Here is a 57,056-nt window from a genome sequence, read left to right as displayed (position 1 = left end):
CACCAAAACTGTTGGGAATTCCATCAAGACCTTAGATATCTTAGAACAAGGAGATATCTTCGGAGAGATGGCGATCTTAGAAGAACAACCCAGAAGTGCGACTGCAATCGCAATCTCTGAAGTGAAAGTTTTGAACTTCAATAGAGCAAACTTCGAACTATTGATGACCAAGAATCCTACACTTGCACTTAAAATTCTAACAATATTCTCCGTCAGAATTTACGACGCAAAACGAAGATTGCTCATCCTATTGCTGGACGATATCATCGGAAAAGTAGCCGACGTATTCTTGATGTTGTATGAAAAGATGCATACACATACCGAATTCAAAGAAGTCGTGCTCAACGTAACAGTAGAAGACGTGGCAGATTGGTGTGCCCAACCCGTGGGCGAAGTCCAGAAGGTAGTGAATCAATTCGCTAAAAGCGGTAAAATCGAGATATACTCCGACAAAATCGTAATTCACAATATTAACGACTTCCAGAGAATAGTCTCTCAGAAGCGCAAACCTTCTTAACAGAATACCCGCGTTTTAAAAAGGTCCCGTAGCTCAGGTGGACAGAGCAGAAGTTTCCTAAACTTTTGGTCGGAGGTTCGAATCCTCTCGGGGCCACCATCAAATCATGGCAGATTCCCAAGACAACGTTCTGAACCTACTCAAGAAATCGGAAGAATTTCTAAAAAAGAAAAACATACCTTCCGCAAGATTGGATGCAGAGATATTACTCGCAGATCTACTCAAGATCCAAAGAGTCAAACTCTATATAGATTTTGAAAGACCACTTTCCTTATCCGAAAAAGACGAGTATAGAGAAAGGATCGTCCAAAGATCCAAATTCAGACCTACAGCTTATATCATAGGAAAGAAGGCATTCTTCGATTCAGAATTCCATGTAAACGAATCGGTCCTTATCCCGAGGCCGGAAACAGAAGAATTAGTCGCCTGGGTATTAGAAGAATATCCGAGCAAAGAAAACAATTTAGAAGTATTAGACCTTTGCTCTGGCAGCGGTTGTATAGGGATCAGTCTCGCCAAGGCCAGAAAAGAATGGAAAGTTTCTTTTACGGACGCTTCTGAATCCGCTTTAGAGATTAACAAAAAGAATATTCAAGAAATATTAAATACGGAAAGAAGTTTCGACGTATATCAAGGAGATCTACTCTCCCCTATTCCAAACGAAACCAAATTCGATCTGATCGTTTCCAATCCACCTTATATCCCTGAAGCGGATAAATCTACGATCATGCCGGATGTTGTAGATTACGAACCTCATCTTGCATTATTCGTATCCGATTTCCAGGGATTCCATACTAAAATCCTAACAGAAGCAAAGTCCAGATTGAAACCGCAAGGTAGATTGTATTTGGAAACACATCCTAGATACTCTTCTTGGTTGAAAGAAACTGCGTTATCTCTCGGATATTCAGAAGCAGATCTAAAAAAGGATCTGTCCGGCAGAGATAGTTTTGTTCGGTTGATATTTTAGAAAATTGCGCGGAGAAGTATGGGAAGGCTAGGGATTTGAGACGTCTCCTTATCCTTACTCCGAAATCGCCTTAAACTGATTCCCCGGATCGAAGATCGTACATTCTATTCCCTTCGTTTTCATAACAGGCTGTAGAAACAATTCGTCCTCGCTTAAAGTCCAGGCTTTGCGGATTTTCAATTTATCCAATGCCATCTCATAATGGTTTCCGATGGTTACTCCTGTCTTGCGCATTTGTATTTTTAAGATCGCAAGTATGACCTCTTTTCCATCCAGTCCAGGAGTAAAACATTGGGCAGTGACTCTGTTTAATATCTCTTCGTCTTTTTGAGGAATATCCAAAGTGATCGCATGCAAGATCCTCCATTCGGTTATATTTTGGGAGATCTGGTCCTTACTTTCTAAAAATGCGAAAATATGTTTTGGATCTGCCTGATAAATATTTAAGTACAAGCCCTCATTTATAATATGAGTGCGAATTAATTTTATCGATCGGATAGGATGATGATAAACTAGTCCAGTATATGAATTAGAACCTGGGGGCAGAAGGTCCGGATGTTTAAAACTTAAGTACCCTCCAAAAACCCAACCGTCTCCTTCTTCACTCTTGATCTTGTACCAATAGTTTTCGAATCCGTCTATATGGGTCAATCTTTGGTCCTTCTCCAGGATTTTCACTTCTCCTTTATATGGAACCGTTCCCATCTTTTCAGAAGAAAGTTTAGGTGCAGATCGTATCTTAAGTCCCGCTCCATCATTTACATATGCGGATTGGTAATTAGAAAAACATCCCAACAAGAATGTCGTGCAAAATGCTACAGCTAAGTATATTAGAGATCTGAATATTAGGTGCACTGATTAGATATACACTTTTAGAATCTAATCGTCTAACAAAAAACATACGATATATAGCTCGTACATAAAAATGGGGCCGGTAATACCGACCCCGAAGCTAGTTTCGACTCGTATTGGGGAAGAATTAAATCGCTGAGCTTCCTCTTTCTCCGGTGCGAATACGGATCACGTCTTCGAGAGGAAGAATTAAAATTTTTCCGTCTCCGATCTTTCCGTCGCCGGTTTTGGCAGCTTTCAAGATCGCATCAACGGTAGGTTTTACGAACTCATCGTTTACCGCGATCTCCAATCTTACTTTTCTCAGAAGGTTTACTTGGTATTCATGTCCACGAAATACTTCAGTCTTACCTTTTTGCTGCCCGTAGCCTTGCACGTCGCTTACGGTAAGTCTATAAATTTCATTCTTAGTAAGCTCCGCTTTAACCTCTTCCAGTTTATGGGGCTGGATAATTGCTACGATTAATTTCATATGCTCTCCTTTACTTAATGTATAAATTCAAAAGGTTATATAATATAACCTTTTTCTCCGTGAATCTCGGAATCGAGTCCAGCAATCTCTTTCTCTTCGGAAATCCTGAATCCGATCGTTTTGTCGATAATAAACACTAAGATCAAGGATACTACGATAGAATAAGCGCCGGTTGCCACAACGCTGATAACCTGAACGATAATTTGGTCTCCGCGAGTAACTCCTTCAGGAATATATTGCGCAAGTGCAAATACACCTGTAAGGATCGCACCGATAGCTCCACCTACGCCGTGAATTCCGAATGCATCCAAAGAGTCATCATATCCAAGTTTACCTTTTAGTAGGATAGCACCGTAACAAACAGGAGATACAATTACTCCCATTATCAATGCGCCGGTAGCGTCCACAAAACCTGCAGCAGGAGTGATCACAACCAGACCTGCAACGATCCCGGAAGCTGCCCCGAGAGCTGTAGCTTTTTTAGTGTGAAGATATTCGATCAATAACCAAACGGCACCTGCTGTTGCAGGAGCGATTAAAGTCACAACGAAAGCTCTTGCAGCCTGACCATTAGTGGCAAGACCGGAACCTGCGTTAAATCCGAACCATCCGAACCATAGGAATCCCGCACCGATAAGGGTGTAGGTCAAATTGTTCGGAGCGATCAGTGCAGGACCTTCTCCCTTACGTTTTCCTAATACGATTGCTGCAGCCAAACCTGCGATACCGGAGATCAAGTGAACCACTGTTCCACCTGCGAAATCCAGAGCGGTCTTTTTGAATAGCCAACCGTTTGCAGACCATACCCAGTGTGCGACTGGATCATAAACCAAGGTAGACCATGCTAGAATGAATACGATATAACCGGAAAGTTTCACCCTTTCTGCGATCGCACCGGAAATCAGAGCCGGAGTGATTAACGCGAACATTCCTTGGAATAGGAAGTGAATGTATTTCGGGATCGTTCCTTCCAATGTTTCGTCGGTAATACCATTCAACAGGAAGAGTTGAAAATCGCCGAAAAACGGACTATCGCCGGAAAATGCTAAGCTGTATCCAAATAATGTCCACTGGATTGTGAGGACAAGAATCGCAACAAAGCTGTGCATCATTGTAGAAAGAACGTTCTTAGATCTTACGATACCGCCGTAGAACAGCGCGAGTCCTGGGATCATGAAGAACACGAAAGTGGAAGCCACGATCATCCATGCGGTATCCCCTTTATCCAAAGTGGGAGCAGCAGGTGCGGCCGGTGCTGGTGTAGCGTCTTGACCCCAGATCAGTACTGGAGCGATTAAGATCAAGAGCGCGATAAGTTTTTGGGCAATTTTCATTTTCTCAAATCTCATCTCGAAAATATGTTTAATCCAAATAATGCAAGAAGAGTACCTGAGTTTAAAATTAGTCCAAAAAAAGATTAAAAAAACGGAATAGGAATCCTAGAGGCCTGAAACGAGGTTTTCTCTAGGAAAAAGGGTCCAAGTTTTAGCCTGAGGCAGATTTTTCCCTAGTTTAGGGAGAAAATCCCCAGGTTCAGGCTAGCAGTTTGCGTACTTATTAGGCAGATTTTTGGGATCTGCCAGAAAAACAAAATTTTAGAAGTAAAATCTATACTTAGGTATCATTCTTTCGGAGGAAAAATCACATCCGGAAGATTGCATAAGAAGGCTCTATACCCTTAGGAGAAAGGTCGGAATACAATGCCAAACCTAAAGCTTCTCTTGTACGAGCAGGATCCAGGACGCCATCATCCCAAAGTCTTGCAGTAGAATAGATACAAGAAGAACGATTATCATAATCTTCTAATATAGGCCTCTTGAATTCAGCTTGTTCGGCGTCGGAGAGCGATTTTCCTTCCTTCTCCAATTGTTCCTGCTTCACTGTGAGTAGAACATTTGCTGCTTGCTCTCCCCCCATCACGGAAATTCTAGCGTTTGGCCACATCCAAAGGAATCTAGGTCCAAATGCACGGCCACACATTCCATAATTTCCCGCTCCGTAAGAACCGCCGATCACAACAGTGTATTTTGGAACTACAGAAGTGGAGACAGCATTTACCATTTTGGCACCGTCTTTTGCGATACCTGAATTCTCATACTTCTTCCCTACCATAAAACCTGTGATGTTTTGTAGGAAGAGTAAAGGGATCTCTCTTTGGTTGCAAAGCTGGATGAAATGAGCCGCTTTCAAGGAACTTTCGGAGAATAAAACTCCATTATTTGCAATGATACCTACTGTCTTGCCGTAAATATTTGCAAAGCCGGTGACTATGGTAGTTCCATAATATTTTTTGAATTCTTGGAATCTGGAACCATCTACAACTCTTGCGATCACTTCTCTCACATCGTAAGGTTTACGGATATCTTTTTGGATGATCCCGTAAATTTCTTCGGAAGGATAAAGAGGTTCTTCGTAAGAGATCTGCTCTTCTAATTTTTTAGCTCTTGCTCCCAGACTAGAAACAATATGTCTAGCGATCTCGAGTGCATGTGGATCATTCTCCGCATAATGATCAGTCACTCCTGAGATCCTACAATGGACATCAGCTCCGCCCAATTCTTCCGGAGTAACGATCTCTCCGGTTGCGGCTTTTACTAGAGGAGGTCCACCTAAAAAGATGGTACCGTTTCCTTTTACAATCACGGATTCGTCCGACATCGCAGGAATATATGCACCGCCGGCAGTACAACTTCCCATTACGACGGAGATCTGAGGAATCCCCAATCTGGAAAGATTTGCTTGGTTATAAAAGATCCTACCAAAATGCCATTTATCAGGGAATACATCATCCTGCATAGGCAGGAAGGCTCCACCCGAATCCACGAGATAAACACAAGGAAGACGATTCTCTAATGCAATCTCTTGTGCACGGATATGCTTTTTAACAGTGAGTGGATAATAAGTTCCACCCTTTACTGTGGCATCATTTGCAACGATTACACAAGGAGTTCCTGAAATTTTACCGATCCCAGTTACGATACCTGCAGAAGGAACATCGTCCGCATAAACCTTCTCCCCTGCTAAGGCTGAGAATTCTAAGAAAGGAGTGTTTGGATCTATCAGACCTTGTATCCTTTCTCTTGCAGTGAGCTTTCCTCTGCTCTTATGTTTCTGGATGGATTTTTCTCCTCCGCCTTGTCCGGCTTTTTGGAGAAGTTTACGTAAATCCGCGACCTTTTCTGAAAGGTCTTTGAAATTCTCTTTATATTCAGGGGAAGACGTACTAATACGCGATTCCAAAACTTCCATGGAGCCTCCGGTCCTTTTTTATTTCCGGACCTTGGTTTCGTATAAAATTCTAATAAGTTCCGATTCGGAATGAGAAAGTTCTCTGTTCCTTCTTGCCATGATCTTGCGAGAATCACGAAGAAATAGATCTAAGATATAAGGTTGTCCATCCGCCCATACGAATGGAGGAAGATATCCGCTCGCCTTGGAAGAAACAACATTACATCCAAAGTCTATCACTGTTCCAGTATTCAACATCACTCCGATGCCTATCTTGGAAAAATCTCCAATGATAGAACCGAATTTGATGGAACCAGTTGTGATCTCGGTATGTTCTTCTCTGATCTTGACTACGCCGTAATTATTCTTTAGATCGGAGGTAGTGGATAGTGCTCCTAGATTGACCCAACTTCCCACCACGGAATGTCCTAAGAATCCTTCGTGATGTTTATTCGTAAAATCTAATATAATGCTGTCCCCGACTTCTCCGCCTATTCTGCACACATTCCCTATGGAAGTGTTTCCGGTGATCCGAGCATTATCCACATGAGTGCCCTGGCCTATGTACAAGGGACCTTCTAAAAAGCTGAAAGAAGTTACCTTTGCATCTTTGTCTATGATCACAGGTCCTGAGGTTACGTCTATTACCACACCTGGATAAATTTTAGCGGAAGGATGTATATGAACGTGTTTGGATTTTCCAACTACTTGGAAATCACCCGACTTCACCTTGAGTTTGCGGGCCCATTTGCGCAGATCCTTATGATTTTCCAAGTCCTGGTCTATATTTTTGCCGACGGACTCTAAGGATTTCCAAGGTAGAAATTCCTCAGGGCGGATGATTAGATCTACATCCTTGCCATCATACTCGGAGATCTTTGGATTTCTTTCGAAGAATGTTTTCTCGAATGCAGAATTGGAATTTGAGTAGAATATCTTAGAATCAGGATACTGTTCTTTTAAACGTTGGAGAGGAGTCAAAACCCCGTCTCGAATCTCAGAGAAAGATCGAATTCTGGTTAAGGCTCCCAAACCGGGAGGCGTTTCCCTCTCATCGATCCAAATTCTCTGAATTCTGCCCACGCTCACTACTCCACTGTGACGGACTTTGCTAGGTTTCTAGGTTGGTCCGGAGGACAACCCCTAGCCACGGCAGAATAATAGGCCAGAAGTTGGAGAGGAAGAACATTCAGTATCGGACTTAAAATTTCCGGACAGTCCGGAACTTCAAAACAGTAGTCCGAAAGCTCTTTTGCCTCTTTATCTCCTTCGGTTACAATGGAGATCATGATCCCGTTTCTTGCTTTGATTTCCTGGATATTGGAAAGCATTTTGCTATAAATTTCGGATTTGGTCGCGATACATACCACCGGCACTTCATTCGTAATGAGTGCGATCGGTCCATGTTTGAATTCCCCACCCGCATAACCGGAAGCGTGGATATAAGAGACCTCTTTTAATTTCAAGGCACCTTCTAACGCGACTGGATGGTTGTAGGTCCTACCTAAAAATACAAAATCTTTGGTCTTAGTAAAATCTGCGGCCCAGTTTTCTAAGATATGTGCCTGAGCCAAAATTCTCTCCATCTTGCCTGGAAGAAGTCTGATCTCTTCTAAAAGTGTCTTTAGTTCTTCGTCGGAAACAATCCATTTCAAACGGGCTACATATAATGAAAAAAGAAGAAGGTTAATTACCTGTGCAGTGAATGCCTTTGTACTCGCGACCCCGATCTCAGGACCGGCATCCGTTCTGATGAATGAATCCGATTCTCTCGCGATTGTGGAATTCACATTATTCACCAAGGAAAGAACCTTGATAAACTTTGCTTTAGCTTCTAAAAGAGAAGCAAGAGTATCCGCAGTTTCCCCGGACTGTGAAATTCCCACGATCAAAGTATCACCTTCGACCACAGGGTTTCTATAACGAAACTCAGAAGAAGTTTCGGTATCAGTTTGGATCTTTGCAAAATTTTCCAGATAATGTTTTCCGAGCATTCCGGCATAATAGCTGGTTCCTGCCGCTTGGATGATGATACGGTTTACCTTGGACATCATCTCTCTGGAAATTGTACTTTCAGGGAATTCGATCTCACCGCTCTCAGAAATACGAGATTGTATGATCCTACGGAAGATCCCAGGTTGTTCGTGGATCTCCTTGATCATAAAATGAGGATAACCGCCTTTGTCTACATCCTCGAATTTGATATCCTGAGTTTTGAATTCGAATTCTTTCTCGGAACCGTCAAATCCGAAGATCTTACATTCGGTTTTTGTAAAGTATCCCCATTCTTTGGAGTTGATATAATAAACTTCTCTACAGTTCCTAGTCAGAGGAGAAATATCAGAAGCAAGATAGTATTCTTCTTTTCCTCTTCCTAAAAGTAAAGGTGCTCCGTCTTGAGCAAAATACACTCTGTCCGGTTCGTTGTCGAATACGACTGCAACGGCCCATTTTCCATGAACTCTATCAAATAATTCTAAAAAAGCTTCCTTATTGGATTTCCCTCTTTTTCTACTCTCCGCCAAAAGATTGGGAAGAACTTCGGTATCCGTCATACTATGGAATACGAAACCTTTTTGTTTGAGTTCTTGTCTGAGTTCGGAATAATTTTCTATAATTCCGTTATGTACTACTGCTACGGTAGATTTGGAATCAGTATGAGGGTGAGCGTTGATTTGGTTTGGTTCACCATGGGTTGCCCAACGAGTATGACCAATTCCGACATTACCTCGGATCGGATGTTCCTTTAGGTAATTCTCCAAATCCTTAATTTTCCCTTTCTGTTTACGGACTTGGATCTCCCCTCTGTCCAGGACCGCGATCCCGGCTGAATCGTATCCACGATACTCCAAACCGATGAGACCTACTATGAGTACAGATTCTACGTTCTTATCGCCAGCGTATCCTACGATTCCACACATATATTATGAATTCTCCATGATCTTTCCGGCTTTATTTAAAAGGGATTCCAGATCCTTTTTGGTTCTGGCCTCTCCAATCAACCGGAGGATCGGCTCGGTATTCGAAGGTCGAATATGTATCCAAGAGTCCTGGTTCGCTAAACGTAAACCGTCTCTCGAATCTTCTTTATATTCGGAGAAGGCGCTGCGAAACTTAGAATAAATCTGCTCCGTCTTCTGCCCCGCGATCTTGTAGGCGATCTTGCGCATATGAACCGCAGGAAGACTACCTATCACAGTTTCAGCATCTTCCCCCTTTAGGGCAAGCAGATTCAGTATATGAGCAACCCCCGAAAGAGAGTCTCTCCCGAAAGATGGGATTGCCGGATCGATGACTCCTCCGTTCCCTTCTCCGCCAAAAACAGACTTACGGTGTATCATTTCTGCCACAACGTTTGCTTCTCCCACCTTAGATCGATAAGTCGGAATTCCAACAGTATCCGCGACCCAATCATTCACAAAACTTGTGGAGAGGTTCACAGTGATGGATGCCTTCTTCGGGACCGAATTAGAAGTAAGGTAGGACATAAAGCTGAGAGGAAGAGTTAATTCTTCAGAGATTGCCCCTTTTTTAGGAGATAAAACTACAAGTCTGTCCGCATCAGGATCCAAAGCAAAACCTATATCCGCTTTGGATTTTTTGATCAGACGAGAAGATTGTTTGAGCGCATCAGGTGTAGGCTCAGGCGGACGAGGAAACGTTCCATCAGGAGTACAATGTTGTAAAATGACCTTACAACCCAAGCGACTTAACAATTCGGGTAAAACGAAGCTTCCCCCACCATTTACTGCATCCAGAAATACCGTAAATTTTTTACGTTTGATCGCAGATACATTCACTCGAGCCAAAACGGAATCGATATGAGCCTGGATCCTGTCGGTTCCGTCTTCCACATCCGTATTCGGTTTGAATTGGAAAGGTTTATAATCTTCTTTTCGGACCAGATCTAAGAGACCTTCTAAGTCTTGTGCGTTAGTAAAAAAACCACCGGGTCCTATAAACTTAAATGCATTCCAGATTACCGGATTATGAGAAGCTGAGATCATGATCCCACCGGCAGCTCCTGACTGAGCCACCACTGCCTTAACTGTAGGAGTAGGAACAATCCCCAGACGGATCACATTTTTGCCCATTCCGAGCATGATACCGATCGCAATATTTTCTATATAAGCACCGCTCGGACGAGAATCTCTTCCGATGACTACAGTATTACCTTTGAGTCTGGACCCAAAGGCCATGAGTGAATGGAAAATTACGTCGGGACTTAATCCGGTAGGAATGATTCCCCGGATTCCGGACACAGAAACCATCAAATCCGGGTGTTGGAAGACCGGTTTTTGATGATTTAGAGCCATGATTCCGGGGAATATTTTTTAAATTGGGATGAGAACATGGGCGATGACAGGATCGAACTGCCGACATCCTCCTTGTAAGGGAGGCGCTCTCCCAGCTGAGCTAATCGCCCGTTATGAAAACGGTTATTATGCGGTTGCAGCCTGATTGATACGCAATGCCATCCGACTCTTTTTGCGATCTGCATTTTTAGAGTGGATCAGGTTGGTTTTCGCAGCTTTGTCCAGAAGAGAAGAATACTGTCCGAACAAAGATTTTAAGGAGTCTTTTTCTCCATCTTGAAGCGCTTTTAGGATCTTTTTAGCTTGGGTCCTAAGGCGATTCCTGTTTTGAGAATTTGCCGCGTTTCTGCGTTTCGTTCTACGGATATCTTTTTCTGAAGATTTAATATTCGCCAAGGATCTCTACTTCCTATTCAGGGATTGAGCCCAGATTTTCGTACCCAGGCAGCCTGTCAACGCGGTTTTACTTCTTTTGTCCGCTTTACGAGCGATCGCGCTCTCCGCTTCAATCCGCTACGCGGGATTTCCGCTGCGATCGCTGTCGCATTTAAGATCCGCCCAAGTCTCGGCGGATAAGAAAGAAGGATCACTGACCCACTGGTGCCAACTTCGAATTTGACGGATGCGTTATTTGCACTTAAGTAACTAATCCTGTAATCATTCTGTTGGAGCTCCAATGTCTACATTAAACCCAACATCTACCTTAAACGAGGTATGTCGGAAATAAATTTACTAAACTAAGGTTCAAAAGAATTTTTTGCTTTGCTTGCACTTATTTTTATCTTATTTTTTTGATTTAGTAGATTGGAAATTAATTATTCGTCCTATTGGAAGTCCAGGGACGCTGCCTCGCATGATATCAAGACAAGCACAAGACTATATCATCGTGAATTCGATCGATGAGATCGATCCGAATAAACTTTCTTTGGCTCAATTGGGAACCAAATATTTGGACAGGAACGGGAACCGTTATGCTGTTCGTTTCAATAAAGAAAGTAGAAAGGCGGAGATCATTCGAATCACTCTTCAAAAAGCTTCCGAAGCAGAAGCGAATAAACCTAAACTAGGCAGAGTAAATCCAAAAGCGGCATCCAATCCTTTAGATCTACAGAAATTATCCAATCTTCTTAAAAGTACAAAACATCCTAGTGCTGACTGGATAGAGAACCTAGCCGAAAAAACAAAAAATACTAAGCCAAGTTCTGCGAATTCTGAAAAGCCTGCTTATACTCCCAACATTCAAAAAGAATTGGATATTACTCCGGCAGAAGGTCCGGATCTATCTGTTAGAATGAATTCTGTCCAAAACGATATATTCGATCTTTCCAAAGTAGATCTGAATATTGCAGATGCGGGAATTATTACTAATACCGGAAAAGAAGATGTTCCTGTTTTTATAGAGAATATAGAAGCAGGTTCCAACAGAGAAACGAAATATATCGAAGATAGTGTTCAACAATTCCAAAAGATCAAGGACAGGATCGAATCAGTATTAAACAATATTCGAAATTCTAAAATTTTCGAAGCAACCGGAGATCCTTCCGAGAACAAGAATATAGTAGGAAATCTGGGGAGAGAATTCGATATCGAGTTCTTCCAGAAGTTGGATAAGATATTAAATTATCATAAAGAGCTGACTTCTTATCCAAGATCAATCACCTATTATATAGCAAAGTACGAGTCTCATCGTAAACAGGCATTACAATCCAAAACCTCTGATATAGAAAAATTAAAACTAGTTATCCGCTGGGAAATGCAGGAACTTCTCTTGGATCTGGCCAGAAAACTCAAAAAAATGGTCCTGAACGCATTAAACGTACTGAATACTAAAAACGAAAACCATCTAAAACAAGTAGCCTATAACCAACAACAGATGTATAAGGATGCCAGAAGTGCCTTATTATATTGTTCGGAAGATATAGGCGGACTACTTATCTCCTTGCAAAAATGGGCCGATAGCGAAGGATAGAAACCTTTTGCATGGCACTTAGCGACCAAGAGATAAAAACAATCGTAGAAAAACTCCGAACCGAATACCGGGAAGGGGCCAAACAAAGTCCTAAAATTTTCGATGCCAAAGGTTTCGAGGATCGTTATATCCAAACCCTCAAACATAGGGGAAACCTGGACAATTTCCTGAAAGACGAAGTGGACTTTCTGGAAAAGATCAAAACTAAACATAAGGAACTCGCGGAAAGAAGGAACGCCTCCAAGGGAGAAACGATCAATCGTATCCTGGACGAACAAGAGGAAAAACTTTCCAAATACCAAAGGGTGGATTTCCATCCGTTGGCTAGACCGGAAATGAGATATTTTTACGGTGCTATGACATCCTTCGCGGAAACTGACCTTCCCGTTCTCATCCATATATTTAGAGGAACTCCTGAATATTCCGCCTTCCAAGATAGTATCTCTATGATTGAAAGGGTTGGAGTTACTAAAAGAGGGATGCCTTCTCTTCGTATTTCAGAACATATTAAGGCATTATTAGATGCAAATGGGAACCAATCCTCAATGGAAAGGGATTCTCAGAACATTCTGAAAGAAGTATGTATTGCACTCGCAGGACTCAGAAAAACCGCATTGGAATGTGTGGAGAAGAACAGGGTCAGCGATAGAATGACCGTACAAGTCAACGACAGAGACTATCCGAAAGCGTCGGAAGCATATAAGAATTTACTTTTCGGTATCGCATTAGAAAAAATAATCGTTAAAGCCGAAAATATCATCCGAGATTTCCGGATGAGCGACTTAGTCGGTCTGGACGTTAAATGAAACTTTCCATCGTAATTCCCTGTTATAACGAAAAACAGACCATTAAAAACATTTTAGAAACCGTAAAGAAAGTACCTGTTAAGGATAAGGAAATCATCCTTGTGGACGATTTTTCCACGGACGGAACAAGAGAACTCCTCAAAACTGCACCTTTTAAAAAGTTGGTGGACCAGCTCGTATTCCACGAGAAGAACCAGGGAAAAGGCGCGGCGCTCCGTACTGGATTCAAAGCTGCCAAAGGTGATATAGTCATCGTACAAGACGCAGATTTAGAATATGATCCGTTCGAAATTCCGGATGTAATTGATCCAATCTTCAAAGGAAAAGCGGACGTTGTTTTCGGAAGCAGATTCATGGGTGGAAGAGCACACAGAGTAGTTTATTACTGGCATAGACTGGGAAATCTATTCTTAACCACCCTTTCCAATATGTTCACAAACATTAATCTGACTGATATGGAAACCTGTTATAAGGCATTTCGAAGAGAAGTCATTCAAGGGATCGATATTAAAGAAAATCGTTTCGGATTCGAACCAGAGATCACTGCCAAGATTGCAAAAATCCCGGACATTCGTATTTACGAAGTAGGAATTTCCTATTACGGGCGTACTTACGCAGAAGGTAAGAAGATCGGTTGGAAAGACGGATTTAGAGCGATCTACTGCGTCCTAAGATACAATCTATTTTCCTAATATATAAAACGAATTCTCGCCGGTACAAACACCGGCACTTCCCTTTTTCCAAATAAATTTTCTATTTTTACTTGTAATTTCGATAATTACACCGGGAGATCAGTCTAAAGTCCAAACATTCTCAAAGGAGAAAACCTCTCGTGAAAACGAAACTTTATCTGATCCCTAGTCTTCTGGTGCTTTTAACTTTCGGCAGTCTTCAAGCTGGAAATTTCAAATTAGATAACGCTCATACTGGCGTTGGCTTCAAGATCAAACACCTTACCATTTCTAACGTATCCGGAAGTTTTAAAGACTTCAGCGGAAAATTCGCTTACGACGAAGCTACCGGCACTCTTACCGACCTAGACGTAACCATCAAAGCAGCTTCTATCAACACTAACGATGAGAAAAGAGACGGACACTTAAAAGGAAAAGATTTTTTCAATGTAGATGATCATCCTTCTCTTACCTTCAAAGCAAAAAAAGCTACCGTTAAAAAAGGCGGAGTTTCTAAGATCCAAGGAGAATTAACTATCAAAGGAGTAACTAAACCTGTTACTTTAGAAGTTAAATTTTCCGGTTCCGCAAAAGACCCGTGGGGAAACACTCACCTAGGTTTCGAAGCAGAAACTAAGATCAAAAGAGCTGATTTTGATATCGCTTGGAACAAACCTTTGGAAAAAGGCGGACTTTTACTCGGAGAAGAAGTTTCTATCCGCATCGAAGGCGAAGCTCTTCCAGAATAATTTATTTTATCCAATCGGGGCTTTTGAAAGAAGGTCCCGATGTTTCCAATCTTCTCCCACATTCTTTTCTTTCTTCTTTTTTATACGTAACCTTCTCCACTTCCCACCGAAATAGGAACAGATCAGGCCAAAGAAATCAGGCTTAGATACATCATTTGGAGAAATGAAATATGAACGATCTAACTAAAAGTATGATCATCGGAGCTGCTCTAACAGGCTTATTTACAACAGGAGCGATGGCAGAAAAGAAAGAGGCAAAATCAGAAGAGCCTAAAGGAGAATGCCACGGGATCAATTCTTGTAAAGGAACAGGTGACTGTGGTGGAAAGGGGCATAGTTGCGCCGGAAAAAATTCCTGCAAAGGAGAAGGTTGGATCTCTCTTACTAAAAAAGAATGTGAATCCAAGAAAGGAACATTTAAGAGCTAATATTTATTATCAAACGATTTATCTTCATCCCCGAAAGGAACTCGGAAATAGATCCCAAACCTTTCGGGGGATTTCCTATAATTTCCAGAGACTCCAAAATACTTTTTCCTTCGGCCAAATATTTACCAAAAGAAAATTCCCATTCTCCGATCTCAGAAACGAATAAGTCCGATCCTTTTTTCCCTAGGAGCAAATATTGTTTCCTTTCCGCCAAAAATTGAGGTAGATCTTCCGAGTTTTCCGTTTTCCAAAGATCATAGACTGGATAAAAATATTCTAAAAATCGAACCGACTCATGAAAGATAATATTCAGATCTTCCGTTTCTTTTTGTGGAAGTGAATTTTGCAGATGATCTACGCCATTCTGTGGCAAATGGAATATTCTAAAAACATGAAGTTCTAAGTCCGCTATTTCGGCTAGTATGGGATGTTCTGCAAAAGTTTCTCGCAAGAAATCCGGGAAATCCTCTCCATAATTAGATATATTATAAGAATGAGATGGATGATCTTCTATAAAAGTTTTTGCAGTTTCAAAAAAATCCTCATCGCCCAAAACTTTCCAGACAGCTTCGTATTTTTCTCCCAAGGCTTCCGTAAATCTGGCAAGATAGCCATTTTGATAGACCGCGATCGCCGAATTTGATCCCAATTTTCCGCCAGGCAGGATCTGATCCGACAAAAACGGACCTTCTTCTTTTTTTAAAACTGCGCTCGAAAAGATTTTTCTAAATTCTTCCGGTCTCATTTCGGTACTGATTCCAAAAGTGATTTTGCTTTAAGTGCTTCTTCTTCCATTTCCGGGAAACTAGGAATATCCTCGTCCCATTCCAATAAAATTGGGATCCCTCGGATCTTATCCGCAAAAATAGAGAATAGATCCCAAACTTCCTTTGCAACCGGCCTGGAATGTGTATCGAATAAAAATTCTCCGGTATCCGTATGACCCGCAAGATGGATTTGCCCCACATTCTCCCAAGGTATAGAACATAAATATTCCTCTGCGGAAAATCCATGGTTGAATGAATTCACGTATATATTATTAATATCTAATAGAATACCACACCCGCTTCTTTTGGAAAGTTCGGATATAAATTCCCATTCAGTCATTTCACTCTGAGGAAAACTCAAATACGTCGAAACATTTTCCAATAAGATCTTTCTTCCTAAAATTTCTTGGACTTGCTGAGCCCTCTCTATCGCAAATTGTAAAAATTCGTTCGTGAATGGGAAGGGTAAAAGGTCGTGCAGATAATTTCCGGATTGTTCAGTCCAACAAAGATGATCCGAAATTAAAAAAGGATCTATTCTCTGGATAAGTTCCTTCCATCTTTGTATATATTTTTTATCCGGAAAACTTCCGCCCAGAATGGATAAAGAAACTCCGTGTAATGCTACCGGAAAATTTTTGCGGACGGACTCCAACATCTCCAAAGGACGGCCTTGTGTATCCATATAATTCTCGGTGATTGCTTCGAACCAAGAAATTCTGACAGGCTCATTCATTCTTAGATAAGGATAATGTTCTTTTCTTAAGCCCACGCCGATGGAAGACATATTTTCTCCGATGTAACCTATTTCGATTCGATCCGAAGAAGGATACATGAACAAGTCGTATTTTTTACCGATCTTATTTTTACTCATTTTGGACTGCGCAGGCAGACAAATAGTGGATCCTATCTTTAAAGAGGATGGAAAAACAGCGATCCACGGCTACGATCCGGTCGCTTATTTTACTGAATCAAAACCTAGGGAAGGAAATACTAAATTCAGTTATCGCTGGAAAGGTGCAGAGTGGAAATTCTCATCCGAAAAAAATCTGGAAACTTTTAAAAAATCTCCGGAGAATTTCGCTCCTCAGTACGGAGGATATTGCGCTTATGCAATGAGAGACGGAGAAGCGTATGAAACAAATCCTAAAGCTTGGAAAATTGTCTCCGGAAAATTATATTTAAACTATAACGAAAAGGTCCATGGATTTTGGGAAAGAGATGTGCCAGGCAATATTATAAAAGCGGACCAGCAATGGAAAATCTTACCTAGAAAAGAGTGAAACTTTGATCAACGATCCTTCATTACTAAAAAATTATAGGATGCGATGATCTTTTGTGTCATCTCCAGGCCGTTTTTGTTTACGTCTGGATGATATTTTTTGATCATCTCTTTGTATTTATTTTTTAATTCCGCTTTTGTATATTCTTCGGAAAGTCCTAAAAATTCCCTGTGTTCTCTTGTTTCCGCATCTTCGTCCTCGTAGAACGATCTAGAAGAGAATTTTTTGCGGAAGTTTGATTTTTTCTTTTTAGTCTTTTCTCTTTCTTCTTCCCTGAATTTTCCGAAAATTTCGTAATAAGCTCTGTCCCTATACTCTGAAGTGATTTGTCGGATCGGGAATAACTTTGTATTTAAGATCTGGAAAAAATAATTTCTTAAGAATACATCGGCTCCATAATCTCCCGAAAAACCTTTTCTGTCCAAAAATTCAGTGATCCCGTTGTCTACTAATCTTTGCAGATCGAATTTATCATCGAAATAGGAATCGAATGCGTCTTCGAATTTTTTGGTGGAAGATATAAGTAAAAGAAGAAGTTCCTTATCCAGATCATGTCTTTCTAATTTGGAAAGAACGATCTCTTTTAAGAAAGCACGAAACTCATCCAGATAAGTATCGTCGAAATATACTCCGCCCTTTGCGAATTCGTAGGCGAGGCCTTCGATTTTTAGGACCTTCTCCAATAATAAAACGAGAAGATCCGCATTGTCTTGAGTAAAACCTTGGGAACCTTTGGAAGAATATTCCCTTTCTCCCCTGAGGGTATATAGAAGTTTAAAATAATCCTCTCGGCGGATCTCTAAAATTTCGATCAGTTTTTCGGAGGAAATAAACCATTCACAATCATTGCTCCCAGACTGTAATTCAAAGATTACGTCTTCTAAGGATGATTTGACCTGATCGAAACTACGGGCGTTCAAAGCGAGAACCTATACTTAGACCCTCTGCCCGTAACCGAGTTTGTCTATTCATTTTCCCGAGAAAAAAGATTTGATCCAGGCCGCATAAAACGAGATTTTTCCCACATGTTACCCCTTCTCGCGGTTTTCGGTTGTTTCACTCTTTATTTTTTAGGTTATAAGTTTTACTCGGGATTTTTATCCAAATCAATTTTCCAACTCAAAGATACTGTGGGTGATACACCTGCTCATAAATTCAATGACGGTGTGGATTATCTACCCACAAAGCCCGCAGTTCTATTCGGGCACCATTATGCTTCCATCGCGGGACTCGCTCCTATCCTAGGACCTGCGGTTGCAGTGATCTGGGGATGGTTGCCTGCAATGCTTTGGGTAGTATTTGGAGGAATTTTCATCGGTTGTGTTCATGATTTCGGGGCAATCGTAGTTTCAGTTCGTAACCAAGGTAAATCAATTGGGCAAGTTGCTCAGGATCTTTTAGGACCAAGGGCGAGAAGTTTATTCCATGCAATCATCTTCTTCTTAGTCGCATTGGCAATGGGAGTGTTCGTGATCGTGCTTGCGGAAATGTTCTCTGCAGATCCAAAATTAAAACAGGCTCCTGTTACTCCTCCTCCACAAATTGAACAAACACAAACTGCTCCAAGTATCAAGGACCATGTTCACCCTTCAGAGGTTAGAGTAGAAACACAATCTTCTCCGATTAAACTCAGAAGTCATTTCCCGGAAGCTGTGATCCCTACAGCCGGGATCATGGTGTTTGCAATCTTAGTGGGTTGGCTTCATTATAAAAAAAGAATGAAGTTAGGACCTCTTACATTCGCTTCCGTAGCCCTTACCTTGGTCGTCATGGTGCTCGGCATGAATGATTCCATTTTAACCTGGACAGGGTTAAATGATATAGACAAATCTCCGGGAGTTCCGATCTGGAAAATTATACTTCTTGCATACGCTTTTCTGGCCTCCGTAACTCCAGTTTGGCTACTTCTCCAAAGTAGAGACTATATCAATTCCTTCTTATTGTATTTGGGGATCATCGCAATCTATTTCGGTTTTGTAAAAGGAAGTATCTTCGGAGAATTTTCTTCCTTTAATGCGGAAGCGATCCGAACTGAAAAAGTGGATATGGATATTATTCCATTCGTATTCATCACGATCGCTTGCGGAGCCGTTTCCGGTTTTCATGCTTTGGTAAGTTCCGGAACGACTGCAAAACAATTGGACAGAGAAATAGACGCAAGAGTGATCGGATACGGTGGAATGATCGGTGAATCACTTTTAGGACTTACGTCCGTCGTTGCATGCACGATCGGATTTGCATCCGCAGGAGAATGGTCTTCCTTTTATAAATCTTGGTCCGGAATTCAAGGCTTGGCACCTTCCGTAGGTGCTTATATCTACGGAACCGGAAGATTTATTTCTCAATTAGGTTTCGACGAAGGTTTTGCTCAAGGTTTTATTGCACTTGTGGTAGTAAGCTTCGCTTTGACTTCTTTGGATTCAGCGACCAGATTATTAAGATATAATATTGAAGAGATCGCAGAAAGTTTTAGTTCGGAAACGATCAGAAAAGTTTTAGGAAACCGTTATGTTTCCAGCATCATCGCATGCGTAGCGATCGGATTTTTTGCCTTCTTACAAATAGACCAAGGAGGCAAAAAGACTACGGCTGGACTGGCACTTTGGAAACTATTCGGCACCACAAACCAGCTACTTGCAGGGCTTGCATTGCTTGTAATCACAATCTATTTATTGTATTCTAAGAAAAAGACCTGGATCAGTTTTATACCGATGATTTTCGTATTAGGTGCAACACTCTGGGCAATGGTTATTAACTTCTACGACTTCTTATTCTCCAAATCTCCTAGTTATTTACTCGCTACAGTTGGAGGAGTTTTGATTTTTCTAACCGTTTGGTTATTATTAGAAGCGATCTTGGCATGGAGAAGGTTTTCTAAAGCATGAAATTTTGCAGCGTTTGCGGCTCTGAAGTAGTCCAAAAAATCCCGGAAGGAGACAGTCTCACAAGATACGTTTGTGAGAACTGCGGAACCATACATTACCAAAATCCGAAGGTAATCGTTGGGACCATTCCTATTTGGGAGGGCAAAATACTACTCTGCAAACGTGCTATAGAACCCAGAAAAGGATATTGGACCCTACCCGCTGGGTTTTTAGAAAATAGAGAAACAGTAGAAGAAGGTGCGGCAAGAGAAACCTCGGAAGAAGCGAATGCTAAAATCGATATTGTTCGTCTTCATTCCGTATACAGCATACCTCATATCAGCCAAGTTTATATGTTCTTCCTTGCCAATTTGATCGATGGAATTTTTTCAGAAAGCCCCGAATCGGAAGAAGTAAAATTATTCTCCCCGGAAGAAATACCATGGGAAGAGATCGCATTTGCCTCCGTCACCTTTGCATTAAAACGTTATACCGAAAAGTCCGAACCTTCCAATGCGGGAACTCATATGGGTTCGATCCGCAATAGAAAATTAGAGGATAAAACATAAGTGCATTTTTTCTCGGAAGGAATTTCCTAGTAGCATGTTCGGAAAAATTTTTCCTTTTTTAGGTATTCTGGGAGTTCTATTCTCTTCTTCGATTTCCGCAAATTCACTCATCAGTACCGAATCCGGCTCCTTCTCTCCGAACTGGGACGGGGTCTCTGATATTCTCAGATTCAAGATACAAACTTCTTCTTTGCCAAAATTGCAAGATTGGGAGCTAACGATCCGAAGCGCCTCGGGAGAAACTGTTCGAAAATTCGAAGCAGGAAAGATCCGTAAAAAAGGATTCACACTTTTTTCAGACGAGAACGAATTCGCTCCGGAAGATATTTATCTACCTTCTATCCTGGAATGGGATGGAGAGAATGAAAACGGAACTCCAGTAGGTGACGGATATTATACGTACCAGTTATTTTTACTTACCGCAAACAAAGAAAGGATACTTTCCGAAGAATCCACATTCTATCTAGATGCAAGGCCTCCCAAAGCGGAAGCAAATTGTAAGACTAAGTTATTATTAAGCGAAGATAGGAATTTATCCAAGATCATCATACAACAAAAAACCTCCGGAGAATCTGCCGATATTTTTATTGGAGAATTTTTAGACTTCGAAGGTAGATCCTTAAAAGCATATACTTGGAGAAATAGAGAAGTTCCTTATCAACTAGTCTGGGACGGAACCGATTCAAACGGAAGGCCTGTTCCCCCGGGTTTGTACACATATAAACTCACAGGAAGAGATCCTGCTGGAAACGAATCCATCGATAAAATCGAAAACCTGACGATTAAAAATGATTCTTCCGGAGTGGATTTAAATGTAGAAGGGGATTTATTTCCTTCCGACCCGAACAATCCTTTAAATCGTATTAAATTTATATCATACGTTTCTTCTAAATTAAAATCAGATTCTTATGAACTAGAAATTTTCAAGAATGAAGTAAAAGAGGATAATTTAGTCTTCTCTCAAAAATCCTTAGGGGAACCTCCTGCGGAATTTATCTGGGAACCTAAGAATAAGGAAAACAAACCTTTAGGTCCGGGAACTTATCTATATCGTCTAACGGTACATAATAGATATGACAAGCATATCAGTGTTCCTAAAAAATTCCAACTTTCCGACCAGAGACCGAAATTCTCCTACGATGTTTCTCCAGGTGGCTTTACACCTGATGGAGATTGGCAAAAAGATCTAGTCGAGATCCGTCTAAGATCCAAAGGGCTCCCGATCGAGTCCTGGAAGATCAATATTATGGAATCCTATTTTGACGGAGAAAAACAGGAAGAAAGGATCGTTCGTAGCTGGATTGGGACAGGCAATGGTCCCGACAAATTGATTTGGTACGGATTAGACGATCAAGGAAGAAGAATAGGATCCTTAGCAGAGCTAAGATTTGTTCTCTCTTACAAAGACGTATTCGGTGGAGAAGAAGAATTAGAACTAGGAGATATCAAAACCGATATCCTAGTCGTAAAAGAAAAAGAAGGATTTAGATTTTCAGTCCCTAATCGTATCTACGAAGACAAATGGTGGACATTACCTTCTAAACTAAAATCGGTCTTAAGTAAATTTCCCGGATATAAAGCCGAACTCCAGATCCATACTTCTCATAGAGGAGACGATGAATACAATCTAAGAGCTTCTGAAGAAAAAGCGAAGAAAGTATTCCAATCTTTATTTGGAAAAGATTATGAATTCGGAAGATATAGATACAGAGGTTATGGAGAAACTTTACCTTTGATCCCTGGCAATGGAGCCTATGAAGTGGATCGAAACGAAAGAGTGGATTTCTTCTTAAGCATAGGAAAATAAAATGTGCACTTCTTTGATATATAGAGACCCAAGCAAAGGAATACTTGGAGTCGGATTTAATAGAGATGAATCCGTAAAAAGAAAACCTTCTCTCCTTCCTCAATTATTGGAATCAAATTCCGGAAAAGCTATCGCGCCAATTGATGGAGAAGCAGGAGGAACTTGGATAGGAATCACCCAAGCAGGAGAAATTGTCTGTTTAGTGAACTATTACGAAGCCACGTTAAAATTACTGCGCAATCCTGTGAGTAGAGGTCTACTAGTCCGCTCCATTCTACTTGGAGAAAGAACTGCGGAGTCTTATACGGATGCTGAACTGGAAAAATATTATCCATTCAAACTATTCAAGGCTAGCAAAGAGAAGACTGAAATTTTTATCTGGGACGGCAAAGTTTACCAAACAGAAACGGACTCGGAAACATTTTCAGTTTTCGGAAGTTCTTTTACACAAGGACCTAAGGCCCAAGTAGTCAGAAGAGAAACCTTCGATAATAATTTTCGTCCTTCTTCCCTTCCGGATGCCACAGATTTTGCAAATATAGCTAAGTCATTCTTATCGTCTCATCTACCGGAACAAGGCGCTCTATCGCCTTGTATGCATAGAAGAGACGCACATTCCGTGTCCAGAACGGTAATCGTTTTAGATGGAGCTTCCGTTTATTTCTCTTACAAGAATTCTCAGCCCTGCGAAGAGGGACCTGAAGAGGATTACAATTTCACTTTGACTGAATTTCGAACTTCTGCATGATTGTCGTATGGCGGGCACTAATTCCCTTTTCGACGATAAATACGAATACCGGGACCCTTCTCAACAGAAGAGGAAGAACGCTCGCGTCAAAATCACCATCGACGGCGATTTTATAGTTAAGGGTAGGACCCAAAGATTTCCGGTATTCATCGTTGATATAGGAACTGGAGGAGCCGGCATAGAGACCCGCACTTCCGTTTTCGAAGGAGACCGGATCATCCTATTCGGGAATATCAACGGCAAAAACATGGAACTCGAATCAGAAGTGATCCGAGTCTCCGGAAAAAAAGCAAACGTAATCTTCATCAGCCTTTCGGAAGAAGATAAAGATCTTATCCAAGACCTGATCCACAAAAAGTTTTTCGACAAAGACAAAAAGCCTCTATCTTAATATAATTCGATTTTTCTGAGACGAAGAGCATTCATCACTACAGAAACGGAACTCAGACTCATAGCGGCTCCTGCGATCATCGGAGAAAGTAATATCCCGAAAAAAGGATATAGTAACCCTGCAGCAATCGGTATTCCTAAGAAATTATACGCAAATGAGAAGAATAGGTTCATTTTAATATTCTTCATAGTAGCTTTGCTCAAACGGATCGCTTTAGATATTCCTAATAGATCTCCTTTAACCAAAGTAATGGACGCACTCTGGATTGCAATTTCCGTTCCGGATCCCATGGCGATCCCTACATCCGATTCGGATAGCGCTGGAGCATCATTTATACCGTCTCCTGCGACTAATAAGATCTCAGTCTCTTTTTTAGCCGCTTTTACGATCTCCCTCTTTCCTTCCGGACTTAATTCCGAGTAGATCTCCTGTATCCCGATCTGATCCCCTACTTTTTTTGCGGAAACTTTTGCGTCTCCGGTTAACATCACGATCCTTATCCCAAAAGATCCGATATCCGAAACAGCCTTAGGCGTTGTCTCTTTGATCGGGTCAGCAACAGATATGATACCTATATACTTTTCGTCTTCGGCGACCCAAACTACTGTTTTTCCTTGGTTTAAAAAAACTTCTTCATTCTTTAATAGATCTTCCGATATTTCTTTTACATTCAAAAATTTCTTCTTACCAATGTATACGGATTTGCCTTCTATTTTACCGGTGACTCCGTTACCCGTAATCGAAGAAAAATCGATCACGTCCGGAATAAGAAGACCGGATTCTTCCGCCTTACGAACAATTGCTTTCGCAATCGGATGTTCACTCCTAGATTCCAGAGCGGAAGCCAATTTTAAGACCCGTTCATTCTCAGGATAAATTTCCGTCACCCTAGGACGTCCTTCCGTCAATGTTCCGGTTTTATCCGTAAATAGAACCGTACCCTTCTCCGTTTTTTCTAGCGCTTCTGCATTTCGTATCAAGATCCCATTTTGAGCTCCGATACCTACTCCGACCATTACGGAGATAGGGGTAGCAAGTCCTAAAGCGCAAGGACAAGCAATGATCAAGACGGATAATGAATTTAGAACAGCATAAGAAAGAGAAGGTTCGGGACCGAAAAAATACCAAATGCAAAAAGTAATAGCAGAGATAAGAAGAACAAAAGGAACGAGCCAACCCGCCACACGATCCGCCAAACCTTGAATAGGTGCCTTACTCCTCTGAGCTTCTTCCACCATATGAATGATCTGTGATAAAGCAGTTTCGGATCCTACCTTATCCGCTATCAAAACAAAACTTCCGGTTTGATTTACCGTGGCACCGAATACACGATCCCCTTTTTCTTTTTTTACAGGAAGTGGTTCTCCGGTTAGCATGGACTCTTCCACGTAGCTGGAACCTTCTTCTATCTTACCATCGATTGGGATTTTTTCTCCCGGTTTAACTCTAAGCCTATCTCCTACTCGGATCTCTTCTATTTGGATCTCTCTTTCTGAATTTCCTTCCAGCAAATGAGCGGTTTTAGGAGACAAACCTAGGAGAGCTTGGATCGCGCCTCCGGTCCTTCTCTGTGCTCTGGCTTGAAGATATTCGCCTAATATTACTAAGGTGAGAATAACGGAAGCGGCTTCGAAATATAAAGCAGCCTTACCGTGAGAATGAAGAGAATCCGGAAAAAAATCGGAAAAGAAAAGTGCTACAGTGGAAAATAAATAAGCCGCACCCACTCCTATTAGGATCAGGCTGTACATATTCAGGTTCATACTCTTGAAGGAGATGATCCCTTTTCTCACCAAGAAGAATCCAGGTCCCCAAAATACCAGAGAAGATAAGACAAATTGTATACGATCTCCAAAGCCGAAAGTGAATTCGGAAACTGAATGAGGAAAAAACATCTCAGACATTGCCAAAAAAAATAAGGGGAGTGTTAAGATAGTTGATAATACAAATTTACCGAATAGGGAGCGGATCTCCTTATCTTCCTCATCGGAGTCGGGCTCTCCTCCTTGAGGCACTAAAGTCATTCCGCAGATCGGACAATCTCCCGGTTTATCTCTGCGTATTTCAGGATGCATCGGGCAAACATATTCAGTTTTTTTGAATGGTCTTACAGGTTCTGAGACCTTATGTGTTAACGGATGAGGACCGTGCTGGTGATGAGAATGTTCGTCCATAAAATTTATGCCTTTACTGCCGATCTCTGGATCCGAATTGCCAAAGGAAAACCGGCTTTTCCCATTTAGACAAACCGATATTACTCAAAGAGATTAAAGTTTCCTTCATTAAAAAATCCTTTTTTATTCGGAATACAACTAGATTTTATCAACAAGAGGAAGAATGAAAAAAATCACCAAAGCAGTCTGGATACTTTCCTTCATCAGCCTTTTTACTGATGTATCCAGCGAGATGTTATATCCAATCATGCCTCTTTACTTAAAGAGCATTGGATTCTCTGTGGTTTTGATCGGAGTTTTAGAAGGATTCGCGGAAGCGATCGCAGGACTTAGTAAAGGATATTTCGGAAAACTTTCAGACCAAAACGGCAAGAGAGTTCCTTTCGTTCAGTTCGGATATTTATTAAGTGCAGTTTCAAAACCTATCATGGGATTTTTCACATTCCCTTTTTGGATCTTCTTATCCAGGACAATGGATCGCTTGGGAAAAGGGATCAGAACAGGAGCAAGAGATGCATTACTTTCCGACGAAGCAACACCTGAAACCAAAGGTACAGTTTTCGGATTCCATCGTTCTATGGATACTTTGGGGGCTGTAATCGGGCCTACATTCGCTTTAATATTTTTGTATTTTTATCCTCAAAATTATTCCGTTCTATTTTTTATTTCGGCTATCCCAGGGCTTTCTGCATTTCTGATCTCTGGTCTTTTAAGTGAAAAGAAAAAAGAAAAACTAATAACAGAAGAGAACGCAAACTTTCTCTCTTCTTTTCTCTATTGGAAAAATGCTCCAATCTCTTATAAAAAATTAGTTGTTGGCCTTTTAATCTTTGGATTGATCAATAGTTCCGATCTTTTTCTTCTCTTAATGGCGAAAGCCAAAGGTTTAGAAGATTCACAGGTAATCGGAATATACATATTTTATAATTTAATTTACGCATTGTTTTCTCTTCCCGCGGGAATCTTAGCGGACAAGATCGGGCTCAAACCTACCTTAGTTTTCGGTTTGTTCGTATTTGCATTCGTATACGGAGGAATGGCGTTTGCAGAAGACTCAATTCACTTCTATTCCTTATTCTTTTTGTACGGGATCTATGCAGCTAGCACAGAAGGGATTTCCAAAGCACTCATCACAAATATTATCCCTAAAACGGATTCAGCTTCTGCGATAGGAACATTTGCAGGATTGAATAGTATTGCTGCTTTGATCGCAAGTAATCTTGGCGGGTTGATCTGGTTTTATTCGGGACCTAAAAGTATGTTCCTGATTGCCGCTTTAGTTTCAATAACCGTTTCTTTTTATTTCATCCGTCTTTCTTTTAAAAGATCAGATTTGTAGAAGGAGCCTATTCTCCTTCTAACTCTTCTAAGATTGGACAATCCGGTCTATGATCTCCATGGCAATGTTTTGCTAAATGAGTGAGAGTGTCACACATAGATTGTAATTCTAAAATTTTGGCCTGCATTTCTTTTACATGAGTCATTGCAAGGGATTTGACCTGAGCGCTTGCTCTGGATTTATTCTTCCAAAGTCCCAATAATTGTTTAATCTCAGGCAATGAAAATCCAAGGCCTCTGGCTCTTTTGATAAATCTCAATGTGTGTATGTCTTTTTCTGAATACAATCTATATCCGGAATCCGCACGAACGGGTTTGGACACTAATCCGATAGATTCGTAATGCCGGACTAATTTCGGGTTTACTCCGGATAATTTGGCGACTTCTCCGATATTCATAAAACATAACCTTCCAATAATTAGAAGGTTAGAAAATCCTATTTTTTATGAAAAACCGGATTTTTTTTCGATTAAGGCCCTTGACCTTCCCACTATTGGAAGGTTGACAATTGGAGTATAGATCAAGGAGAAATAAAATGTACGAGATCAAATTATCAGGAATGACCTGCGAACATTGTGTAAAAACGGTTACAAGGACTATACAATCCTTCGATCCGACAAGTAAACCTTCCGTCGACTTATCCTCACAAACCGCCCGTTTTGAGACCGAGAAAGACATTTCCACATTGTCCTCAAAATTAGAAGAAGAAGGATACCCTGTTCTTTCTATCAATAAGGAATAATTGTTATGAACCGAAAAATGATCTTTATTGCTGCTTTGGTGTTTCTATTCGACCTTCCTATTCTTTCGCATGGAGAGAATAAACCGGGACCTCACGGGGGATTGATTAGAATGCCGGGGGACTTTCATGTCGAGATCTTGGACTTGGGAAATTCAAAGTTCCGGATCTACCTTCTGGATATAAATTTCGCAAATCCGAGTTTAAAAAGTTCATCCGTAGTCGCAAAACTAAGGACTTCGGAAGGTTACAAAAATCTATCCTGTGAAACTGGGAAAAATTCCTTTATTTGTACGGGAGATCCTACATTAGAAAAAGCGAAGCAAGAACTAATTCTTTCTCCGATCCGCGAGAACTCAAAAGGATCGGAAATAAAATTAGAATTACCTCTCAAGAAGGATAACGGAGATAATCATGAACACAAACATTAAAGAAAACGAAACTTCTTCCTTCTCCCCCGAAGAAAAAACATCCGAGATTACTTTGGATCTTTTCGGAATGACTTGTGCAAACTGCGCAAGAAGGATAGAAACGGGTTTAAACAAGGTCCCGGGAGTGGAGGAGGCTCGGGTAAATTTTGGGAGAGAGACAGCCTTTGTAAGATTTAACGATTCTGTTCAGGCGTCACAATTATTTTCTAAAGTAGAATCCTTAGGTTACTCAGCTAAGGAGCATTCTGAAAATAATTACAAAGAATCGGAAGAACTACATAAAAAGGAAAGATCTAAACTAAAATATAGATTTTTGATCTCTCTTTTATTGGCCTCCCCTCTATTTTATTCCATGGTTTCCCATTTTTCCTTTTTGGAATTCCTACCGAATCCGAAAGCTCTTATGCATCCTTGGGTACAATTTGCATTGGCATTCCCAATACAATTCTGGATCGGATTTCCATTTTATAAAAGTGCATTCAGAGCTATAAAGAACGGAAGTGCAAACATGGATGTATTGGTTTCTTTAGGAACCTCTGCAGCATTCGGATATAGTTTTATACTTTCCGTTTTGCAAGGCCTACAACAAGGAGATCTGTTCTTCTCATCTTTTTGGGAAGAAGGAGCACATATACATTCGCTTCCACCGTTATACTACGAAACATCCGCAGTATTACTCTGTTTTATACTAGCTGGAAAATGGATGGAAGCGGAGGCGAAAGGAAAAAGTTCTTCCGCGATCCAAACCTTACTAGAATTAAAGCCGGAAACTGCTCGTATTAAAAAAGAAGAAGTTTGGTCGGAAATCCCAACTGAATACGTAAAAAAAGGGGACATCTTACAAGTCAGACCTGGAGAAAAATTTCCGGTAGACGGACTGGTATTAGAAGGTTTCAGCTCCGTTGACGAATCTATGTTAACAGGTGAAAGTCTACCTCTAGATAAAAAGAAAGATAGCCAAGTCTTCGGAGGAACAGTAAACGGAAATGGAACCTTAATTGTGCAAGCAACCTCCGTTGGTTCCGAAACGGTACTTGCCTCCATTATCAAAACCGTCGAAGAAGCACAAAGCTCCAAGGCTCCCATCCAAAAGATCGCAGATAAAATTTCTGCAGTATTTGTTCCTGCAGTGATCTTAATCTCTTTGTTAAACTTTTTATTATGGTTCTTCTTTTTAGAAGCAGGAGAACTAGGTTCCGCTTTGGAAAAATCAATAGCGATCTTAGTGATTGCCTGTCCTTGTGCATTAGGACTAGCTACTCCGATTTCAATCTTAGTCGGAACGGGAAAGGCAGCAAGCCAAGGGATTTTATTCAGAAACTCAGAAATTTTAGAAACCACTGCTTCTTTAGATCTGATCGCATTCGATAAAACCGGAACCATAACCGAAGGAAATCCTTCCGTCACGGATTATAAATTTGTAGGGGAAGAATCGGATCTACTTACTTCTTCCGCATCCGCAGAATCTGCATCTTCTCACCCTTTGGGAAAAGCAATTGTTTCCTTTGTAAAATCAAAAGGTTATTCCATACTTTCTCCTGAAAATTTACAGACTGTTCCTGGGCTTGGGATCACTGCGAATATAAACCGAAATAAGATCAAGATAGGAAAATTGGAATTTTTCGAAGAAAAGGAAAATTTACCTAAAAGTTTATTAGATATTTATAATTCTTGGGAGAAAGAAGGAAAAACAGTAGTATGGGCGAGATCAGAGAATGAGAAAACTCCTGCATGGATCATTTTCGCGATAGAAGATACGATCCGACAAAATGCTAAATCCGCTTTAGAAAAACTAGATTCACTCGGGATCGAAACTTTGCTATTAACTGGAGACCACCAATCCGTAGCAGAAAATATCTCTTCCAAAGTTGGGATCGAAAACGTACATGCTTCCCTTCTTCCGAAAGATAAAGCAGAGATACTCTCTGATCTACAATCCATAGGAAAAACAGTAGGAATGACCGGAGACGGTATCAATGACTCGCCCGCATTAGCAAAAGCAGATGTAGGATTCGCGATGGGTACAGGAACAGGAGTAGCGATCGAGACCGCAGGAGTGGTTTTGGTAAAAGGAGATTTGGAAAAAATTGCAGAGGCAATCCTGATCGCTAAGGCCACTACCGGAAATATCAGACAAAATTTTTTCTGGGCGCTCGCCTATAATACTCTTGGTATCCCAATCGCGGCTGCCGGACTTTTAGCTCCTTGGATTGCGGGCGCTATGATGGCATTCAGTTCTGTTTCTGTGGTCCTAAATGCACTCCGACTTAAGAAAAAGACATAAGACAAAAAATCGTTCAGTAAAATTTATCTTGTAATGGGGTTCAATTTGGACCCCTCCTATTTCCGAAAATCCTAATATGGGATCGAAAAGAAATATTACATACATCATTCTTCTTTTCGCATTTATTATCCTTCCTTTTGGACAAACAAAGGCAGACTTAGACAGTAATAGAGCGACCGCTTTAGTCCGAGTAGAAAGAGGATTAAAACAAAACGAATTTCATTTAAAAGCGATCAACAGTACCATCTCTAATTACGGAACGGAAGAAGATAAGGCTTTATTCCGTAGATGTTTGCAACATCATATAGAGACATTCACTCTATATTTACAATTCGATCTTTCGCACTCTTACGATGAGATGCGCCAAACCCAAAGATTATTAGTGATATTATATGGTAAGGCAGTAGAAACTTCCGCATCTAGTGTGAGAAGAGAATTGGATTTTTTATCCAAATATGCTCTTAGAACAAAAGACGCAGAAGCAAGGCATCATTTGGAAATGGGATATAGAGAATACGGAGCCTCTAACCAAAAGAAAACAATCGCAGATAATACAAGACCTTATTTACCTGGGATCAAAACCCAATATTTATACGAAGCTCTGAAATTATTGAAACAATCCAGAGAATACGTCATTCTTCTTTCCTTAAAATTCCTTTCGGATTTCGAACCGGATCTGCAAACCACAGAATTCGAAGAAATTTATAATGAGATCAACCGTGCAATGTTCAGTAAAGCGGACTATTATAATAGGATCCATTTCGATAATCATTTTCATATCTTCAATTCTCCCAATCTATACGAAGCAACATGGGAAAATCCAGGCCTGCAAGAATTGGAAAAAGCTTTGGGAGATATAGATCCGGCAAGCGATCGGGCAAGAAGAATGGCGAAACGCTCTGTCATCCCCTAAAAATACAGGAAATTTCTTTCGGCACCTTAAAACCAGGATTGACAGAGTATCCTCCAGAAGTTATCACCTTTCTTTGTGTCCGAACTAAGTTGTCCTAATTGCGGAGCCCCGGTCCCCATCATAAATAAGGCATCCGTTTACGCGGTTTGCTCCAGTTGTAAAACTCTCTCCCTCAAAAAAGATGTGAATCTTGAAAAGATCGGCACAGCAGGAGAACTCGCTGACGATCATTCCATCATACAACTTGGGACCCAAGGGAACTATAACGGCACTCCGTTTCGAGTAATAGGAAGGATCCAACTCAAATTCGAATTAGGCTTTTGGAACGAATGGCATCTCATGGAAGGAGATGGAAGTTCCGCATGGTTAGGAGAAGCCCAAGGTTCTTATTATTATACAAAACTAAATGTTGGAATTCCGACAGACAAGATCCCAACCTTAGAAGGTGACGAAGATCCGATCGTAATCACCTCCGGTAGAAGAGAAAGGATCACTCCTGGAGACAGTTTTTACTTAGGAGAGAACTGGACCCTAAAAGAAATCATGAAAGCCACCTGTATAGGTGGAGAAGGTGAACTCCCTATTGGGTTCCAAACCGGATACGAAGCAGTCTTGTTGGATCTTGCAAGTGAAGACGGATTGTTCGGAACCTTGGACTATTCAGAATCTCCTGCATTATTATTTTCCGGAAATTTTTCTCCCTTAGAAGAGTTACACTTAACCGGCCTTAGGCAAGAAGAAGTCGCATATGGACAGGCTCAGATACCTGCGAAGTCCATAGAATGTAAAGGTTGCGGAGCATCTCTCAATCAATTCAGTCCTGATTTTTCTAAATCTTTAGCATGTGAATATTGTGGATCCGTAATGGATACGGAAAGTGACGATCTTAAGATCATCGCTAAATTTGATCAAGTTTCCAAAGATAATGTCCTTCTTCCTTTAGGAACTCCTATCAAACTTCCGAACTTCCCCGAATCCAAGGTAATTGGAGTATTACGAAAATCTACTGAAGTAGACGACGAAACTTATACTTGGACAGACTATCTTCTTCGATACAGAGGAGGATATGCTTGGCTGAACGAAAATGGGGACAACTGGACTTATTTCGAACCTCTTCCTGGAGTTCCTAAATGGGCGCCTGGGCTGAAACGTATCTTCCAGAAAAGATCCTATAAGTGGTTCGCTAATTCTGATGCAAATACGGACTTTGCGTTAGGGGAATTTTACTGGAAGGTCTCTGCAGGGGAAAAAGCACAACTCGAAGATTATATTTCTCCACCTTATATGATCTCTTCCGAAAGAACGGATAAGGAACTTTTTTGGTCCAAGGGAGTATTTATTCCTTTTGATACGATGAAGTCCGCGGTTCCTTTGGATACTGCTTCTAAATTAAGAAAACCTGAAATAGTCGGAGTATGTGAACCGAATCCGTTCAAGATCAGATTAATAAGAAATCTATGGGTGGCCGCAGCTCTCACTGCAGTCTTTTTAGTATTCCAAGTATATGGATGTATCAAGGCTAAGAACCAAGTAGTCTATGAAGGAAAATTCAAATATGTCCAGACATCGACTCCGAACGCAGAGATAGGAAGTTCAAGTTTCAGAGACAATTCTTTCGTAACGGACGTATTCGAACTAAAAGGATCTGCAAATGAGAATGTTGAAATTCAGATAGAAGCTCCTAATATAGATAATAAGTATATATTTTTCTCCGCTGCTTTGATTAATGAAGACACCGATACAGCTTACGACACTTCTATCGAGACCAGTTATTATCATGGAGTGGACGATGGTGAATCCTGGTCGGAAGGTTCCAGATCGGATTCTAAATCATTGGCAGAAATCCCTCCAGGAAGATATTATCTTAGATTAGAAAGCCAATCTGATTTCCCGGAAGGCTGGGGTTCTGTTTACAACGTGAAGATCATAAGAGACGTGATGAGTCCAGCTCCATTCTTCTTATTTTCTATCTTCCTATGGCTTCCTTTGATCTATACTTTTTTCAGAAGTTATTCTTTCGAATCCAAAAGAGTTTAAGGATTTATTATGTGGAATTTTTTAAAAGGTCTTGTTTATCCTCTGTTCGCCGCCTCGATCGGTCTTGGATTTCTTTCGGAATACACAAAAGGTGGAGCGACCACTGATTTTGAAGAAGTGAATCAAGTCCCAAAAACCGTCAGACAAAATCCGGGGATCTATCGTTCTCATTACGCTTGGTTCACCAGAAATTTCCCAGGGGGAAAATAAACTGCAGAGAGCCTTATTAATCTCCGTCCTAATCCTTTCTTCCTGCGGTTTAGTATATGAACTATTAGCAGGCACCGTAGCAAGTTACTTACTCGGAGAAACAGTTACACAATTCTCTTTAGTCATCGGAGTTTATCTATTCTCCATGGGCATAGGAAGCTGGCTTTCTAGATATCTAATAGAAGATCTAATCCATAAATTCTTAGATGTGGAACTCGCCTTAGGACTATTAGGCGGGTTTAGTGCTACAATTCTATTCTTAAGTTTCGGACAAACCAGAATTTTCCAAATTCCACTCTTTAGCATCGTAGTCGCAGTTGGGACCCTTGTGGGAATGGAGATACCTCTCCTTCTACGAATCCTAAAAAATAAATTAGGATTTCGTGATATGGTTTCCAAAGTGCTCAGCTTGGATTATGCGGGGGCACTTTTAGCCTCTTTGGCATTTCCGATCTTCTTTGCTCCAAAATTAGGAATGGTGAGAACTTCTTTCTTCTTCGGATTACTCAACGCCGGAACAGCATTATGGGGAACATTCGTTCTCCCTCTATCCGAAAAACATAAAAACCTATTAAGAGCAAAATCCGCCCTGGTATTGACCTTACTCGGATTAGGATTCGCATTTTCCGAGATGATCACTTATTATAGCGAGGAAAATCTTTTTTCAGACGAGATCATCTACTCCAAACAGACCAATTTCCAAAAGATCATAGTTACAAGATATAAAAGTGAACTTAGACTTTTTCTGAATGGGCATTTACAATTCAGCTCCAGAGACGAGTATAGATATCACGAAACATTGGCGCATCCTGCCCTTCTCTCTCATCCAAATCCAAAAAGAGTACTGGTTTTGGGAGGAGGAGACGGTCTAGCAGTCAGAGAAATTTTAAAACACCCAAGCGTAGAATCTATCACCTTAGTCGATTTGGATCCGGAGATGACTCGTATCTTTTCGGAACAACCGGTTCTTACGGAGATCAATGGATCTAGTTTAAAAAATCCTAAAGTGAAAGTCCAAAATGCAGATGCATTTTTATGGTTAGAAGAATCCGACCTAGTATTCGATGTCGTGTTGATAGATTTTCCGGATCCAAGTAATTTCTCCATTGGGAAATTATACAGCACTACTTTTTACAAAAGTTTAAGAAGAAGGCTTAACGAATTTTCAGTCGTAGAGATACAATCCACTTCACCTCTATTCGCCAGAATGTCCTTCTGGTGCGTAGAGGCTACTCTCAAGGAATCAGGATTTAATACCAGGGCATTGCATGTGTATGTCCCTTCTTTTGGAGAATGGGGATTTATTTTAGGATCTGTAGGCAAATTGGGAGGATACAGAAAAGATCTTCCGACAGGATTAAAATTCCTGAATGAAACAGAGCTCAAATCTATTTCTGAATTTCCTCTAGACATGTCCAGAGTTCCAACTGAACCGAATCGATTAGATAACCAAAGCCTTGTACGTTATTACGACCAAGAGTGGAATCGTATTTTAGATTAAAAAGATCTCGAACTTCTGCCTTCTTTTAGGTTCCCAAAATTTCAGATGTACACTAATTTTTAGAAACTAGGATTCTTTCTTAAAAATCGGAAAGAACTTCCCTAAACTTATTAAAACTTAAAAATAGAGGAAAAAGAGGACTTTCTTAGATGAACCGTAAACTTAAAAGTATCTGTATCGTTTTATTATTCTTATTAGGTGTTTCAACTTCCTATGCTCAAACAGGAACGACAGAAACCACATTACATGACTTTATGGAAGATTATACCAAACCTGCTTCCAAAAAAGCGAAAAAAGGTGATAAGGTCGCTCTCGAAAGGATCCTAAAAGAAGTCCCAAACTGGGCATTAGATGAACAAAAAACAAAATGGAAAGAGATTACAGATAAAGCTCTTACATCCGGAGATCTGGAATCATCCTGCAAAAACTGTCATAAAGAATATAAAAAAGATTATAAGAAGAGTTATAGAAAACGTCCTATCCAAGTTTCGAATGAGCTGATCAGCTTTTTGAAAAACTCGAAGTAGTTTCCTTAATCACATTCTCATCGGGGATCGGTAAATAATCTAGGACGAGAAATGTTAGGTCGTCCTCGAAATGTTTTCTGTTCCCTGTAAAACTTCTAACTGTAGCAAACAGATCCTCTCCGAGTTTCTCTCCGGAAGATTGCATATGTTCACTTAACAATTTATAAAACCTCTGGAATCCGAAAATTTCCCCACTTTTACTTCTGGCTTCGGTGATCCCGTCCGTATAAATAATCAAACGATCTCCAGGTTTCATCTGGAATTCGATCACAGAGTTTTTCAGATTTGGATCCATTCCCATGATCCAACCGGGTAAGAAAATCTCCTTAGTATCGCCTGATTCCTTGTCTATCGCAACAATAGGCGGATGTCCCGCATTAGAGTAGACGACCTTTCCATTAGAAGGATCGATTATCAAGTAGGCCGCGGTTATAAAATGTTTTCCGTATTTACCACTTAAAGATCTGTTAATACTTCTTAGAACTTCTGCGGGATCTTCATTCTTTCTGGACTCAATGGAAAACGCCAATTTCACCATAGAAGAAATGATCGCCGCAGGTACACCATGGCCAGAAACATCGGACAAAAAGATCCCTAATTTACCGGATTCCAATTGGTGAAAATCATAGAAGTCCCCGCCTACAGAACTCGCAAACTCCCCTCTTACGGAAAGTTTCAAATTTTTTACTTCAGGCAAACGATCGGGAAGAATGGACTCTTGCAATTCCCTCGCGATCTTAAGCTCTTGCTCAATCTCGGTTAACTTCAATTGGCTTTCATAATTTTCCAATCGAGCCTGCAAAGAATCTTTCTCTAATGTTTTGATCCTATCCGCCAAAGCAAAAGAAAGAAGTGTCATCTCCACCAAAGAACCGAATTGAGCCGACCAATGAGTGAGTTCAGTATCTTGGATAATGGATAAGTTCCTAAGAGCAGTGATCAAAACAAAAAGGATCAGAACGGACCAGGCCAATAGGAAATAACGTGCAGGACGATATCCTCTTCTCAAACGGATCGCAGCGGAATAGATCACCAAAACTGCAGCCAAAAAAGGATACCAGGACACTGCCCAGATCATCGGCCCGTAAATGCTGGAAAATAAAGAAGCAATGAACCCAAAAATCGCAAAAGCGGACAATATTAAGAAAGCGTAATTCTTCCAACCTGTTTCTCTTTCCATATGTAAGAAGGAACGAGTAAATAAAAGAGAGAATGCGACGGACAAGAATGCAAAACCGGTCAGATAATCATTCCAAGAAGTAGCAGGAGCTGGGATTAAATATTGTGCCCCCACTCCTGTAACAGACATCTGCCAAAGTCCATAGAACAATAAATACAGAACATAGAAGAAATAACTGGAATCCTTAACCACAAAGGCAAGAAATCCGTTATACACCAACATGATCCCTATCGCTCCAAAGAAAATCCCCAGAAACAGATTCTCCATTTGGATATGAGCTGCGAATTCTTTAGGAGCCCAGGCTTGGAAATTCAAAACGAGAGATCTTCTTGTAGAAGCGTGGATTAAAAATTCTTCCTGCTTGTTCGGAGGAGTTTCTATTAAGAACGCAGGTTGGATGTAAGACATCCTCATATCCCTGGAAAGTTCAGACCATGCCCATCCTCCCGGTCCCCATACTCTTTTGAAGACTGTAAGATTTTCCATTCCCGGATTATTCAAAACTAAATACCAGGAGATCGTTCCTTCTTTAGGTGGAGCTTGTATCTTGAACTTAATTAAAAACTGATCGTCGGTAAAACTGAAAGACAGACTGTCCTTATCTATTCTAGTCCAGTCGCCTGATTCTAGATCAGTAGGAGTTTTGACTTCTCCAGGTCGGATCTTTCGGATAAAGGTAAATTTATTTATGGGAGTTCCGGACATAGAACCGGAGATCGGAAAAACGGGAACATCTTCCTGAGAATATAGAGAGCCTATACCTAGGATGAGGATCAGCAGAATGAAGCTGAAGTTCCGAATTTTTCGGAAAATATTCACCAAAAATCTCCCTAACCGGGAAGACTTTTTGCCCCGGCCAATTTACAAATATAATGAAACTGTTCTTCGCTGACCGGTTGGATGGAAAGTCTACCACCCGGCTGCAAAAGGATCATTCCTTTTAGTTGCCCGTGGGATCTTAATTCTTCTAGCGAAATTGGGCGAGAAAATTTTTCCTTAAATTTCACATCCACCATGAACCAGGTCGGTTTTTGTGGGTCACTTTTTGGATCATAATACTTATGTTTCTTATCAAAAGCGAAATGGTCCGGGTAACCTTCTTTGACGACTTCCGCAAGTCCTGCTACATGAGGAGGTTTACAACTGCTATGGTAGAATAGGATAAGATCCTTTTTTTTGATCTCATCCCTTAGGTAATTTCTTGCTCCATAACCTCTGACTCCCTCCCAGGGCGCTATTTTGCCTGGAGAAGAAGCCAAAGTATCTATAGAAAAAACGTCAGGCTCGGTTTTAAAAAGCCAGAATTTCATTCAATGCCGGTAGAATAAGCGGGTTTGTTAGGAATTTCTCCTGACTTTTCCTTTTTGTTAGAACGTTCAGTCTTCTTTTTAGTTTCTTCATGAGAAGGATGAACGATCGCCATCAACTCGTCGTGAGAGACTGTTTCTTTTGCAAGAAGAGCCTTCGCAAGATTTTCAAACTTGGTAGAGTTCTTACGGACCAGTTCTCTTCCCTTATCCAGGCAAGTCTGAACGATTCCTCTGATCTCTTTGTCGATCATTGCGGCAAATTCTTCGCTATAAGCCTTATTGCTCTGGCCCATATCCCTTCCGAGGAAAGGACTCTCATGACCGCTTCCATAATTGATTGTGCCCAATTTTTCGGACATTCCCCAATCACAGACCATTCTTCTCGCGATATTGGTAGCTTGTTGGATATCATTGCTAGAACCGGTAGAAGTCATTTTGAACTTAAACTCTTCTGCAATGAAGCCACCCATACAAACTACGATCTGATCCAACCAATACGCTTTAGTATGAATATGTTTATCTTCTGTAGGAAGAGATTGAGTAAGACCTAATGCTCTTCCTCTTGGAATGATGGTTACCTTATGAACAGGTTCTGTATAAGCCAGAAGAGTTCCTAAGATCGCGTGACCTGCTTCGTGATATGCAATCACTTCTTTTTCCTTTTCGGAAATGAAGAAGGATCTACGTTCAGGACCCATCATCACTTTGTCGCGAGCCTCTTCCAATTCTTCCTGAGTTACACGTTTTTTATTCTTACGTGCAGCAAGTAATGCAGCCTCATTGATCAGGTTAGAAAGATCCGCACCTGTAAATCCAGGGGTTCCTCTTGCGATAGAGTTCAAAGAGATATCACTGGTTAAAGGAACTTTTCTAGAATGCACTTTTAGGATCTGCTCTCTTCCTACTAAGTCAGGAAGATCTACCATCACTTGGCGGTCGAAACGTCCCGGTCTGAGCAATGCAGGATCTAAAACGTCAGCACGGTTTGTGGCTGCCATTACGATCACACCTTCATTCTTCTCAAATCCGTCCATCTCGACGAGCATTTGGTTTAGGGTCTGCTCTCTTTCGTCATGACCACCGCCCCATCCGGCTCCTCTCAATCTTCCCACCGCATCGATCTCATCTATGAAGATGATACACGGAGAATTTTTCTTACCTTGTTCGAACAAGTCTCTAACTCGAGAAGCTCCTACACCCACGAACATTTCTACGAAGTCGGAACCAGAGATACTGAAGAAAGGTACTCCAGCTTCTCCTGCAACCGCTCTAGCGAGTAAAGTTTTACCGGTTCCCGGAGGACCTACTAAAAGAACTCCAGTTGGGATCCTTGCACCCATTGCTTGGAATTTTTTAGGATCTTTTAAGAATTCTATAATTTCGACCAATTCGGTTTTGGCTTCTTCACATCCTGCAACGTCTGCGAAACTAACCTTGACCTTTGGATCTACAGTCATCTTAGCTTTAGATTTTCCGAAAGAGAAAGCCTTATTGCCTGTAGACTGAACTTGGCGCATAATAAAAAAGTAAAATACGAAAATACCGATCACTGCGATGAGAAGGAAGGAACTTAACATTCCGAATCCGTGTCCGTTCTCAGAAGGGACCACTTCCAGATCAATATTCGTTTTTCTTAAAGAAGAAAGGAATTCTTTGTCGATAGGAGCGATCCTTGTCTCGAAACGAACAGGAGCTTTCGCTGCTCCTTCTTCAAACGGTTCGTAACAACCTTTGATCATATCTCCTTCCATGACTAACTTATCGCAGCCAGGGAAATTGGAATCAGTGGTCTTAACCAGTTTACCTTTCGGTTTGGAAGAAGCATCCGGCTCTACCATGTTCATAAATTGAGAGAACGGTAGTATTCTAGGTTTTCCCAAAGCAGTTTGGATCTGCGGTACGAGAAGTGCTAATCCTAGGATTACTAAGATAAAAAGTATAAGTAATCTAAGACCTTTATTATTGTTATTCATGTGTAACTCCCAAGCTCCGCCATCTCTTCGGAGCCACATTCTTCCCGTAGGTTAGACTAAAGGAAACAGGTCTTGGACCTGCCGGAATCGTAAACCGGTAATATTTGGAAACCGATTCCGCAGAAAAGGTTCCCACAATCAGAGTCCCTTTTTTTCCGGAAAAGTAAAGGATTTTTACAATCTGTATTTTTCGATCACGTCTTCAATATCGCCCAAACTGATGGAGCGAATCGCTGCTTCCGCGTCGTTGATGATTTGGATCAAACTTAAGTTTTCTAGAGGTTGGAAATCTTCCTTCAAAAATCCGTCCAAATTAGTGCCATCGAATTGGTCGTTACCGATCCCGATACGGATACGGATAAAATTTGGAGAACGCAAGGATTGGATCACTGATTTGATCCCAGGATTTTCGTTCCCGTTAGCTCCCTTATCCACTACAATTTTACCCAAGGGTAAGGTTAAATCTTCATGGATTACAAGAATATCCTGTACCTGAATTTTCAGGAAGGAAGCTATGTACAGTACGGACTCTCCCGATAGATCGCTGAAAGTCTGAGGTTTTAATAATACAACCTCTTCTCCTTCAAAATCGCCTCGCCCGATCAAAGACTTTTTCTTTTTAGTCTTGATCTCAACGTTTATATTATTGGCGATCACGTCCAAAATTTTGAAGCCGATATTAGCTCGGTTATTATTGTATTTGTCTCCGGGGTTACCCAGTCCGACGATTAGCTTCATACAATAACGTACTCCAATTTTTTAGATCTCGGGACGGGGAAATTATTTCCCTTTTTTAGCTCCGGCTTTTGCTCCCGGTTTCGCTCCGGCAGCTTCCTTAGCTTCTGCTCTTTCTTGAGCAAGTAAAGCTTTGGTTTTTAGAACTGCTGCTACGATCGGATCTCCGTTTACTAAAATTTCCCAGCTTGCAGGAACTTTTAAGTTACTAACTTTGATAAAATCGCCTACATCTAGATCGGTTACATCTAGAACCAGAGTCTCAAGAAGATCCTCAGGAACCGTTTTCACACGGATCTCGTGGATCAAATGGTCGAACTGACCACCCATCTTAGAACCTTTTGCAGTTCCCTCGGTGCGAATTCCGATCTTAGTAACGATCTTCTTACCAGGCTCAACTTTGTAGAAGTCTACGTGGCGAATTCTGTCGATTTCAGGAAAACGTTGTACTTCTTTAACGAAAACCTTTTGGATCCCTTCTCCCTCTACATCCAACTCGATTAGAGTGGATTGGCGGATACCGGAATGAACTAATTTTTCAAGTTCTTTCTCGTTTACGGAACCGGAAGCGGCATTTCCGCTCCCGATAATGTTAATAGGAACTTGTCCATCCGCGCGAAGACGATTGTTTACGTTCTTGCCGGTTTCAGTCCTTTTTTTAACAGCTAATTTGTGGCTCATTGTCTTTACCCTTGTTCTTATATAAATAGGTCGCTGACCGATTGATTGGTCGATATTCTCTGGATCGCAGCTGCGAATAACGGAGCTACAGAGAGAGTTTTTAACTTAGTGATTTTTTTGGACTCCGGGATCTCGATCGTATTAGATAATACGACCTCCGTGAAAGGAGTAGAGTTCAAACGATCGATAGCTTCTCCGGAAAGAACTCCATGAGTTGCCGCACAATATACAGACTTTGCTCCATTCTTTAAAAGAGCATCTGCTGCTTTACAGATAGTACCTGCAGTGTCGATCATATCGTCTAGAAGGATACAATTCTTACCTTCTATCTCTCCGATCACATTCATCACTTCGGAAACGTTTGCTTTCGGTCTTCTCTTGTCTATGATCGCTAAAGTTGCGTTCACTTTTTTACCGAAAGATCTGGCTCTTTCCGCACCACCGGAGTCCGGAGAAACGATAACTAGATCTTCGAATTTCTTGCTTAAGATATATTCTACGAGCACGGGGCTGAAATGTAAATTATCCACAGGAACTTTAAAGAACCCTTGGATCTGGTCCGCATGAAGATCCATTACGATCACTCTTGTTGGACCTAAAACTTCGATCAGATCTGCAACAACTCTTGCGGAAATCGGAACTCTTGGTTCCGCTTTTCTATCTTGGCGTCCGTAACCGTAATAAGGAACAACTACAGAAATACTTTCGGCGGAAGCACGTCTTAACGCGTCCATGATCAAAAGTAATTCCATCAAGTTGTCGTTTGCTGGAGCGGAAGTTGATTGGATTACAAATACGTCTCTTCCTCTTACATTCTCTTCTATCTTAACCGCAATCTCTCCGTCGGAAAATTTACGAAGATTGATCTTGCCCGGAGCTATTCCTAACTCTTGGCAAATTTCATTTGCGATCGTACGGTTAGAAGATCCTGAAAAAACTGCGATATTAGAGCCGCTCATTTTGTAACCGCTCCATTTAAAACTGCCGCTAAGTTTTCCAGATCTGCGGGAGAATTCACACCTTGGCTTTCTCCGCTGTTTTTAAGAATCACTGCGCCCAACTTTTTTCCTTCTTTTTTGTACAACTCTACTAGATCAGGAAGATAATATTCTCCCTGAGCGTTGCTGTTTCCTATTTTTCTAAGAGATTCGAAAAGAATTTCGGAACTGAATACGTAAGTTCCGGTGTTGATCTCGTTTATTTTTTTCTGTTCCGCATCTGCGTCTTTTTCTTCAACGATTGCGGTTACTTCTCCGGAAGAATTACGAACGATCCTTCCGTAACCGCTAGGAACATCTACCTTAGCGGAAAGAAGAGTAGCAGAGAATCCATTTTGGACATGAGTGGAAACGAGAGAGCCGAATGTGTCTCCTGTGATCATTGGAACATCGCCACAGGCCACAAGGATAGGACCTTTATGGGATTTTACAAATTCTTCGGCGCTTAATACTGCGTGAGCTGTGCCTAATTGCTCTTTTTGTTCGGCGAAACGAATGCCAGGAATTCCTGAGCATAGTGCTTGGACTTCTTCTTTTTTATAGCCTACAACTATGACTATGTCATTGATCCCTGCTTCTTTGAGATGATCAATAACATGGTTTAAAAGGGGCTTTCCATTTAAAGGAACAGCCACCTTTGGGAGCTCCGTCTTCATGCGGGTTCCCTTTCCCGCAGCTAATACTACGGCGACTGCTTCCTTTTTGGCGTCCATTCAGTAATCCGGTGAAATCAAACAGTGGCTGGGCCGATAGGATTCGAACCTATGAAATGGCGGTACCAAAAACCGCTGCCTTACCACTTGGCGACGGCCCAGTTTCATTCTTTAATAATTAAAGCTTACAAACGTAAGGTCGGGAAATTCCGTTTGCATTTTGGCTAACAGCTCTTCCCGTATCTCCAATCCCTGCACTAAACCATAGATACAAGATCCAGATCCAGTTAAGGAGGAATAACTAGCTCCATTCGCCAAAAAACTTTCCTTTAATTTCCCGAGTTGGGGAAACTTTTGGAAGGCAAGAGGCTCGAAGTCGTTTACGAGCTTTTCTCTCAAAGCCGCCCAATTCCCTTCTTTTAAAGAAAATTCAACGTCTTTGTCTAGAGAAATCCATCTTTTCGAGGGAGGGTCGGCTTGTAAAGGCTTTTTGAGACCTGCGTACATTTCGGCGGTTGAGAGTACCTGAGGAGTTAAGGCTAAAATTCCCTGTCCGGGATGCACTTGGATATCTTTTAAGATCTCACCTTTTCCAGACACCAAACAATGATTTTCGGATAAGAAGAAGGGAACGTCAGCTCCGATCTCAGCTGCCAATTTAAAAATATGATCCGAATTAAACTCCGGACTCAGGCCAAAATAAAAAGAGAAAAGTGATGCAGCGTTTGTAGATCCACCTCCCAGACCTGCAGCAGGAGGAATTTTTTTAGTAAGATGGATCCTGACTCCGGGAAGTTCTCTGTAATGAGCTCTTATCTTGGAAAATGTTTTGAAAAGAATATTTTTACTTAGATCCCCTTTCTCAGAGACCTCATCGTAGAAACGCCTTTTTTCCAAAATGATCTGATTATTAGAGACCAACTCGAAAGATCCGGAAGTGATCGGTTCTATTTGGATATCATCTCCCCAATTCAAACGTAAGAATACACTTCGGATCTCATGAAATCCATCAGGCCTTTTGTAAGGGATCTCTAATCCTAAATTGATCTTAGCGGGAGAAAGCAAGGTATATCCTGAATCAATGGTAAAGAGAGAAGAGTCAATCGATTCCCGAGCTTACGAACCGGAAGAAATAGTCTCCCAGTATGCAGTCATTCTTTCTTTTAACTCAGGTGGACTATGAAGAATTACATTCGGACCAAAACCTTTTAGAACAGACAAAAACCAATCCTGGTTTCTGATCCTTGCCTTAGAAAGATAATATGTGGTATCTCCTATCTGCTTTTTGTTAGAAGTTCTTTCTAAATGTATGCGAGAATGTAGATTAAAATATACATCTGCGGTATGATAGATCTCCGCAAAATTGGAGTCCCCTTCTCCTCCTTTCAAAAATTCTTTCAATTTGGAGATTGCATTCTTTCTTTCTTGGTCTGGGATCTCTGCGACATTTTCCTGGGTTTTATTCAGCTGTAAGATAGAATCCAATCTAAATGTTCGAGGTGCCTTCCTGGAATGACAATAACCGATCAGATATTCTTCTCTAAAACTTAATAATGCCCAAGGATCTACTTTCCTGGATTCAGGATCTACCTCTCCCTGAGCGCGATATTTGATCTGTAAAGATTTACCTTCGGAGATAGAATCGTCTATATTCTTCTTTAATTCGTTCTCACTTGGAATTCCTGCGGAAGGAAGAATTGTATGTATTTTATCTAATATAGATTTTAGTATCTTTTTCCTGGAAGAACCTGTTTCCTTTTCATCTTCTTCCAAAAATAATTTTCGGATTGTGGCCCATTCTTTAACGCTTAAAACCAAACCTTGTTCCAGAGTTAAAGGCATACGAATGCCGATCGTCTCTCCATCATAATCCAATTCCACAAATTGGTCCGGAGTATATGGGTAAGAGCCTACCATGTACAATTTTCCGAGCTCTTTTTTAAGATCTTTTATATCATCGATACCGGAATACTTGGAAAGATCCTCCAAACTCATTCTTTTGTTTTCCTGCAAAAGATGAATCACCGCTAATTTGGTTTGGAGTTTTTTCGTACTTGGATTCATGCCGGACATTCTTTCTTTGGGGAAATTCCGAGACAATCAAAAATACGTATCATTTGAGAAGGATTTTTTCGAACCCTTCTTTTTACAGAATCGTAACCGAAAACATGGGATTTTAAGACGGATGATACCTATTTGTCCGCTCTTTTCGATAGAATCCATTTATATGACCCAAACGTCTTTTTTAAAAAATACATTTAGACTTCTTCCTAAATTTTATCTAGAGCTATTTGATTCCGACCAAGTCTTCCTGGCCTCTGCACAGATTATTGGAAAGAAGATCTTAAGATTCCGTATCGATTCCAGAGTTTCTTATAAAAAAGGAGATGGAGTTTATGGAAGATTGTATGGACTTAAATCCATTTTCTTTATTCCAATCTCAGGAATCGTGAAGGAAAGAAAAGAGATACAATCCAAATATTATTCTAAATTTTGCGAAATAGAATTAGAATCCGATGAGGATATAGAATAACGTTATAATTTGATCGATCTTTAAAATCTTATACTCACACAAGCAGACTCAGTTTAGACAAAGGGAATAGACAATACATTTTAATCAATGAACCGAAGTAACTTAGGTCTCTGAGACAGGTAGAACAACCCGCTCCAAGAAAATACACTGCAAAAAATATCTTCATACTTGTTACCTTTGGCATACGACGGAACTTATTAATATAAGAACGGAGATACATGAATGAAACCAATTTTGAAACTCGTAGTTGCGGTTCTCTTTTTGAGCGCTGGCTTTGGGGCCTTGCAGGCAGGTGATCTGAGAAAGAACGGCTCTCTTATTGGCAGTATCGACTCCAATGGAGATGTAAGACTGAACGGATCTCTCGTGGGAAGATTTGAATCCGGTGGGGATGTTCGGAAAAACGGAAGCCTGATCGGTAAGATCGAATCTAACGGAGACTTCCGACTGAACGGTTCACTAGTAGGCTCGATTGATTCCAGTGGAGACGTACGCAAGAACGGAAGTCTGATCGGACGCATTGATAGTAATGGTGACGTACGAAAAAATGGTTCCTTGATCGGAAGTGCATCAGGAATTCCAAGAGCACAAGCAGCAGGATTCTTTTTCTTCTTCTTTTTGAACGAGTAGGATTGGAGCTAAGCCGCAAGCTGGTCAGGTTCTACTTTTTTCTTTCCATAGAGAAAAGTAGAACATCTTCCTTATTTTCCGACCAAACCTTTTTGTAATCAGGACCCAAGGCTTGGGTAATACTTTCATAATATTTATTTTTCAGAAAAGGATCAGACTCATTTAAATTTTGCGCGATAGAAGCTTTCGTTTGAACAAATAATATTTTTTTAAATTGATCGGGACGATTCTTAGAGAAGAAGTTTTTAATATGACCTTCTCTCATAAGCCAAACAGAAGGAGTTTGGAAAAAATATTTTCCTAAAATCTGCGAATATGTCCTGATCTGAACCACAACCAAATCAGGCTTTTGTTCCAAATAGATTGTATTCAGTTTAGTGGTCGTTCTTCCATACTTTCCTAAAATTTGGGTATAGGAAAAACTGATATAAACTGAATAGAGAAGGATCGTAAATAGAACAATTTTTGCAATCTTACGAAACTTCTCCCCTATATTTTCCAGCAAGATCAAGAACATTCCTGCAAAAACAGGCAAACTCAAATGAAGATATCTAGAACCAAAATCTATGATCCCGTCGTTTGGTGCAGAAATCACTAAAGCCAAAAACGCAGCCAGGCCGGAATAAACGAACAGTTCTCGATTTGAGATCTCAAGCGCAGAAATTCTCTTAAAAGGATTCTTCTTAATGAAAATATAATATACAAAGAAAAACAGAACGATCAAAAACGCAGGAGTATATCCGAAAAAACCGATCCGATTCGGGTTAGCGATCAATAGCCCTGTGTAAATTTTCCACTTCTTCCAAGGAAGTAAGAACATTGTAGGCTGATTAAAAGAAAATCTTGGACCTAATGGATGTTTATACAGAATATATTGTATTCCAAATAAAAGTGCAACTCCGACCAAAAAGCCAAACGAATAAGCTAAAATTTTCCTTCTTTCTTTTACATTAGAAAACTTGTATATACTTAAGAAAAATAAAAATGCAAACGGAAATACGATACTTTCTATCCTAAACCAAGCGGAAGAAGCGCAGATAAAACCTGAACTTACAAACCTCAGCCAGGAAGAAGAATTTCCTGATCTTAAAAATAGAAAACTTCCCCCTATAAACAAAAAGGAAGCAATACCTACATCCGGGAAAAAATATCCATTCACTAAAAATGGAGTGGCTAAGACCAAAACTCCCAAATAGATCGGATCCCAATCCCATAAGATAGAAAGAAGCAAAAAGGATAGAAGGATCAAAATCGTGACTGCGACGTACACGCCAACAATCCCACTCCAAGGAAGAAATGCCGCATATACATAGCCCAATGCAGCGGGAAATGGACTAATTAGCTCCTCACCGATACGGATACATTCAGTGGGGCAATAATGTCCTTCCGGATCTAAACTTTTAGAAGGCAGAACCAAATTGCCCGAAAGAAATCCATTCCTTCCTACGGATTCTCCCAATATAAATTTAGCTAAATGATCAGAGTATAATTGTTCACCAGGTTTTAATAGGAACGGATACAATAAAGGAAGAAGGAACAAAAAACAAAATGTGAACCTTATCCATGTAGAGCGAAACTTTCCGTTCAGGAAACTCATCAGGGCAAATTAGAAGGTTCAAACCGTCTCACAATCTTTTTTCGAAGTTTTGCCTTATCTCAAATCGATTGACTCTCGGGAGGAAACCTGAAAGGGTCATAGAATCAGAGGATTCTCCGGAGAGTATGATGAAAAAATCGGTATTATTCACAATTTGTTTCCTATTCGCCGGAAGTTTGCTTGGCCAAGACACAAGCACCCAAACTTCTACAAAAGAAAAAATGGTCTGTGAACGTATGGACCTGGAAATCCAAAGCACTACTTATAATGACGCATTAAGATGTGAAACCAAAGACGCTATTTGTTATATGATAGAAGGTTTCAGCATGAGTTGTTTTCCTAAAGATAAGAAGATCTCCAAGTAACAAAAAAAGGCGCCTTTCGGCGCCTTGCAGTCGATGGATTTTTAGGATTTGTGACTACTAATTAAAGATTGTTTAGAAATTCTTGTGTTCTTGCAGCTTCTGCTTCAAGAGCTTTTGCTTGTTTCAAGAATCTCTCAGACTGAGCGTTGCTAGCTAGGAATTTTCCACCAGTAGAACGTTTAGCCAATGCTCTTAGCTCTTCTGCTCTTTCACTCTTTTGTTGAGCGATTGCTTTCAAGTAAGTAGCTACTGCAACTTTTTGCTCTTTAGTAACCGCAGCGGATACCAAAGCTTGCTCTAAAAGACGATCTTCAGTATCTTGAGAAACTGCAAAAACGGAAGATCCTGCTAAGAAGCCTACTACCAATAGAAGAGAAGTGAGTTTGTTGATTTTCATAAAATTGAAACCTCAAGTTATTTTTATATTTTCTGTTCTTGTTTTCGCTTTATATCCATATGACCTACCTGTATGGGCGAATGGAACAAAAAAAATTTTATACAAAGAAAAAATTAAAAATTTTTGTTAAACGAACTCAAAGAACCCTTTATCACATTTACATTTATTAGAATTATCTAATTTTCTAAGCACCTTGTTTCAACTAGCTTCTATCCATTCATATTGAATAAAAAAGAAGCGAAATCGGATGATTCCTCATACCGCTGCTTGAATATAGTACAAGTATCGACCCAATGGTTGTTTTTTTCAAGCCGATTCTTTATTAGAAATTTCAAAAATGCTTATTTTTTGAGCACAATAATTAAGCATAACGCCCTCCCAATAGGCAAAAATAGGGTCAAAAAGGGTGTTTTTGGGGGTAAATCGGAAAAATCCAATATGGCGGAATTTTCTAATTTGTTCGATTTTTCATCTTAGCTTTGGGCTTGTCATAGGGAAAATCCACAGATTACCTTCCCAATTAATAGGGAATAGATCTTCTTGTTTAGGGAAGAACCTCCGAAGGGACACAAAATGAAATACTTACACGCTATGATCCGAGTAAAAGATCTGGATCTAGCATTGGATTTTTTCTGCAATAAGTTAGGATTAAAAGAAACAAGAAGACATGATCATCCGGAAGGAAGATACACTCTTGTGTTCTTATCAGAGTTAGATGACAATTCTCCGGAAATAGAATTAACTTATAATTGGGACCAAGATTCCGCTTATACAAGTGGAAGGAACTTCGGTCATCTTGCTTTTGAAGTAGATAATATTTATGAAACCTGCGCGAGTCTTCAGGCAAAAGGAGTGATTATCAATCGTCCGCCTAGAGATGGAAGAATGGCATTCATTAGATCTCCTGATTTAATTTCTATTGAGTTGCTACAAAGAGGAAAGTCATTAGAGATCGCAGAACCTTGGAAGAGTATGAGCAATACTGGAGAATGGTAAGCTCAATTTAAGACTTTTTAGTAAATGATAAACGATATTCTCCAGGAGAACATCCGTATTTCTCCTGGAATAATTTATGAAACGCGGATTTGGATTTGAATCCTGCCGCGTAAATCACCGCAAGCACAGATCTTTGAGGCTCATCTCTTAATAATTTGGAAGCCTCTTCCAAACGATATCCGGTAATATATTCTCTGAAACCGATCCTCATCTTATCATTTAGTATTTCTGATAATTGATGGGGCTTGATCTTTAATTCTTTGGAAAGAAGCGGAAGTGTAAGGTCTTCGTCCAGATAGAGTTTTTTATCTCTCATTAATTCTTCCATCTTTTGAATGACTGAATCCACATCCAGACCTTGGAGCCTAGTCTCGTTATATCCTGCTTCCTTTGCTGTTTTTTCGAAAGATACAATTAAACTAGGAGAAGTGGAAGCACTCAAAAAAACGCAACATACGATCAAAGTGAGGCATGCAGCCGCTACGGTGAATAATGGCATGAAAAAGATTTGAGCGATCACAAACAAGAGGATCACAAATATACTCGCATAGAAAAGTGCAAGAAAAGGAGAGAATGCCTTAGCTTCTTCTTTTTGGACGAATGTTTTCCATTTGCGGATCTTTCCGATCAGTAAAAGCGGATACACTAGGTTGGAGATAGTTCCTAAAACCAAAAGCCCAAACAAGAATTGGAAATAAATGTTTCTAGGAGGAAATATACTTACGTATTCTAATTTGGAATTCGGATCGGATAAAACGAAAGGTAGAAGGAGCAAAAACGCAACGAATCCGGGGACAAAATGTACTAGAGTAAGTGTCTTTACTGGGAGGCCTCCCAATCTTCTAAAATACAAATACGCGAGAGGCCCTGTGAAAAATAAGAAAGGAATATGGATCTCTGCAAACCAAAGCTGCTCCTTTAACTGATCGGATAATTCCAAATACAAATGGAATTGTACTATAGAAAGAGCCAAGAAAAAGAAACCGATGTTTTTGGGGCCTTTACCTTTTCGAATGAATTCAGAAATGGCCAATAAGAACGAAAGACCTGCTCCAAACGCCAAAAACGTATCCATAAAATGAAAGAGTCCGACAAGAATTAGATGTCCAGATTTTTTCAGGATTTTTCTTTTTTTAGTCCATCCGGATACGGAAGGACGACCTCCTCCATAAAAGATCGTATTCTAAATGTATGAAACATCTTAGCCTCCAACCAAATCGTTTTATGAATTTCTTCTGCGGAAGTTTAACTCTACTACTTTTGTTCGGATTTGTAGAATACGGAATATCTTCGGAAACCTCGAAATTCCGGAGCCAAGAAGAAGATTCCAATCTCCCAACCTATCAGCCCAGATTCGGCAGAAAGCAACCAGTTATAGCAGTGATCGGTGAGAACCGAATGACTGAGTTGACCGATTTTATGATTCCTTACGGAGTTTTAACTTCTGCTAAAATCGCAAAAGTGATTTCCGTTTTTCCTAAAACTGGCCCAGTCCAAATGTTTCCTGCATTAAAGATAGAAGCGGAAAAGTCTTTTGATCTTTTTGATTCAGAATATCCGGAAGGTGCGGATTATGTGATCGTACCTGCCGTCCATTATGCAGATGATTCTTCACTTCTATCTTTCATACAAAAACAATCAGCAAAAGGTTCTACGATCATAGGAGTATGTGATGGAGTTTGGGTTTTAGCAAATGCAGGTGTTCTGAAAGATCATAAGGCAACCGGCCATTGGTTTTCTTTTTCCAATCTTGAAAAAAAATTCCCGGATACTAGTTGGGTCAAGGATAGAAGGTATATTGCAGATCAAAAGATCATCACTACTACAGGGATCACAGCTTCAATCCCAGTTTCTTTGGCTCTAATTGAAGCAATTTCCGGAAAAGAAAAAGTTTCAGAAATTGCAGGCCTTTTAGGAGCTAAAGATTGGAAACCCACTCATAAAAGTTCTGATTTTTATCTAAGTGGTAAGGATATATATACTGCGGCAAAAAATTATCTTGGCTTTTGGAATTATGAAAACTTGGGTATTCAAGTTTCGAATGGAATGGATGAAGTAGTATTAGCTCTACAAGCGGATTCTTTTTCCAGAACTTATAGATCGGAAGTATTTTCTGTTTCAGACCAAAAGTTGATCCGAACCAAATCCGGTTTATTATTACACGTAGATAAGACACAAGCAGAAGCAGCAGATTTGGATTCCATTTTAGAAAATCTGAATGGAATAGCGGCAGTGACTGCTTATGATAAGAACTTAGCGGAGATCGAATCCAAATACGGAACAAACACAGCTGCTTTCGTAGCTCTGCAGATGGAATATCCTTGGAGGAAGTAAGGTGGATGGCCGGATCTACTTCCAGCCTTCTGCGAACTCGATCCTTTCGATTGTTGTTGGATGAGAATGCTCAAAGATCACTTCTAATCTGTGAGGATTCAATCTGGATTTATTATCTTTTGCCAGCTTGATCTCTGTGCTGATGAATGATTTTTTATCATTAGTTAACACAAGCGCTTCTCTATCAGCCTGGGTTTCCAGCACTCTGGAGAGTGTTGCCGAAAAAGGCCCAAGTACTGTTCCAACAAGGGATAATATTAAAAATAGAAATGGTAAGGTAGAAGGAGAATAGAATTCTTTTAAAGGGATCAATCCTTCTTTTTTTACTTTTTGGAATACGTATCCGAGTAAGAAACACAGTAAGAAAGTTTCTAACGTGCTGAGCGCGATCTCTATCATTTGGTGATTATGGACCCAGTGACCTATCTCATGTCCAAGAACACTTACCACTTCCTCTTCCGTGTGATTTTTGATAAGCGTATCGTATAAGAAGATTTTTTTACTTTCTCCCCATCCTGTGAAGTACGCATTTGTATGCCCGGAATATTTGCTCTCATTGATCACATAAATATTCTCCACTTGAATATTCGCTTTTTGGCTGAGGGTTAATATTTTCGTTTTTAAACTTCCTTCTTGGATTGGACCATAATCATAAAAGATCGGTGTGATAATGATCGGATATAGTACGGACATGAGTAACCCGAAGCCCAATGATAGGATGGGAAGTATATATTTCCATGCGCGTGGAAGATTTTTGAATACGAATGCAACTACAAGAACTACTAATCCGCCAAATAGAAATCCTAATCCGAAAGATTTTGCCTTAAATAAGATCCAATCAGTTACGTTCATATTGGAAAATTGGAATTCATGTTCTATAACGTAGCCGAAATAATAGCTGAATGGCAGTGAGATGATAAATTCTACAAGATAGAAAGAAACGAAAAATAGAAATACTGTAGGATAAAATTTTTGTCCGGTTTTTCTTTGGAAGTATTCTTCTAACTTTACTGAAAAAGGAGTAAATACGAATACTCCTGCTAAAGCGAAGTCCAGTAAGGAGCCTATGATAGAAACGAAAAAACCCCTTCTTTCGTAGTCTATCCCTGAGTTGATATCTTCTTGGGTAAAATATTTTAGAATTCTTTCATGTAATTCAGGAGATAGATCTCCTTGGTAGGAGAAATATTTCATTATGAGTGTGAGTAAAATTTGTAAGGAGAATAAAGAGAATAGGATGTTTTTTAGTTTCATGTAATAATATTTATACTTTTTCGTAGAGTTCTGAGATCTGTTTTACTGAGTTTCGGAAGATTGAGTTCAATTCTTCAGGAAGAACTGTTTCAATTGCATCCGGCCATCTCCATAAGAATGGTAATAGTCCTTCTAGGTTGGTGGATTGGAAACTGAGTTTATTTTTCTCTTCGGCAAATTTGATACCTGTCAGGAATAGTTTTGCTTTTACGAGACCTTCTTCCTTGCAGATCCACTCCACATTTTTAGGCTCGTGGACCGGGAATAAACCTGCATGTAAGATTAGATCTTCTTCTGTTTCTTTTTTAGCCCCTCTTGCCTGATAAAGTGGATCTCCTTGTAGGAGTTCCACAGATAAGATCTTAGGCAAAACAAATCTTTTTTTGGATTTTTCGTCTCTATCATAAGCCAGTAGATAATGATCCTGGCCGCCTTTTCGGATCAATCGGATCGGGTCCGCTTCTTTTAGATAGGAATCTTCAGGGAAAGTTTTATAATATTTAATTCGTATGGGAGTATGGTTCTTAAGAGCTTCTAAAATTTGAAATGCGGTTTCTCCTAACTCTTCCGAATTTTCCTCGAGGCTTTCAGGCATTTCTGGGAAGTATTCCAGATCTCCTGCGAATATTTTTCTGGCAGCAGTATAGAGTTCGTATTTAGGAGTTTCTGAATATCCTTTTAACAAAAGTGCCGAAATTTCTCTCAGTTCTTCTTCAGTGAATTCAAGAGTTTTGGAAAGTGGATCTTTTACGAGCACGTATACAAAATCTTTTCCGTTCTTTTGCGGATAATATTTAATATGAAATCCTAGGGCGCCTAATTCTTCGATATCCCTGGATAATTTTCGTCTGTCGGAGTCTCGGTTTTCGTTATCGTAAAATCCCTCCATGATCTTTCTTAAAGAGCTTAAGGTAATCCCGTCCGGAAATCTGAAAAAATTGAATAATAATGTGAGAAGCCTGTACTCTGTGGGATTCATCTCCCTCGGCTCTATTTCCTGATCTATATCTTTGTCTAGTTCTTCTTTCATGGCTCGTTTCTAAATTCTGGTTTTTGTAAAGTCCCGGGGCAAGGAAAAATCTCTGCCTTGTTTTTGAATTCGAAGAAAGTCCTAAAAAACAACTTGATGAGTAAGATCTGATCTCGATAATCCTATCGTTTCAGTCACTTATTCTTAGAGGTTTTTATGGGCAAAATCATCGGTTTTCTTTTTCCGAATTTTGTAGGTCTTATTCTTATTGTACTCGGATGGTGGACAACTATCATCAATGTGGCCACTCTTCGCTTTTCCGGAGAATCTTATTTCAATAAATGGACCTACACCGGTCTCGTTTTGATCATTATTGGGGCTTATTTGCCTGAAATCTGGATCGGGATACGTAAGAAAATTTTCGGAGATTGATCCCCCCTTTTTTTCTTGTACGAAAACGTCTAGACATTTCCGCTGGTATTCTATTTATTTGCATTTGCAATCCGTGGGATAGCCAGCTCCGGAGATTCTGAAAAAGATCTTTACGAGCCAAGTACATGGGTTACAATGCGACATAATAAAATTACTGGAACCTGAGAAGGGAAGATGAGCGCGGAAACCGAAGTTTTAGAGAAACCAAGCCGGAAAAAGACCGATATCGAATTCCATAAGCCTACCCTTTCTCGGGAAGACCTGAAAACAGTTCTAGAGGCATTGGTAGAAGACCACCTTGCTTCCGGTTCTGTGACTCACAAGTTTGAGAAGGCGTTTTCTTCCACTTTCAGGACTAAACAAGTAGTTTCTGCAAACAGCTTAACTGCTGCGTATCACCTGTCTTTATTGGCATTGGAGATCCAACCTGGGGATAAAATTGCTATCTCCACATTTGCCCCTCTTGCCGCTCTAGATGCAATTTTCCTAATGCAAGCACAACCTTTGGTTGTGGATATGGGAAAACATTCTTTCCATATCTGTCCTGAAAGATTATCTTCTGCGTTAGAAGATGAATCCGTAAAGGCTGTGGTTTTAGATCATACTTTCGGTTCATTGGCGGACTTCTCCAAATATGATTTCAAAAACCGTCCTGTAATTGAAGATTTTTCGGAAACTGTTGGAGCGAGAACTGAAACTTTCACTCCGGGTAAACAAGGAAGAATTTCCATCTGTGGACTTTCCATCGAATATCTAATCACTACTGGAAACGGTGCTTTGATCTGCACTGATGATGATTCTTTAGCAAAAAAGATCAGGGCAAGAAAAGAAGGTAAAGCACCTTATCCACGTAAAGAAGGCCAGCCTAGATTAGATTACGATATGATCGATTACCAAGCTGCCTTAGGGATCGAACAATTATCCAACCTTGGCGTGATCTTAGAAAGAAAAAGAAAGATCGCTCAAGTTTATCTGCAATCCATCCAAGGTTCCCAAGTCGGTTCTCATTTTAACGATCCGAATTCCGAAACTTTCAATCGTTTCGTGATAATTGCTCCAGGCAATTACGAGCAAGTTGAAAGATATTTCCGCTCTTTACAAATTGGTACTCGCAGAACTGTTGCGGAACCTATCCATCATATTCTGGAACTTTCTAACTCCGATTTTCCTAACGGAGAAAGATTGTACCAAAGAGGTCATTGCATTCCGATCTATCCTAACTTAACTAAGGATAATGTGCAAAGGATCTCTCAAGCGATTCGTAGAATTTACTAAAACCGAAACGCGAAAGAACACAGAGGTTTTCTTCTGTAGGAGTTCCTACATGAAATAAAGATCACCCCCACCCTGCATTGGGTTTTGGGGGGAGTGGCCCGTGGGAGACCGCGTTTCACGTATCATAAAATCCGACTTCCGTCAACCAGATCCTATTCTTAAAATCTATGTAGGAGTTCCTACAAACAGGCGCTTTCAATCTTTGAGCAATATCCCATTTCGGATAAAAATTTCCGTTATACGCCTCTTCTAAACTTCCTCGATACTTTCTAACGTTAAAATTTCCATCCTACTTATGATTCTGTCACACAAGGGATGAGCCCTTAGGCCCGCGGAACCACTTTTCCGCCCTTTTTTCGAAATTCCTATTGCTCATAATTCCCTCAAATTTTTTCATCTTTTCATAATTCTGATTTTTTTGGCATTATTTTGCCTTTTTTGGGGTGTTCTTACATGAGTAAATTGATCGCGAAGTTAAAATATTCTATCTTACTTCTTTTGATCTTTTTCGGTCTGGATCGCTCCTTTCCGCAGGGTGTGACTGTTCCTACTTTGAATGCTCCTGCTTTTAACGGAACTTCTCTGGACCAAACTTTTGTTTTGGCGGATAAGATGCAGTCCATAAGCAATTGGGATGCTTTCGTTTTCCAGAGTTTAGGTGTTTTGCAATCCCAATGGGAAATCCAACTACAGATGCAGATCACTCAGATGGTGAATTCGATCGATACAAGCGATCATTATGCGACTGTCGCCGATTACCAAAGTTATGTGTATGATTCTCTCCAAGGACAAGCGAACGAACTTCTTTTACAATGGCAGCAAGCTGCAGAGTTAGAGATCACTCAAGAAAGAAGTAAATATTTAGGCGATGTATTCGGGGAAAACAGCGCTTCTACCCAAGCCGCTATGGATTCTTTTTCGACCCAATGGGAACAGTTTGTGAACGGACAAGGTGTGGATCTGAATTTGGGCGGTTCGAATGGCCAGACAGGTTTAAACGGTGCTCAGCAGAATCTGGAGAATATGGAAGCTCAATGGTGGAACCAATTCAATTATAATATCCAAAACGGCCTTTGGACGTACCAGCAGGCTATGCAAAACCTTACTCAAAGTTATCAGAATATTCTAAACCAGATCAACCAAACAGAGAGCCAATACCAAACTTACTTAGCTATGGTGCAA

General features: G+C 40.4%; 57 protein-coding genes and 3 tRNA genes (1 of these 60 running past the window's edge). 31 read left to right on the top strand and 29 right to left on the bottom strand.

Annotated features, from left to right (window positions below; translation table 11 throughout):
- The 3 genes from EHO65_RS09240 to prmC all read left to right on the top strand — a co-directional run.
- Positions 1-517: the 3' portion of a Crp/Fnr family transcriptional regulator gene (locus tag EHO65_RS09240; RefSeq protein WP_008594423.1), read on the top strand. The gene continues 125 nt to the left of window position 1, outside the view; the window shows 517 of its 642 coding nt (coding positions 126-642); its start codon lies beyond the left edge, outside the window; its stop codon occupies positions 515-517.
- Between the two features lie 22 nt (positions 518-539).
- Positions 540-616: transfer RNA gene (locus EHO65_RS09235), tRNA-Arg, on the top strand.
- 7 nt (positions 617-623) lie between these two features.
- Complete coding sequence (prmC, locus tag EHO65_RS09230) at positions 624-1,487, top strand: peptide chain release factor N(5)-glutamine methyltransferase (RefSeq protein WP_135773819.1); 864 nt, start codon at positions 624-626, stop codon at positions 1,485-1,487.
- Between the two features lie 54 nt (positions 1,488-1,541).
- On the opposite strand, the gene EHO65_RS09225 is transcribed toward prmC, so the two are convergent.
- The 9 genes from EHO65_RS09225 to rpsT form a co-directional block, all read right to left on the bottom strand.
- Complete coding sequence (locus EHO65_RS09225) at positions 1,542-2,282, bottom strand: SH3 domain-containing protein (RefSeq protein WP_244243491.1); 741 nt, start codon at positions 2,280-2,282, stop codon at positions 1,542-1,544.
- Between the two features lie 184 nt (positions 2,283-2,466).
- Complete coding sequence (locus tag EHO65_RS09220; RefSeq protein ID WP_008595143.1) at positions 2,467-2,811, bottom strand: P-II family nitrogen regulator; 345 nt, start codon at positions 2,809-2,811, stop codon at positions 2,467-2,469.
- Between the two features lie 35 nt (positions 2,812-2,846).
- Positions 2,847-4,145: an ammonium transporter gene (locus EHO65_RS09215; RefSeq protein WP_100721947.1), complete on the bottom strand. Its 1,299-nt coding sequence runs from the start codon at positions 4,143-4,145 to the stop codon at positions 2,847-2,849.
- A 307-nt stretch (positions 4,146-4,452) separates the two neighbouring features.
- Positions 4,453-6,060: a carboxyl transferase domain-containing protein gene (locus EHO65_RS09210; protein ID WP_135773818.1), complete on the bottom strand. Its 1,608-nt coding sequence runs from the start codon at positions 6,058-6,060 to the stop codon at positions 4,453-4,455.
- 18 nt (positions 6,061-6,078) lie between these two features.
- Positions 6,079-7,122 (bottom strand): GlmU family protein, encoded by a 1,044-nt coding sequence (locus EHO65_RS09205; protein WP_135773817.1) that lies wholly within the window; start codon positions 7,120-7,122, stop codon positions 6,079-6,081.
- Positions 7,123-7,127: 5 nt separating this feature from the next.
- Entirely contained in the window at positions 7,128-8,960 is a 1,833-nt protein-coding gene (gene glmS / locus EHO65_RS09200) for a glutamine--fructose-6-phosphate transaminase (isomerizing) (protein ID WP_135773816.1), read from the bottom strand.
- A 3-nt stretch (positions 8,961-8,963) separates the two neighbouring features.
- Positions 8,964-10,355, bottom strand: a complete 1,392-nt coding sequence (glmM, locus tag EHO65_RS09195; protein WP_135773815.1) for a phosphoglucosamine mutase — start codon at positions 10,353-10,355, stop codon at positions 8,964-8,966.
- A 37-nt stretch (positions 10,356-10,392) separates the two neighbouring features.
- A tRNA-Val gene (locus EHO65_RS09190) sits at positions 10,393-10,465 on the bottom strand.
- 16 nt (positions 10,466-10,481) lie between these two features.
- Positions 10,482-10,751, bottom strand: coding sequence for a 30S ribosomal protein S20 (rpsT, locus tag EHO65_RS09185; protein ID WP_086458106.1), 270 nt, complete (start codon positions 10,749-10,751; stop codon positions 10,482-10,484).
- 457 nt (positions 10,752-11,208) lie between these two features.
- On the opposite strand from rpsT, the gene EHO65_RS09180 reads away from it, so the two are divergent.
- The 5 genes from EHO65_RS09180 (at position 11,209) to bufA2 (ending at position 14,978) form a co-directional block, all read left to right on the top strand.
- Positions 11,209-12,324: an LIC_10450 family protein gene (locus EHO65_RS09180; RefSeq protein WP_135773814.1), complete on the top strand. Its 1,116-nt coding sequence runs from the start codon at positions 11,209-11,211 to the stop codon at positions 12,322-12,324.
- A gap of 11 nt (positions 12,325-12,335) precedes the next feature.
- Positions 12,336-13,130, top strand: coding sequence for a hypothetical protein (locus EHO65_RS09175; RefSeq protein ID WP_135773813.1), 795 nt, complete (start codon positions 12,336-12,338; stop codon positions 13,128-13,130).
- Positions 13,127-13,822 (top strand): glycosyltransferase family 2 protein, encoded by a 696-nt coding sequence (locus EHO65_RS09170; protein WP_086448014.1) that lies wholly within the window; start codon positions 13,127-13,129, stop codon positions 13,820-13,822. The genes EHO65_RS09175 and EHO65_RS09170 overlap by 4 nt, the downstream gene beginning before the upstream one ends.
- A 140-nt stretch (positions 13,823-13,962) precedes the next feature.
- A complete protein-coding gene (locus EHO65_RS09165) occupies positions 13,963-14,550 on the top strand; it encodes a YceI family protein (protein WP_135773812.1) in 588 nt (195 codons plus the stop codon).
- Between the two features lie 170 nt (positions 14,551-14,720).
- On the top strand, positions 14,721-14,978 hold the full coding sequence (gene bufA2, locus EHO65_RS09160; protein ID WP_135773811.1) for a BufA2 family periplasmic bufferin-type metallophore: 258 nt from the start codon (positions 14,721-14,723) through the stop codon (positions 14,976-14,978).
- On the opposite strand, the gene EHO65_RS09155 is transcribed toward bufA2, so the two are convergent.
- Positions 14,968-15,723, bottom strand: coding sequence for an HvfC/BufC N-terminal domain-containing protein (locus EHO65_RS09155; RefSeq protein ID WP_135773810.1), 756 nt, complete (start codon positions 15,721-15,723; stop codon positions 14,968-14,970). The genes bufA2 and EHO65_RS09155 overlap by 11 nt on opposite strands.
- Positions 15,720-16,532 (bottom strand): MNIO family bufferin maturase, encoded by an 813-nt coding sequence (bufB, locus tag EHO65_RS09150; protein WP_135773809.1) that lies wholly within the window; start codon positions 16,530-16,532, stop codon positions 15,720-15,722. Before bufB ends, EHO65_RS09155 begins: the two co-directional genes overlap by 4 nt.
- 46 nt (positions 16,533-16,578) lie before the next feature.
- Here bufB and EHO65_RS09145 point away from each other — a divergent pair, with 46 nt between their 5' ends.
- Positions 16,579-17,028: a YHS domain-containing (seleno)protein gene (locus tag EHO65_RS09145; RefSeq protein ID WP_135773808.1), complete on the top strand. Its 450-nt coding sequence runs from the start codon at positions 16,579-16,581 to the stop codon at positions 17,026-17,028.
- Between the two features lie 8 nt (positions 17,029-17,036).
- Here EHO65_RS09145 and EHO65_RS09140 read toward each other — a convergent pair whose 3' ends face one another.
- Positions 17,037-17,948, bottom strand: coding sequence for a DnaJ domain-containing protein (locus EHO65_RS09140; protein WP_135773807.1), 912 nt, complete (start codon positions 17,946-17,948; stop codon positions 17,037-17,039).
- A gap of 105 nt (positions 17,949-18,053) precedes the next feature.
- Between EHO65_RS09140 and EHO65_RS09135 the strand changes: the two genes are divergently transcribed.
- The 5 genes from EHO65_RS09135 to EHO65_RS09115 are packed head-to-tail and all read left to right on the top strand — an operon-like array spanning position 18,054 to position 23,407.
- Positions 18,054-19,913: a carbon starvation CstA family protein gene (locus tag EHO65_RS09135; protein ID WP_135773806.1), complete on the top strand. Its 1,860-nt coding sequence runs from the start codon at positions 18,054-18,056 to the stop codon at positions 19,911-19,913.
- Positions 19,910-20,461, top strand: a complete 552-nt coding sequence (locus EHO65_RS09130) for an NUDIX hydrolase (RefSeq protein WP_135773805.1) — start codon at positions 19,910-19,912, stop codon at positions 20,459-20,461. The genes EHO65_RS09135 and EHO65_RS09130 overlap by 4 nt, the downstream gene beginning before the upstream one ends.
- A 34-nt stretch (positions 20,462-20,495) precedes the next feature.
- Positions 20,496-22,268 carry a fibronectin-binding adhesin Lsa66 gene (lsa66, locus tag EHO65_RS09125; RefSeq protein ID WP_135773804.1) on the top strand — a complete coding sequence of 591 codons (1,773 nt, stop codon included), beginning with the start codon at positions 20,496-20,498 and terminating at the stop codon, positions 22,266-22,268.
- Position 22,269: 1 nt separating this feature from the next.
- Positions 22,270-23,016: an NRDE family protein gene (locus EHO65_RS09120; RefSeq protein WP_135773803.1), complete on the top strand. Its 747-nt coding sequence runs from the start codon at positions 22,270-22,272 to the stop codon at positions 23,014-23,016.
- A 7-nt stretch (positions 23,017-23,023) separates the two neighbouring features.
- A complete protein-coding gene (locus tag EHO65_RS09115; RefSeq protein WP_086448004.1) occupies positions 23,024-23,407 on the top strand; it encodes a PilZ domain-containing protein in 384 nt (127 codons plus the stop codon).
- Here the strand turns inward: EHO65_RS09115 and EHO65_RS09110 are convergent.
- Positions 23,404-25,581 (bottom strand): copper-transporting P-type ATPase, encoded by a 2,178-nt coding sequence (locus EHO65_RS09110; RefSeq protein ID WP_135773802.1) that lies wholly within the window; start codon positions 25,579-25,581, stop codon positions 23,404-23,406. The genes EHO65_RS09115 and EHO65_RS09110 overlap by 4 nt on opposite strands.
- A gap of 163 nt (positions 25,582-25,744) precedes the next feature.
- Between EHO65_RS09110 and EHO65_RS09105 the strand changes: the two genes are divergently transcribed.
- Positions 25,745-26,920, top strand: a complete 1,176-nt coding sequence (locus EHO65_RS09105; RefSeq protein WP_135773801.1) for an MFS transporter — start codon at positions 25,745-25,747, stop codon at positions 26,918-26,920.
- A 7-nt stretch (positions 26,921-26,927) separates the two neighbouring features.
- Here the strand turns inward: EHO65_RS09105 and cueR are convergent, their stop codons facing one another.
- On the bottom strand, positions 26,928-27,317 hold the full coding sequence (gene cueR, locus EHO65_RS09100; RefSeq protein ID WP_135773800.1) for a Cu(I)-responsive transcriptional regulator: 390 nt from the start codon (positions 27,315-27,317) through the stop codon (positions 26,928-26,930).
- A 137-nt stretch (positions 27,318-27,454) separates the two neighbouring features.
- On the opposite strand from cueR, the gene EHO65_RS09095 reads away from it, so the two are divergent.
- From EHO65_RS09095 to EHO65_RS09060, 8 genes are all read left to right on the top strand, one after another.
- Positions 27,455-27,661: a heavy-metal-associated domain-containing protein gene (locus tag EHO65_RS09095; protein ID WP_135773799.1), complete on the top strand. Its 207-nt coding sequence runs from the start codon at positions 27,455-27,457 to the stop codon at positions 27,659-27,661.
- A 5-nt stretch (positions 27,662-27,666) separates the two neighbouring features.
- On the top strand, positions 27,667-28,089 hold the full coding sequence (locus tag EHO65_RS09090; protein WP_135773798.1) for a hypothetical protein: 423 nt from the start codon (positions 27,667-27,669) through the stop codon (positions 28,087-28,089).
- Complete coding sequence (locus EHO65_RS09085) at positions 28,073-30,373, top strand: heavy metal translocating P-type ATPase (RefSeq protein WP_135773797.1); 2,301 nt, start codon at positions 28,073-28,075, stop codon at positions 30,371-30,373. Before EHO65_RS09090 ends, EHO65_RS09085 begins: the two co-directional genes overlap by 17 nt.
- A 76-nt stretch (positions 30,374-30,449) precedes the next feature.
- Positions 30,450-31,286 carry an adhesin OmpL37 family surface protein gene (locus EHO65_RS09080; protein ID WP_135773796.1) on the top strand — a complete coding sequence of 279 codons (837 nt, stop codon included), beginning with the start codon at positions 30,450-30,452 and terminating at the stop codon, positions 31,284-31,286.
- Between the two features lie 75 nt (positions 31,287-31,361).
- Positions 31,362-33,323, top strand: coding sequence for a DUF4178 domain-containing protein (locus EHO65_RS09075; protein ID WP_135773795.1), 1,962 nt, complete (start codon positions 31,362-31,364; stop codon positions 33,321-33,323).
- A gap of 9 nt (positions 33,324-33,332) precedes the next feature.
- Positions 33,333-33,533, top strand: a complete 201-nt coding sequence (locus EHO65_RS09070) for a hypothetical protein (RefSeq protein ID WP_135773794.1) — start codon at positions 33,333-33,335, stop codon at positions 33,531-33,533.
- 1 nt (position 33,534) lies between these two features.
- The gene (locus EHO65_RS09065; protein ID WP_135773793.1) at positions 33,535-35,034 is read left to right on the top strand and encodes a polyamine aminopropyltransferase; all 1,500 of its coding nucleotides are present in this window, start codon (positions 33,535-33,537) and stop codon (positions 35,032-35,034) included.
- A 149-nt stretch (positions 35,035-35,183) separates the two neighbouring features.
- On the top strand, positions 35,184-35,561 hold the full coding sequence (locus EHO65_RS09060; protein ID WP_135773792.1) for a hypothetical protein: 378 nt from the start codon (positions 35,184-35,186) through the stop codon (positions 35,559-35,561).
- On the opposite strand, the gene EHO65_RS09055 is transcribed toward EHO65_RS09060, so the two are convergent.
- The 10 genes from EHO65_RS09055 to EHO65_RS09010 all read right to left on the bottom strand — a co-directional run bounded on the left by EHO65_RS09055 (position 35,536) and on the right by EHO65_RS09010 (position 45,155).
- On the bottom strand, positions 35,536-37,560 hold the full coding sequence (locus tag EHO65_RS09055) for a PP2C family protein-serine/threonine phosphatase (protein WP_135773791.1): 2,025 nt from the start codon (positions 37,558-37,560) through the stop codon (positions 35,536-35,538). The two genes, EHO65_RS09060 and EHO65_RS09055, sit on opposite strands and share 26 nt — an antisense overlap.
- Positions 37,561-37,571: 11 nt before the next feature.
- Positions 37,572-38,051: an EVE domain-containing protein gene (locus EHO65_RS09050; protein WP_135773790.1), complete on the bottom strand. Its 480-nt coding sequence runs from the start codon at positions 38,049-38,051 to the stop codon at positions 37,572-37,574.
- Positions 38,048-40,024: an ATP-dependent zinc metalloprotease FtsH gene (gene ftsH / locus EHO65_RS09045; RefSeq protein WP_135773789.1), complete on the bottom strand. Its 1,977-nt coding sequence runs from the start codon at positions 40,022-40,024 to the stop codon at positions 38,048-38,050. The genes EHO65_RS09050 and ftsH overlap by 4 nt, the downstream gene beginning before the upstream one ends.
- Positions 40,025-40,198: 174 nt before the next feature.
- Positions 40,199-40,762: an aminoacyl-tRNA hydrolase gene (gene pth / locus EHO65_RS09040; RefSeq protein ID WP_086447991.1), complete on the bottom strand. Its 564-nt coding sequence runs from the start codon at positions 40,760-40,762 to the stop codon at positions 40,199-40,201.
- A gap of 42 nt (positions 40,763-40,804) precedes the next feature.
- The gene (locus EHO65_RS09035; protein WP_135773788.1) at positions 40,805-41,440 is read right to left on the bottom strand and encodes a 50S ribosomal protein L25/general stress protein Ctc; all 636 of its coding nucleotides are present in this window, start codon (positions 41,438-41,440) and stop codon (positions 40,805-40,807) included.
- A gap of 17 nt (positions 41,441-41,457) precedes the next feature.
- Complete coding sequence (locus EHO65_RS09030; RefSeq protein WP_135773787.1) at positions 41,458-42,399, bottom strand: ribose-phosphate diphosphokinase; 942 nt, start codon at positions 42,397-42,399, stop codon at positions 41,458-41,460.
- Complete coding sequence (locus tag EHO65_RS09025; RefSeq protein WP_135773786.1) at positions 42,396-43,151, bottom strand: sugar phosphate nucleotidyltransferase; 756 nt, start codon at positions 43,149-43,151, stop codon at positions 42,396-42,398. The genes EHO65_RS09030 and EHO65_RS09025 overlap by 4 nt, the downstream gene beginning before the upstream one ends.
- 25 nt (positions 43,152-43,176) lie before the next feature.
- Positions 43,177-43,252: transfer RNA gene (locus tag EHO65_RS09020), tRNA-Gln, on the bottom strand.
- 10 nt (positions 43,253-43,262) lie between these two features.
- Positions 43,263-44,156, bottom strand: a complete 894-nt coding sequence (locus EHO65_RS09015) for a 4-(cytidine 5'-diphospho)-2-C-methyl-D-erythritol kinase (protein WP_135773785.1) — start codon at positions 44,154-44,156, stop codon at positions 43,263-43,265.
- A 51-nt stretch (positions 44,157-44,207) separates the two neighbouring features.
- A complete protein-coding gene (locus EHO65_RS09010) occupies positions 44,208-45,155 on the bottom strand; it encodes a helix-turn-helix transcriptional regulator (RefSeq protein ID WP_135773784.1) in 948 nt (315 codons plus the stop codon).
- A gap of 163 nt (positions 45,156-45,318) precedes the next feature.
- Between EHO65_RS09010 and EHO65_RS09000 the strand changes: the two genes are divergently transcribed.
- On the top strand, positions 45,319-45,624 hold the full coding sequence (locus EHO65_RS09000; protein WP_135773783.1) for a hypothetical protein: 306 nt from the start codon (positions 45,319-45,321) through the stop codon (positions 45,622-45,624).
- 222 nt (positions 45,625-45,846) lie between these two features.
- Positions 45,847-46,254: a 5-fold beta-flower protein gene (locus EHO65_RS08995; RefSeq protein ID WP_135773782.1), complete on the top strand. Its 408-nt coding sequence runs from the start codon at positions 45,847-45,849 to the stop codon at positions 46,252-46,254.
- Positions 46,255-46,285: 31 nt separating this feature from the next.
- On the opposite strand, the gene EHO65_RS08990 is transcribed toward EHO65_RS08995, so the two are convergent.
- Positions 46,286-47,851 carry an LA_3751/LA_3752 family putative glycosyltransferase gene (locus tag EHO65_RS08990; protein ID WP_135773781.1) on the bottom strand — a complete coding sequence of 522 codons (1,566 nt, stop codon included), beginning with the start codon at positions 47,849-47,851 and terminating at the stop codon, positions 46,286-46,288.
- Between the two features lie 128 nt (positions 47,852-47,979).
- Between EHO65_RS08990 and EHO65_RS08985 the strand changes: the two genes are divergently transcribed.
- Positions 47,980-48,216, top strand: coding sequence for a hypothetical protein (locus tag EHO65_RS08985; protein WP_135773944.1), 237 nt, complete (start codon positions 47,980-47,982; stop codon positions 48,214-48,216).
- 61 nt (positions 48,217-48,277) lie between these two features.
- Here EHO65_RS08985 and EHO65_RS08980 read toward each other — a convergent pair whose 3' ends face one another.
- Positions 48,278-48,613: an LIC10421/LIC12816 family protein gene (locus tag EHO65_RS08980; RefSeq protein ID WP_135773780.1), complete on the bottom strand. Its 336-nt coding sequence runs from the start codon at positions 48,611-48,613 to the stop codon at positions 48,278-48,280.
- A 573-nt stretch (positions 48,614-49,186) separates the two neighbouring features.
- Between EHO65_RS08980 and EHO65_RS08975 the strand changes: the two genes are divergently transcribed.
- Positions 49,187-49,609, top strand: a complete 423-nt coding sequence (locus EHO65_RS08975; protein ID WP_135773779.1) for a VOC family protein — start codon at positions 49,187-49,189, stop codon at positions 49,607-49,609.
- A 7-nt stretch (positions 49,610-49,616) separates the two neighbouring features.
- Here EHO65_RS08975 and EHO65_RS08970 read toward each other — a convergent pair whose 3' ends face one another.
- Positions 49,617-50,684 carry a helix-turn-helix domain-containing protein gene (locus EHO65_RS08970; protein WP_135773778.1) on the bottom strand — a complete coding sequence of 356 codons (1,068 nt, stop codon included), beginning with the start codon at positions 50,682-50,684 and terminating at the stop codon, positions 49,617-49,619.
- Between the two features lie 116 nt (positions 50,685-50,800).
- On the opposite strand from EHO65_RS08970, the gene EHO65_RS08965 reads away from it, so the two are divergent.
- A complete protein-coding gene (locus EHO65_RS08965) occupies positions 50,801-51,943 on the top strand; it encodes a DJ-1/PfpI family protein (protein ID WP_135773777.1) in 1,143 nt (380 codons plus the stop codon).
- Positions 51,944-51,958: 15 nt separating this feature from the next.
- Here EHO65_RS08965 and EHO65_RS08960 read toward each other — a convergent pair whose 3' ends face one another.
- On the bottom strand, positions 51,959-53,197 hold the full coding sequence (locus EHO65_RS08960) for a M48 family metallopeptidase (protein WP_135773776.1): 1,239 nt from the start codon (positions 53,195-53,197) through the stop codon (positions 51,959-51,961).
- Between the two features lie 10 nt (positions 53,198-53,207).
- On the bottom strand, positions 53,208-54,227 hold the full coding sequence (locus EHO65_RS08955; RefSeq protein WP_135773775.1) for a helix-turn-helix transcriptional regulator: 1,020 nt from the start codon (positions 54,225-54,227) through the stop codon (positions 53,208-53,210).
- 156 nt (positions 54,228-54,383) lie between these two features.
- Here EHO65_RS08955 and EHO65_RS08950 point away from each other — a divergent pair, with 156 nt between their 5' ends.
- The 3 genes from EHO65_RS08950 to EHO65_RS08940 form a co-directional block, all read left to right on the top strand.
- Positions 54,384-54,599: a hypothetical protein gene (locus tag EHO65_RS08950; protein ID WP_135773774.1), complete on the top strand. Its 216-nt coding sequence runs from the start codon at positions 54,384-54,386 to the stop codon at positions 54,597-54,599.
- Between the two features lie 174 nt (positions 54,600-54,773).
- On the top strand, positions 54,774-55,874 hold the full coding sequence (locus EHO65_RS08945; RefSeq protein WP_135614988.1) for a DegT/DnrJ/EryC1/StrS family aminotransferase: 1,101 nt from the start codon (positions 54,774-54,776) through the stop codon (positions 55,872-55,874).
- Positions 55,875-56,327: 453 nt separating this feature from the next.
- Positions 56,328-57,056, top strand: a 729-nt coding sequence (locus EHO65_RS08940) for a TIGR04388 family protein (protein WP_135773773.1), incomplete at its 3' end; no start/stop codon positions are given.

This window comes from Leptospira andrefontaineae, from assembly GCF_004770105.1.
Classification (GTDB): domain Bacteria; phylum Spirochaetota; class Leptospiria; order Leptospirales; family Leptospiraceae; genus Leptospira_B; species Leptospira_B andrefontaineae.
This window is presented reverse-complemented; position numbering and strand designations above follow the sequence as displayed.

What these genes read in the sequence shown, in the direction of transcription:
- prmC (WP_135773819.1), top strand. Translation starts at nt 624, where the DNA reads ATGGCAGATTCCCAAGACAACGTTCTGAACCTACTCAAGAAATCGGAA.
- EHO65_RS09220 (WP_008595143.1), bottom strand. Translation starts at nt 2,811, where the DNA reads ATGAAATTAATCGTAGCAATTATCCAGCCCCATAAACTGGAAGAGGTT.
- EHO65_RS09215 (WP_100721947.1), bottom strand. Translation starts at nt 4,145, where the DNA reads ATGAAAATTGCCCAAAAACTTATCGCGCTCTTGATCTTAATCGCTCCA.
- EHO65_RS09210 (WP_135773818.1), bottom strand. Translation starts at nt 6,060, where the DNA reads ATGGAAGTTTTGGAATCGCGTATTAGTACGTCTTCCCCTGAATATAAA.
- glmS (WP_135773816.1), bottom strand. Translation starts at nt 8,960, where the DNA reads ATGTGTGGAATCGTAGGATACGCTGGCGATAAGAACGTAGAATCTGTA.
- glmM (WP_135773815.1), bottom strand. Translation starts at nt 10,355, where the DNA reads ATGGCTCTAAATCATCAAAAACCGGTCTTCCAACACCCGGATTTGATG.
- EHO65_RS09180 (WP_135773814.1), top strand. Translation starts at nt 11,209, where the DNA reads ATGATATCAAGACAAGCACAAGACTATATCATCGTGAATTCGATCGAT.
- EHO65_RS09175 (WP_135773813.1), top strand. Translation starts at nt 12,336, where the DNA reads ATGGCACTTAGCGACCAAGAGATAAAAACAATCGTAGAAAAACTCCGA.
- EHO65_RS09170 (WP_086448014.1), top strand. Translation starts at nt 13,127, where the DNA reads ATGAAACTTTCCATCGTAATTCCCTGTTATAACGAAAAACAGACCATT.
- bufA2 (WP_135773811.1), top strand. Translation starts at nt 14,721, where the DNA reads ATGAACGATCTAACTAAAAGTATGATCATCGGAGCTGCTCTAACAGGC.
- EHO65_RS09155 (WP_135773810.1), bottom strand. Translation starts at nt 15,723, where the DNA reads ATGAGACCGGAAGAATTTAGAAAAATCTTTTCGAGCGCAGTTTTAAAA.
- bufB (WP_135773809.1), bottom strand. Translation starts at nt 16,532, where the DNA reads ATGTCTTCCATCGGCGTGGGCTTAAGAAAAGAACATTATCCTTATCTA.
- EHO65_RS09145 (WP_135773808.1), top strand. Translation starts at nt 16,579, where the DNA reads ATGAACAAGTCGTATTTTTTACCGATCTTATTTTTACTCATTTTGGAC.
- EHO65_RS09135 (WP_135773806.1), top strand. Translation starts at nt 18,054, where the DNA reads ATGTTACCCCTTCTCGCGGTTTTCGGTTGTTTCACTCTTTATTTTTTA.
- EHO65_RS09130 (WP_135773805.1), top strand. Translation starts at nt 19,910, where the DNA reads ATGAAATTTTGCAGCGTTTGCGGCTCTGAAGTAGTCCAAAAAATCCCG.
- lsa66 (WP_135773804.1), top strand. Translation starts at nt 20,496, where the DNA reads ATGTTCGGAAAAATTTTTCCTTTTTTAGGTATTCTGGGAGTTCTATTC.
- EHO65_RS09120 (WP_135773803.1), top strand. Translation starts at nt 22,270, where the DNA reads ATGTGCACTTCTTTGATATATAGAGACCCAAGCAAAGGAATACTTGGA.
- EHO65_RS09115 (WP_086448004.1), top strand. Translation starts at nt 23,024, where the DNA reads ATGGCGGGCACTAATTCCCTTTTCGACGATAAATACGAATACCGGGAC.
- EHO65_RS09110 (WP_135773802.1), bottom strand. Translation starts at nt 25,581, where the DNA reads ATGGACGAACATTCTCATCACCAGCACGGTCCTCATCCGTTAACACAT.
- EHO65_RS09105 (WP_135773801.1), top strand. Translation starts at nt 25,745, where the DNA reads ATGAAAAAAATCACCAAAGCAGTCTGGATACTTTCCTTCATCAGCCTT.
- cueR (WP_135773800.1), bottom strand. Translation starts at nt 27,317, where the DNA reads ATGAATATCGGAGAAGTCGCCAAATTATCCGGAGTAAACCCGAAATTA.
- EHO65_RS09095 (WP_135773799.1), top strand. Translation starts at nt 27,455, where the DNA reads ATGTACGAGATCAAATTATCAGGAATGACCTGCGAACATTGTGTAAAA.
- EHO65_RS09090 (WP_135773798.1), top strand. Translation starts at nt 27,667, where the DNA reads ATGAACCGAAAAATGATCTTTATTGCTGCTTTGGTGTTTCTATTCGAC.
- EHO65_RS09085 (WP_135773797.1), top strand. Translation starts at nt 28,073, where the DNA reads ATGAACACAAACATTAAAGAAAACGAAACTTCTTCCTTCTCCCCCGAA.
- EHO65_RS09080 (WP_135773796.1), top strand. Translation starts at nt 30,450, where the DNA reads ATGGGATCGAAAAGAAATATTACATACATCATTCTTCTTTTCGCATTT.
- EHO65_RS09070 (WP_135773794.1), top strand. Translation starts at nt 33,333, where the DNA reads ATGTGGAATTTTTTAAAAGGTCTTGTTTATCCTCTGTTCGCCGCCTCG.
- EHO65_RS09060 (WP_135773792.1), top strand. Translation starts at nt 35,184, where the DNA reads ATGAACCGTAAACTTAAAAGTATCTGTATCGTTTTATTATTCTTATTA.
- EHO65_RS09050 (WP_135773790.1), bottom strand. Translation starts at nt 38,051, where the DNA reads ATGAAATTCTGGCTTTTTAAAACCGAGCCTGACGTTTTTTCTATAGAT.
- ftsH (WP_135773789.1), bottom strand. Translation starts at nt 40,024, where the DNA reads ATGAATAACAATAATAAAGGTCTTAGATTACTTATACTTTTTATCTTA.
- pth (WP_086447991.1), bottom strand. Translation starts at nt 40,762, where the DNA reads ATGAAGCTAATCGTCGGACTGGGTAACCCCGGAGACAAATACAATAAT.
- EHO65_RS09035 (WP_135773788.1), bottom strand. Translation starts at nt 41,440, where the DNA reads ATGAGCCACAAATTAGCTGTTAAAAAAAGGACTGAAACCGGCAAGAAC.
- EHO65_RS09030 (WP_135773787.1), bottom strand. Translation starts at nt 42,399, where the DNA reads ATGAGCGGCTCTAATATCGCAGTTTTTTCAGGATCTTCTAACCGTACG.
- EHO65_RS09025 (WP_135773786.1), bottom strand. Translation starts at nt 43,151, where the DNA reads ATGGACGCCAAAAAGGAAGCAGTCGCCGTAGTATTAGCTGCGGGAAAG.
- EHO65_RS09010 (WP_135773784.1), bottom strand. Translation starts at nt 45,155, where the DNA reads ATGAATCCAAGTACGAAAAAACTCCAAACCAAATTAGCGGTGATTCAT.
- EHO65_RS09000 (WP_135773783.1), top strand. Translation starts at nt 45,319, where the DNA reads ATGACCCAAACGTCTTTTTTAAAAAATACATTTAGACTTCTTCCTAAA.
- EHO65_RS08995 (WP_135773782.1), top strand. Translation starts at nt 45,847, where the DNA reads ATGAAACCAATTTTGAAACTCGTAGTTGCGGTTCTCTTTTTGAGCGCT.
- EHO65_RS08990 (WP_135773781.1), bottom strand. Translation starts at nt 47,851, where the DNA reads ATGAGTTTCCTGAACGGAAAGTTTCGCTCTACATGGATAAGGTTCACA.
- EHO65_RS08985 (WP_135773944.1), top strand. Translation starts at nt 47,980, where the DNA reads ATGAAAAAATCGGTATTATTCACAATTTGTTTCCTATTCGCCGGAAGT.
- EHO65_RS08980 (WP_135773780.1), bottom strand. Translation starts at nt 48,613, where the DNA reads ATGAAAATCAACAAACTCACTTCTCTTCTATTGGTAGTAGGCTTCTTA.
- EHO65_RS08975 (WP_135773779.1), top strand. Translation starts at nt 49,187, where the DNA reads ATGAAATACTTACACGCTATGATCCGAGTAAAAGATCTGGATCTAGCA.
- EHO65_RS08970 (WP_135773778.1), bottom strand. Translation starts at nt 50,684, where the DNA reads ATGGATACGTTTTTGGCGTTTGGAGCAGGTCTTTCGTTCTTATTGGCC.
- EHO65_RS08965 (WP_135773777.1), top strand. Translation starts at nt 50,801, where the DNA reads ATGAAACATCTTAGCCTCCAACCAAATCGTTTTATGAATTTCTTCTGC.
- EHO65_RS08960 (WP_135773776.1), bottom strand. Translation starts at nt 53,197, where the DNA reads ATGAAACTAAAAAACATCCTATTCTCTTTATTCTCCTTACAAATTTTA.
- EHO65_RS08955 (WP_135773775.1), bottom strand. Translation starts at nt 54,227, where the DNA reads ATGAAAGAAGAACTAGACAAAGATATAGATCAGGAAATAGAGCCGAGG.
- EHO65_RS08950 (WP_135773774.1), top strand. Translation starts at nt 54,384, where the DNA reads ATGGGCAAAATCATCGGTTTTCTTTTTCCGAATTTTGTAGGTCTTATT.
- EHO65_RS08945 (WP_135614988.1), top strand. Translation starts at nt 54,774, where the DNA reads ATGAGCGCGGAAACCGAAGTTTTAGAGAAACCAAGCCGGAAAAAGACC.